Below are 43,394 nucleotides of genomic sequence, written 5' to 3' on the forward strand. Positions count from 1 at the left end.
TAGATGCCATAGAAGCCCAAATCTATGCATCATTTGAACATGTCGGAGTTGATGCTCTTAAAACGGGCATGTTGTTCACTGAGGATATTATAAAAAAAGTGTCCGGTCTTATTAAAGCGTCTGAAGTCACGAATGTAGTGGTCGACCCTGTCATGATTGGGAAAATGGGTTCACAGTTACTAAAAGATGAGGCGATTGAAACCCTCACAAAAGAACTTGTCCCACTGGCAAAAGTCGTAACCCCAAATTTACATGAAGCAGCCAGGATGCTTCGTTGTGAGGTTCCTGAAACTCCTGAAGATATGAAGGTAGTGGCCAGGGACCTGTATTCCCTTGGAGCGGAATATGTGCTTGTGAAAGGAGGCAGTTTAAAAGGATACCCGGCTGTCGACATGCTTTATGACGGATCAAGTATCACAGAACTTGAAACCGAGAGAATAGAAACGATTCATACGAGCGGAGCAGGTTGTACGTATTCTGCCGCCATCACTGCAGGACTTGCCAATGGATATTCTGTCGAAGACGCGGTCAGACGGGCGAAGTCATTCGTAACTAGTGCCATCCGCCACGCTTTATCCTTCGACCGCGGCATAGGCTCCACCTACCACGCTGCTCATAGAATGATCAGTGATTAAAGTATATGCTTTTTCCAATTTCTGATCTATAGTCATAATGCGCTCTATAGCAAGATCTTTGTATCCAGAATAGTGGTTTGGGAAATTCATACTACTCCACTTTCCCTGTGAGTAAAAGCCATTTATTCCGGAAGTGATTTCGAGATACTTATATGGCGAAAGGGCGGAAAGCGCTATTTCCCGCAGCCCCGTCCTCTCAACAAAAATCTCGAAACTAAGTCTTCAAGAATAGAGAGCATATGCATGATATAAGAAATCCCCTCTTCACAGATGGTGAGAGAGGGGATAAGTGTTAACCGTTCACACGGTCGTATTTATCGATTTGTTTCTTGCGGACAACGTCCCAGCGGTTTTCTGGGTGTTCTTTACATTCTGCTGTACATGCGGCATGTTGCTCTTCTTCACACTCTTTACAGCATACATATTGACGGTTACATACTGGGTTACTGCAGTTAATCATACGATCTTCTGCTTTCCCGCAATGTTCGCACTCGGCAATGACCTTTTCTTCTACTTGGTTGATCGGAACAGAGATACGCTCGTCAAATACATACATTTTTCCATCGAAGAGCTCGCCTTTGACTTCTGGATCTTTGCCATAAGTGGTAATTCCACCTTCAAGCTGATAGACATCTTCGACTCCGTTTTTCTTAAGAATCCCTGTCAGTTTCTCACAGCGGATTCCGCCTGTGCAGTAGGTGAGGACTTTCTTATCCTTCCACTGATCGGCATTTTCAGCCACCCATTCAGGGAACTCACGGGAGTGGTTGACATCCGGTTGAATCGCATTACGGAAATGACCGATGCGGTATTCATATTCATTACGGCCGTCAATGATAATGGTATCTTCATCTTTCAGCATTTCATTAAATTCTTTTGGTTTCAAATGCTTACCACCGAACGTTTTCGGATCAATATCATCTTCATCAATGCTCCAGTTAACCAGCTCAGGCTTCACGCGGCAATGCATTTTCTTGAACGCGTGTCCTTCATGCTCATCAATTTTGAAGTGGATATCTGCAAAACGCTCATCAGAACGTACATAATCCATATATTCTTCTACTTGTTCAACAGTACCTGAAACCGTTCCGTTAATCCCTTCATGAGAAACGATGATCCGTCCCTTCAAACCAAGGTTTTTACAGAATTCCAGGTGATTTTGGCAATATTCTTCATAGTCAGGAAGGTCGACATACTTATAATACAGCAGAACTCGGTAATCTTTTGAGCTCATAAGTGATTCCTCCTAATATTTATATCTATACAGTAGTAAATAACAGAAATGTCCATACTCCATCATATTCGATTTATATCCGGATTTCAAATGTCATTTTTTTGAACAAATTCCACACGTCTGATCTTGTATGAATAAAGCCATAAGACCAGGATGGAAGCCGTCATTAAAACAATCAGTGAACCGAACGGCAGGATAAAGTTCTCGGCGGTATAAGGTTGTGAACTAAACTCTAATAATATACCTGCAAGAACAGAACCAGTCGCACTTCCGATGAATTGCATCTGTTGTTTGAGGCCGATTCCGGCACCGATCTGCTCTTTAGGCAGTATTCGTGAAACTTCATTGGTCGAACTCGAAGATAAACTAGAGAACCCAAAACTTGTAAACATATAAGCAATCATAATCATATACGGATTCTTTCCAGCCAAGAAAAAGAAAATGAAAGCTGATATCATCAGTAAAACTTGAGATAAAAATAGAATTTTAATGTTGCCATAGGCATCAATCAGTCGTCCTACGTAAATCGCGGCTGCGGCTGACAACATAGCGCCAGGGAAAATGATAAATCCGATGGCGGCCGCGCCGCGTCCATACACTTGCTCTAACATGATCGGCATTAAAAACAGAACAGCGAAATGCAAAGTAAAGCCAATATAGCTTGTGAAGACAATTCTTCGATAATGGCTGTTTTTTACAAGTTCAGGTTGTATGAAAGGAGCGCTTGTCCCATTGACTCTCCACCATAGGAGAGAAGCAGACAGGAGACCGGCCAGCAAGTAGTAGGAAGTCAATGATGAAATGTAAAGCAAAAACATGGTAGCGCTGATGCCGGACAACAGGGCCCCAGTGACATCAAAACGCCCTTTCTCCGCTTTTTCAACAGGCATAAACTTGTACAGGACCGGGATGACGATAAAAACCATGATGGTCACAATGAACAAGTAGTTCCAATCAAGGTAATCGGTAATAACTCCGCCGATAACAGGTCCAAGCCCAAAGCCTAAGGAGGTGGCCGAAGCAATCAGTGCATAGGCACTTCCGCGTCTTTCCATCGGGATGTATCTGCCGGCGAAGACCATAGACAAACCGGGGATTGCTGCCGCACCGGCCGCCTGACATAAACGTGCAAGCAATAACCAGAAATAACTGTCCGCTAAAAATCCGATGATGGAAGATAGACTGAAAATACAGATTCCTATAGTTAATAATGTCCGAATCGGCATGTAGTCAGACAAGCGTGTAAAAGTAATCGTGAAAATCGCTAAGACAATCGAATAGCCGGAAACGATCCAGGCGCCTTCAGAAGGTACAAGCGAGAAATCTCTTAATATATTTGGTAAAGCGATGTTGAACATCGTTGTGTTCATGACAACAATTAAAATCGTTGCAGATAAAATGAATACCGTACGAAAATGTTCCTGTGAAGGACGAGAAGTGAGTGGCATATCGTCTCTTCTTCCTTTCTGTGATTTCATTAGACACTCGAAATACTATACCACAAGTTTACTAGAGAGAAAAATGACAAGCGTAAGAACTCCCGTTGATCGTATCAACGGGAGTTTATTTATGGTCTTTGAAATAAATATATAAAATTGGACAACTTCCTGCAGATATCCAGGCAGGACATAGGCAGTTATAGGATTTTCGCTCCCAGGGAGGACTCGAAGTGTGAAAGAGCCCATTTGTGGCCCGTTTCATTAAAGCTTGCGACTCCATCCTTGTGGACATGGATGGAGTAACCAAGATTATAAGCATCGATGGCTGTATGGAGGACACAGATATCGGTACAAACTCCGACAAGGTGAAGATCAGTAATCCCGCGTTCTCTAAGTTTCAAGTCCAAGTCTGTTCCTGCGAAGGCGCTGTAACGGGTTTTATCCATGTAAAGGAGGTTCGCCTTATGCTTATTTTCTTCATAAATTTGTTTCAGAGATCCGTACAACTCTCGTCCTTTCGTTCCCCTGATGTTATGGGGAGGAAAAAGCTCTGTCTCGGGATGGTAGGGATCTCCTTCTTCGTGAACGTCAACCCCGAACACGACAAGATCCTCCTCATTTAAGAATGTTTCCGTTACATAGTGAATGTCCTTTTCCAGAGCTTGAGCAGGTGGTCCACAGGTCAAAGCCCCATCATTTTTTACAAAGTCGTTCGTATAATCAATGATGATTAAAGCACGTTTCATTCTATTCCCTCCCGGTGTCTTTACACTTATCTTAACAGATGCAAAGCAGAAACGCGCCATTAATAGCCGGGAATATGCTTCGTCGCCGTCACGCTTTTATTCACAGCCATGAACAATAGGGATCCAGAGATAACAAGGAGGGCACTTGTAACGAAAAATACCATAGAGAAGCCATAAGCCCCTGCAATCATTCCGCCCATAGCTGGACCGATGATATTCCCAAGGAAACGTATGCTCGTATTGTAACCCAGCACCTCTCCTTGCATAGCGACCGGAGCCTCTTGACGGATATAGGCGGTCCGGACAGGAATAATGCCCCCAATGGATAAACCTAGTAAAAAGCGAAGAACAACCAGCTGCCAAATGTTCGTAACGAAGGCAGCAGGAAGGTAGACGATTCCTGCCATGAACAAAAGGAAAACGAGAATCTTCACATAGCCGAGTCGGTCGGCGATTTTCCCCCATTGTTTCGCCATCATCAAGTTCCCAAGCCCTGCAGCTGAGAAGGCGATTCCGGAGAAAAGGGCTAAATTTTCCGGCCCATGTAAATCACCGACGAATAACGAAAGAATGGGTTGAATACTGAAGTGGGCGATTTGCACAAACAATGAAACAATCATGACCATTAATAAGACAGGATGTTTAAAGATATGTGCAAGCACCTCTTTGGATTGATAGCTTGTTTTTTCATGGTCCCCTTCTTTTTTAATCCGTTGTTCATGAATGCCAAAGAAGACAATGAGCGCAGACAGCACGATTGTAATGGATACATATTGAAAAGTGGTCGCATAGCCAATAGAATCTGCAATCCAACCTCCGAGCATCGGTCCCATTAAACTTCCGGTAATGCTTCCGGTTTGCAAAGAACCGAGCACTTGACCGGCTATGTTTTTAGGCGTCTGGGTAGAAATCAATGCTTGGGACATGGGGATAAATCCTGTGAAGATTCCCATGAATAATCGTAGAAGAAAGAGCTGCCACACCGAGGTGACGAACCCCATAAGAAAAACGGAGAGCGCGAGACCGGTAGCAGAGATGATCAAAATATTCTTTCTTCCATATTTATCTCCAATTTTCCCCCAGATTGGCGAACATAGAAAAGCAGATACGAACGTGATTCCGAAAACCCAGCCAGACCACGTCTGGACATAAGCCTCTGTATAATTTCCGAGTTCTTCTATATATAAGGATAAAAACGGTAGAACCATCGTAATACTTCCGGCAATAAAGAAATTGGCAAACCACATGATCCACAGGTTTCGTTTGGCCTGAGATTCGTTGGTAAGGATAATATCCCTTCTTCCTATTTATTTCGACACCCTAAATATATAACACAGTTTTTAAAATAGGGGAACCATAAATGACTTCATTCCAACAATTTTTCACATATATAAGTTTTTTATTGTTAAGGAAGGGAATTCCAATTATATCGCCTCGTTGTTAACGGTTGCAAAACTTGTATATACAAATTATAATCATAAGTAATTGATGTATATACAAGTTTGTGTGCTTTCATGTAAGCGCTTGAGGAGGAGAAATTTATGTTTAAGAAGTTGTTTGGAAATAAAGAGACAGATTTAAGAGTGGCTTCACCACTAACTGGAAAGAAAGTAGCTTTGGAAGAAGTACCGGACCCCGTGTTTTCCCAGAAAATGATGGGGGAAGGGATTGCCGTGGAGCCAAAGGACGGCGAAGTATTCAGCCCTGTAGAAGGAACGATTGTTCAACTGTTCCCAACGAAGCATGCGGTAGGTTTGGAAACGAAAAGTGGTGCGGAAATTCTGATTCACATTGGTCTTGAAACCGTGGCCATGGATGGAGAAGGCTTCGAAGCTTTTGTCTCCCAAGGGGATAAGGTGAAAGTAGGAGATAAACTGATTTCCTTCGACTTGGATCTAGTAAAAGAAAAGGCGAAAAGTACAGTAACGCCAATTATTGTCACGAACAGCGACGCCTTTGATGTGCAAATGGCTGACGATGTCGACTTGGACGCTGGTACTACCCCACTACTGATTGTGAAGAAAAAATAAAACACACGCCGGGAGGTAAAGAAAATGAATCATAAAAAACAGGCGGAGCAGATTTTAGAAGCCATCGGCGGAAAGGAAAATTTGTCTGCTGCAACTCACTGTGTCACACGACTGCGTTTGGCGTTACATGATGAAGGTATAGTTGACCAGGAAAAACTGAACAATATTGATGCTGTGAAAGGATCTTTTTCAACCAATGGTCAATTTCAAATCGTTGTTGGACAAGGAACTGTTGATAAAGTTTATAAAGAGTTCGTAGCTCTTGCTGGTGTCGGTGAATCTTCTAAAGAAGAAGTGAAAGAGGCTTCCAAAGGGAATATGAATCCTCTTCAAAGAGCAATTAAAACGCTAGCTGATATTTTCATTCCGATTCTGCCAGCGATCGTAACCGCTGGTCTGCTGCTTGGTATCAATAACATCCTGACAGCACAGGGCATTTTCTGGGACGAACAGTCCATTATCGACGTCTATCCACAATGGTCGGGAATAGCGAACATGATTATTATTATAGCCAATACTGCCTTCGTGTTCTTACCCGGACTCATTGGTTGGTCAGCGGTTAAGAAGTTCGGGGGTAGTCCGATATTAGGTATTGTCATAGGACTCGTGCTTGTACACCCTGACTTATTGAACGCCTGGTCTTACGGTGATGCCGTAGCTGAAGGGTCTGTACCAACCTGGGATTTGTTCGGGTTGAACGTTGAGAAGATCGGTTACCAGGGCCAAGTACTTCCTGTCCTTGTTGCTTCTTATTTATTGACGAAAATTGAACTGTTTTTACGTAACCGTATCCCTGATAACATACAACTATTGTTTGTCGGCCCGATTTCCTTGTTAGTGACTGGTTTCTTGACGTTCATCATCATTGGACCTATCACATTTGCGATTGGTAACTGGATCACAGATGGCCTTGTTGCTACTTTTGATACTTTCGCTTGGTTAGGCGGTCTTATTTACGGTGGTTTATATGGTGTGCTCGTCATCACAGGTATGCACCATACATTCCTTGCTGTTGATATTCAGCTGGTCGGGAGCACAGGAACAACATTCTTGTGGCCGATGCTTGCTCTATCCAATATTGCTCAAGGTTCCGCCGCATTCGCCATCTGGTTAGCTTCAAAAGATGATAAACTTAAAGGTTTGAGTGTTTCTTCCGGAATTTCTGCATGGTTAGGGATTACAGAACCAGCCTTATTCGGGGTGAACCTACGCTTTAAGTATCCATTCATTATAGCGATCAGTTCTTCCGCCCTTGCAGGCCTCTATATCTCTGCACAAGGTGTATTGGCAAGTTCCATTGGAGTCGGTGGTGTACCGGGGATCTTCTCCATTGTTGCGGAGTACTGGCTTGACTTTGCCATCGGTATGGTGATTGTCATTGTCCTTCCGCTTGTAGGAACGTATCTCTATGCGAAGCGTAAAAAAGACGTATAAAAATTTCAAAACGGTGGTGCTACAATGATTGAACAACCTTGGTGGAAAAAAGCTGTCGTTTATCAAATTTATCCGAAAAGCTTCAATGACACGACAGGAAACGGTGTCGGTGATATCCAGGGAATTATACAGAAATTGGATTACTTGCATAAACTCGGGGTCGATGTCCTTTGGCTGACCCCGATGTATAAATCTCCTCAAAACGATAATGGATATGACATTAGTGACTACTACGATATCCATGATGAATACGGGACGATGCAGGACTTCGAAAAGCTTCTTGAAGAAACGCATAATCGTGGCATGAAGCTCATCATGGACATCGTTGTCAATCACACGTCTACGGAACACCAATGGTTCCAGGAAGCTAAAAAGTCCAAAGACAATCCATATCGTGACTATTATATCTGGCGTGATCCAGTGAATGGGGAAGAGCCGACGAATTGGCAGTCTAAATTCGGGGGCAATGCGTGGAAGTACGATGAACAAACAGGTCAATATTACTTGCACTTGTTCGACGTCACTCAAGCCGATTTGAACTGGGAAAATGAACAGATGCGTGAAGATATCTATGAAATGATGCGTTTCTGGGGTGAAAAAGGTGTGGATGGCTTCCGTCTCGATGTTATTAATCTGATTTCCAAAAATCAGGAGTTCCCGAATGACGATGGAAGTGTGGCACCTGGAGACGGTCGCAAGTACTATACAGATGGACCACGCGTGCATGAATTCATGCAGGAAATGAATCGTGAAGTTTTTAAACCTTATGATCTTATGACTGTCGGTGAAATGTCCTCGACGAGCATTGAACATTGTATAAAGTACACAGCTCCTGAGCGTGATGAACTGAGTATGACATTCAACTTCCACCACCTCAAAGTGGATTATCCAAACGGTGAAAAATGGACAGTCGCTGATTTCGATTTCCATGAGTTAAAGCAGATCCTTTCGAAGTGGCAGCGCGAAATGAATAAAGGAAATGGCTGGAACGCTTTATTCTGGTGCAACCACGACCAGCCTCGTGTATTGTCACGATTCGGGGATGATGAGAACTATCCCGAAGAATCCGGTAAAATGCTTGCTACCACCATCCATATGATGCAGGGGACTCCTTACATTTATCAAGGAGAAGAATTTGGGATGACGAACCCTAAGTTCGAAAGCATTGAACGTTACCGGGATGTTGAATCCCTGAATATGTATGAAGAGTTCAAAGCAAAAGGGTTCAGTGAAGAGGAAATTATCGAGATATTAAAACAGAAGTCTCGTGATAACTCTCGTACTCCTGTACAATGGAATGGGGAAGAAAATGCCGGCTTTACTGAAGGAACCCCTTGGATTGATGTAGCAGACAACTATAAAGAAATCAATGCAGAAGTGGTGATGAACAAAGAAGATTCCATCTTTAATCACTATCAGAAATTGATTGAATTACGTAAGTCTCACGACATCATCACCCATGGTGATTACCGTTTGTTGACACCAGACCACGATCACGTATTTGCTTATCTTCGTGAATGGAATGGAGAATATTTGCTTGTTGTGAATAACTTCTACGGCAAAGAAACGACATTCACATTACCAGAGGACGTACAGTTCTCTAGTGAGGCGGACATCCTTTTAAGCAACTATGATGATTCTATAGTGGATGACCAAGAAATCAACCTTCGCCCATACGAGTCGGTCGTTTATCATCTTACCGATCAATAGGTGAGGGGGCGCAACATGAAGAATAAATACGTTGAAATTTATCATAAACTGGTCAAAGATATTCACAAAGGCGATTACAGAGCAGGGGACACTCTCCCTTCTGAACACGACCTCTGTGCACGATTCGAGACATCCAGAGAGACGATTCGGAAAGCTTTAAATCTGCTTTCCCAGAATGGTTATATTCAGAAAGTACGAGGAAAAGGATCTGTTGTTCTTGACCGTGATAAATTCGAATTTCCTGTATCCGGTTTGACGAGTTTTAAGGAGCTTTCAGAACGTTTGGGGCAAAGTTTCCAAACGCATGTGCATGAACTTACTCTTGTTCAAGAGGCAGAAGTCTGCCGTCAGCTTAATTGCAGGGAAGGTTCTCATCTTTGGAAAGTGGTTCGTTCAAGGGAAATTGGCGGTGAGCGTATCATATTAGATCGAGACTTTCTGAGACAGGACCTTGTGCATGACCTTACCAAAGAAATTGCTCAAACGTCGCTCTATCATTATATAGAAAATGAATTGGGTCTTGATATCAGCTTTGCGAAGAAGGAAATCGTCGTCGAACCGGTAACGGCTGAAGATGAAGAATTTCTGGACTTGAATGGTCATGATCAAGTTGTTGTCATCCGCAGTTATGTCTATTTAGGAGATACGACGGCTCTTCAATTTACAGAATCCAGACACAGACCAGATAAATTTCAATTCGTCGATTTTGCACGGAGAACAAAGGTATAAGGGAAAGGGGGACCAGGTGTTGGTCCCTCTTTGTTTTTTTATCGTTAGACGTTAAAATGAGAATAATCGAATAGTAAGGACGAGGTGGGTAAATTGTTCGTAATTGGAGCAACAAAAAAATTACAAAACGAAATCGATCAACCGATTGGAAAGGTAGAAGAATATACGGAGGTACCCGAGATATACCAGTGGCATGCAAACATCGTCACGATTAATCGAAGAAAATGTCTTTTGCTTATGAACAATGCAACAGGCCTGAATTTGACGTTGTTCGGGTTGAGAAAGCAGCAATTTGAACATCTCGACAATGTCATTAAAGGCTCATTAAAGCAATTGTTTCAACTGTTAGGGATAGAGAAAAAAAATGCCGATCAAATGCTGGATGCAACTGATGAAATCGTTTATACGAAAACCACAAGCCGGAAAGTTCTCGGCATGTTGAATGAGATTAAATTCTTCTCAGAGGATAAGGTAGCAGGCAAAGCTTATGAAGATATAGATGCTGCTGAAATTAATGAATTTAATAATAAAGAACTTGTATTTTCTAATTTGGATCAAATGACTCCTTATAAAGAATTTATTCGTTACTTCGAAAAGCAGTAGTGCTCAGGCACTGCTGCTTTTTTCAAAAACTTTCATTCGTGTATTTTAAATGCGCTTCGTGTAAGGAGGATTTTATATCTTATGTGGCTAATAATAGGGAGGGGGTATGTTTCTTTTATACACATGAGGGTATGTTACATAACAAGGATTTCATAAAATGGAGGGTTATCGAATGTTTTTTAAATCTTTTTTTGATGAAGAGTTAGCACAAATGTCTTACATGATTGGATGCCAAAAGACAGGGGAGGCCATGATCATCGATCCAGCCCGGAACCTATCTCCTTATTATGAAACGGCTGAAAAAGAAGGGTTCCATCTGTCTGCAGCTGCTGAAACTCATATTCACGCAGATTTCCTCTCAGGTGCAAGAGAACTGGCAAATGAAAAGGAATTAAGGTTGTACCTTTCCGATGAAGGTGATGATGATTGGAAGTATCAGTACCTGAACGAAATCAACCATACACTTGTAAAAGATGGTGATGAAATTTATGTAGGGAATGTCAGACTCGATGTGATCCACACCCCTGGACACACACCTGAAAGTCTTTCTTTCTTATTGACTGATGAAGGGGGAGGTTCCTCTGTACCTATGGGAATCTTTACAGGGGACTTTGTCTTCGTTGGTGATGTAGGGCGGCCGGATTTACTTGAAAAAGCGGCCGGGGCAGAAGGAACGGCAAGTAAGGGAGCGTCGGAAATGTATCAGTCCGTCCAACGCTTCAAAGAACTTCCTGATTACGTACAAGTATGGCCGGGACACGGGGCAGGTAGTGCCTGCGGAAAGTCATTAGGAGCCGTCCCTTCTTCCACGATAGGCTATGAAAAAGAAAACAACTGGGCGTTAAAACACACCGATGAAAAAGCATTTACCGAAGAATTACTGGATGGTCAACCTGAACCCCCAAAATATTTCGCTATGATGAAAAAACTAAACAAAGAAGGTCCGTCTCTTCAAAAGGGAAGAGATGTAACGGAAATTTCAGTTTCAGATATGGACCGTTACATGTCTGATGAATATATGGTGGTGGATACAAGACCATCCTCTGAATTTTCAAATGGTCATCTAAAAGGAACCATCAACATTCCATATAATCGATCCTTTACCAATTGGGCAGGTTGGTTAATTGAATATGATCAAAAGATCGTAGTGATCGCATCTAAAGAATCCATCCCGGAAATTAAGCGATCCTTAGAATCAATCGGGTTGGATGACCTTGTTGGTTATGTAGAGGAAGCAGAGATCAATGGTTATGGTGGTTTAGAAACGTACACAAGCATTACACCAGAAGAGCTCGAAAATAAATTCAGAGGACACGAAGATTATGTCATCATCGATGTAAGAAATGATAGCGAATGGGACGATGACCATATCGAAGAAGCCCAGCACATCATGCTTGGCAAGCTAAAAGAAAGTATGGAAGATGTGCCTTCCAACAAAACACCGATTGTCCATTGCCAGTCCGGCATGAGATCAGCGATCGCCGCAAGTTTATTACAGGCTTATGGATATAAGGAAGTGTTGAACTTGAAAGGCGGGTTCTCAGCCTGGAAAGAGCATAAAGAAAAAGTGAACTCCTAATTACGCAAAAACCTGCCCTGACATCAAGGGCAGGTTTTTTAACGTAAAAAAAGACCTCTACCATAAAGATAGAGGCAAAAGTTTGTATAGGTATAGGATTAGGGGAGGTGTTAATTATATAAAAATTGAATTAACACACAAAATTAAAAAACTAAAATCAGTGTTGCAAAATTAAATTTGATCCACAACTAGTGGTCTTGGGTGTAGCTCGTCAGCTGTTTCAATATTGTTAACACCAGCTGATATTGAAACTGCAAGTCCCAATACTGCAATTAGAGCAAATAGCTTTTTCATAAAGCAATACCTCCTAAGTTGGAATATTTATTTAACAAATCAATTGCTAACCTTAAATATTTAGTAGATTTTTTATAACTTCTTTCTGCTTCAAGTAGGTCTGATACAATCATGCAATAACGAATAACAAATCGATGTTGTTTTTTCTCAAGAAAATGGGGGATAGCCTCACTTTCTAAATATTGAGCTGTTTGTTTGTCTTCATTAATAAGCATTGTATAGATTTTTAAATGAATTTGAGCAGTGGTAGTATCCTCTTTAGACGAATCGAGGTAGGAAAAACCTTTGTTTATCCACTCTTTACAATCTTCAAGGTTACCTACTTTATAATTTTCAAATATTAAGCAATAAATAGTTTCAAAAATCTCATGATCTGAAGCTTTTTCCACTCGATAGAAAAGGCTTTTTTTATAGTTCATTAGTGCGGATTCGTAATTGCCTAGTCTTGATTCAATCACACCAATATTGTGATAAATGACACCTAATTGATAGTAATTTTTCGTTTGTGTAGCAACTTTACTAACAAGGTGGTAATTTTCTAAAGCCTTGCCGTAATTTTTTAATCTTCCATAATTTATTCCTAGTAAGATATGGCAATCAGCACTTTTGAATAGATTGTATTGCTTCTGGAAGATTGCTAGAGCATGTTCAGCATTAAAGATTGATGCTGAAATGTTGTTAGCTTGACTAGCACTTAGAGCGAGTAGATAATATAAATCACTTTCTTCCCATCCTTCTAGATCAATTGATGCGCTGTAATTTTTAGCTTCCATCAACTTTAGATAGGAATCTTCATAGTCTCCACGGTAATAACTGACCAGGCCTGAACTTAAATGGAAATAATACTCCATCTCTTCATCAAATGTATCCTCATGCTGACGAATATTTTTCCATACTTCGTAAGCCTCCTCCACCTCGTTTTCTAACAGCAGATGGCGAATGCGGAACAGCTCGAAAAATATATACAAATGATGATTATTCAGCGTATCTTTTTGTTGTTTGAGTTCTTCTTTTAATTCCCTGGCCTCTTCAATCCGCTTAAAGACGATCATCTCATACCATTCCTTCAATTTTTCCTTGGAAGGGTGATGATAGGAAGTGTCGTGGAAATCGAGTCCTAGACGTTCATAGAGGTGTTCAAGTACCTCGAACGCGGGAACGGTTTGATCGTTCTCAATCTTAGACAAATACGCCGGCGAGATTATTCCATCTGCGAGCTGGTTCTGTGTTAGACCCTGCTTCACGCGATGAAATCGAAGCACTTTACCATATTCCATTTTTTCTCACACCTAGTTGATCAACTGTTGATTTTTCAGAGTGTTTGCTCTTTCAAATCTATATTTAGAATACATGTTCGTTCTGGGATTTTCAACAAAATTCACTAGTTTCCCAAGTCGGGAAAATTTTGTGGCTTTAAGGGGACTTTGGAAGGGGGACTTTCATAGATTACCATTTAATGGTTGTTATTGATTTGTATAAAGGAACTTTTTGGAACCTATGAGTAATCATACAACAATAAGGGTATAAAAGGTATAGGAAATTTATAAAAAGTTTCATCAGGACCGTCATCAACTACAAGTGAGAAGGAGGAATAAATGTGGGATATAATGTCACACAAAAGTTAATTAAGGATCACTTGGTAGAGGGGGAGATGAACCCGGGATCGGAAATTGGATTGAAAATTGATCAAACGCTTACACAGGATGCGACCGGTACTATGGTTATGCTCGAACTGGAAGCGATGGGAATTGATCGGGCAAAAACGGAAGCTTCCGCGCAATATGTGGATCATAACTTAATTCAGGAAGATAGTAAGAACCCGGATGATCACCTGTTCCTTGAGAGTGCTGCGAAGCGATTCGGATTGCATTTCAGCAGGCCGGGAAATGGTGTGAGCCACCCTGTTCATATGCAGCGATTAGCGAAGCCGGGGAAGACATTACTAGGTTCGGACAGTCATACATGCGCGAATGGCTGCATGGGAATGCTTGCTATGGGTGCTGGCGGAATTGATGTAGCTATGGCTATTGCCGGTGAACCTTTTTACGTGAAAATGCCGAAAGTTTGGGGAGTGAAAGTAACAGGAGAGCTTCCGGACTGGGTCAGTGCAAAAGATGCCATTTTAGAAATGCTGAAAAGACATGGGGTGAAAGGTGGCGTCAACCATGTCTTTGAATATTATGGTCCTGGTTTGAAAAACTTGACAGCCATGGATCGTCACGTGATTGCAAACATGGGAGCTGAGCTTGGAGCCACGGGCACGGTCTTTCCCTCAGACGAAGAAACGAAGCGTTTTATGAAGCTTCAAGGACGAGAAGATGAGTGGATAGAACTAGTTGCAGATGATGATGCGACGTATGATGTTCATGATGAGCTGGATCTGTCTGCATTGGGTCCAATGGTTGCCAAGCCATCCAGCCCAGGTAATGTTGTTCCTGTAGAGGAAGTAGAAGGAGAACCGATTTACCAGTCATATATCGGTTCGTCAGCAAACCCTGGGTACCGGGATTTTGCGATTGCTTCGAAAATCGTAGAAGGACGGCACATTGCAGATGGGGTATCTTTTGACTTGAATCCTACTTCACGTCAAATGCTCATCGACTTGTCTCAAGAAGGTCATATTGCTAACTTTCTTCAAGCAGGAGGACGATTGCACCAGGCCGGTTGTAACGGTTGTATAGGAATGGGGCAGGCACCAGCGACGGGCAGGAACAGTTTACGTACAACCCCAAGGAACTTCCCAGGACGATCCGGGACGAAAGAGGATAGTGTATTCTTATCAAGTCCTGAAACGGCTGCCGTTTCAGCTCTGACAGGGAAAATTACGGACCCAAGAAAGTCAGACTTCGATTTTCCAAAGGTGAAGGATTTGGAAAAACCAACGGTGGACACACGATTACTTGACGAACCTTTACCTTTTGAGGAAGCGAAAGATGTAGAATTAGTCAAAGGACCTAATGTAGCTTCCATCCCAGAGATGGGTGAACTCCCTGATGACATGGAACTACCGATTTTATTGAAGATGGGGAACGATATCTCCACCGATGAAATTTTAGCAGGTGGTGCCCGAGTGCTTCCTTATCGAAGCAACTTACCGGAAATCAGTAAATTCACGTTCGAAATTGTTGATGAAACGTACTATGATCGAGCTATGGAATCAAGAGAGGACGGTGGTCACGCTGTTGTCGCCGGTGCAAACTACGGGCAGGGATCCAGTCGTGAGCATGCGGCTCTTGCACCTAAATACCTTGGTCTGAAGGTTGCCATTGTCGAAGACTTTGCACGTATCCACTGGCAGAACCTTGCCAACTTTGGAGTTTTGCCATTAACCTTTACTGACCCTTCCGACCTCAATGACTTAGAGCAAGGAGACGTCCTTGTCTTCAAAGGTCTGAGGGATAAAATCAAGCAGTCTTCACAAGTGGAAGTTGAAGTAAAAGGAAAAGATAAAACTCTCAAGCTCGAGCATGCTCTATCTGATCGTCAGATTGAAATCATGCAAATGGGTGGCTTAATCAACTGGGTGAAAAATAGATTGGAATCATAAAAAAACTCCGGCTGGGTTTATCCCGCCGGAGTTTTTAATATATCTATTTAAGATCTTGATGTGTCCAGTGGAGTCAGGCTTTCTTCAATTTCCTGACGCTTGTGTTCCAGGAAAGGAGGAAGAGCGAGACTCTCTCCAAGATGATCTTCGTCCTCATCTGTAGCGAATCCAGGTCCATCTGTAGCCAGTTCAAAAAGGATGTGATTGGCTTCCCGGAAATAAAGGGATTTGAAATAATAGCGATCAACAAGTCCTGAGTTAGGATAACCCGCGGCATGGATGATCTCCTGCCATTTCTGTAGTTCGTCTTCATCATTTACACGGAATGCCACATGGTGAACGCTTCCGCGACCGGGTTTTTCGGGCTGTCCATCAGGTTTTTCTTGCACATGAACTTCTGCACCTGTTCCTCCCTCGCCGGTTTCATAGACCACCCATTGTTCATAGGATCCTTTTTTTCGAAAACCAAGGAGATCAGTAAGGACTTTTTCCGTTTTAGCTGCTTCGTTCACAGTAAGATGAATGGGCCCAAGTCCGATAACTCCGTATTCCTGAGGTACGGAAGAATGTTCCCACGGATGGCCGGCTTCCACTCCGCTATTGTTTTCATCAGATATGAGAATCAATCGTTGTCCTTCAGGGTCTCGGAAAGAGAGGGTCTTTCGGCCAAGTCTTTCTTTTATATCCTCTTGTTCAACAGAATATTCTTCAAAGCGTTTCTTCCAATACTCTAGAGCTTCATCATTTTTTACACGAAGTGATGTAGTAGAAATGCTTCGTGTTCCAGGATACGTGTGACCTGCTCGATGAATTTCGAAAAAAGTTAAGTCTGTGCCCGGGCTCCCTTTCTCGTCCGCATAGAAAAGATGGTACATTGATGGTGAATCTTGGTTTACTGTCTTTTTGACTAAGCGCATGCCCATAATGTTCGTATAAAAATCATAATTGTTTTTTGCATTGGCGGTTATCGCTGAAACGTGATGAATGCCCTTGAGTTGCATGGTCATTCCTCCTTGTGTTCAATTATCTTGAATTCAAGATAATTATATAATCTTTACATAAAACTGTCAAAACTTCTGATTTACGCTTTTCTTTCAAAGGGGAAGATTCTTGTTTGTAAGGATTTTGAGAAATAAGTGATCGGCTTTTGAGCCATAACAGAAGAGGGGAGGAAATCCGCAAGTTGATTGATTTGGATATCGGCTTCCGCTTTTTGCAGCCTCCAATTTTTATGGAGAATAGGGCCTTTGTAAACCTTAGAACGGCCTTTCATCACCCACAAGGCATATCTTTCTGTTAACCAATATAAAAGAGAGCCAGGTTGCGCGTGGATCGGTTCTGATACCGTATGAAAGCTTGCGTGAAAATGAGATTCAGGATATCCCCCATGAATGCGTCTGCTGGTGAATTGATATCCCGTCTCTGTTTGGTCCAGTCTCATTTTTGCATGAACATAAGGCAGTCCGAACAGCGTGCGCGCTATAAATACTCCAAGGGGATGATTGGCATCCAGAGTGATGAAATAGACTCCTGGTTCTCCATTGAACGTAACGTATGTCCGGACATTTAATTCAAGCAGTTGATTTCCGAATGGGAGAGAGGGAAGGGCACGGAAGCGGATATTTTGCATGCGGAAGGGAACGATGGCAATCCAGGCAGAATTGTCATATTCGTCGATCGTAAAAGCAGTCGGAATGAAAGGGTGTAATACTTCTGCGGTTACAGGCCAATGCATGAAAATTAAGTCATTCCACTCTTGATGCATAATCCAATGATTTCGTTCCATGTGTATCACCTCTGTCATGGTTTACCCTCAGGATCATTGAATCATACATCTCTATGTGGTGATGGAGAAGAAGTCATTCTAAATGTTGTTTTTAAGTTTTTTTAGTTTCTCTCTCTTAGTAATTTCTTCTTTTAACAAGCAGATAAACTCATCTTCCAGTTTTAAGTCTAAGGCTTTTTGAAGTGTATCTTTTAGCAGTAATGAAGAGAGCTTTTCGATCATCATGTTTTTTCCCCTTACAGGAACGGTTTCTGTTCTTCCATTGAAACACTTGCTGTTCCTATGACATTATTATTGGAATCATAGATCGGTTTACAAAAAACATCATAGTCAATCGCTCCATCGGAAAGCTTGAATGAGACCACTTTTCTTACTGGTTTCTTTTCTGAAACCACTGTTTTCTTTATGTCTAATAGTTTAGTTGAGGCTTCATCCTTAAAGATTTCATCCAACCTTTTCCCAATAACTTTTTTCAGCATAAAGTTAGAATGGTTATTAAAAAGCCAAGTATAGCGATGTTCTAAGTCGCAATGAGCAATCGTGATCGGAGACCCTGTGAGTGCTGTTTCGAAGGGGTCACTTAACTGCTCAGAAAAGAAAAGTGAAGGGTTAATATGTAGATGGTAAGCAATGCGAGAAGCGACTGTCATGCTGGGATTACGCGTGCCACTTTCAATTTGAGCATAATAGGCACGGTCAATATGCGCTCCTGATGCGACTTCTTGTTGAGTTAATTGTTGTTCTTTTCTTAATTGGATTAGCCATCTCCTCATTTTTTTCACATCCCGATTTCTTTTTCATATAACTAGTTCGATTTTCTTAGCGATATTCCTTGTGGCAGATTGCAACACAGCCATGGAACAGATACTCATCTATTCTCTTTTTTGCCCTGGCATTCTATCAAAAATATAAAAAAAAATCCTATTATCTAGTAAGAATTTGTTATAATCAATCAGTCCGCGATATAAGTAACAATCACACAGAAAAAGAACATCGGGAGGGGGCAGTCAATGACTTGGGAAATATTGAACATACTAGCCGTTTCGGCATTTGCTTTTAGTGGAGCGATTGTAGCTTTAAATGAGAGGTATGATATTTTTGGAACCTTTATTCTTGGTATTGCGACACCATTCGCTGGAGGAATCATCAGGAATATTGCCTTGGATGTACCTGTCGTCCACGTATGGGAACAAGGCTACCTTTTTTATGTAGCTCTCGGTACAATTGCCATTGTTTACTTCTTCCCTAAGACATGGGTCATGACCTGGGATCGGTGGAACATATACCCCGATGCCGTCGGCTTGTCTGCTTTTGCTCTTCAAGGTGCGTCTTTTGCTATAGAAAATGGTTTTCCTCTTGGAGGAATTATATTCGCCGCTATCCTGACTGGTGTCGGGGGAGGGGTGACAAGGGATGTCCTTGCTCAACGGCGTCCCATGGTCATGCACCAGGAAATTTACGCCGTGTGGGCATTGATGGCAGGACTCCTTATAGGGCTGGGGTGGATTAATATTGGAAGCGCCTGGCAAACTTATATGATTTTCCTTCTTGTCATCATCTGCCGTGTCGCCTCCTTCCACCTTGGCTGGCATTTACGTTTCAGAGACCTATACCGCCTGTAAAGCATTGAAGTATTTCTTAAGCAAAATGGCAGGTTTCTTTAAGACTCAGTTTCGAGATGTTTTTTGAGTGGGTGGGGCTGCGGGGAATAACTCGCTTTCCGCGGGAGCGCGTTGAGCCCCCTAGAATGACACGAACATCTCGAAACTGAGTCTTCCACAAACGGGAGCTATAGTGAAAGAAGGCTATAAAAAAGCACTCAGAGTTTGGGATCTCTGAGTGCTTTGTTTTTATTAGTAGCGGAATAAGTCGCCAGAGAGATAACGTTCCCCGGTGTCGGGAGCGATACATACGATGACTTCTCCCGGCTTTTTCTTTTTGGCGACCTGAATGGCTGCCCAACAGGCTGCTCCACAGGAAGTCCCAAGGAGCAAGCCTTCTTCTCGGGCAAGCCTGCGAGTGATGTCATAGGCATCTTCATCTGTCACTTGGAAAATCTCGTCATACACTTCCTGATTTAAAATGGAAGGAACGAAACCGGGGCTTGTCCCCACGAGCTTATGCTTACCGGGCTTTCCGCCGGAAAGGACAGGGGAACCCGCGGGTTCTGCTACATGGATGGTCAAATCCTCGTAACGCTTTTTCAGCTCTTCACCTGTACCTGTTATGGTACCGCCTGTCCCTGCAGTAGATACGAAAGCGGATAGAGGTTTTCCAAGTTCCTCCATAGCTTCTATAATTTCTGCAGCCGTTGTATGGCGGTGGGCGTCTGGGTTGGCCATGTTTTCAAACTGCATAGGCATAAAGCTTCCTTCAATTTCGTTAACCAGTTCTTTCGCTTTTGCGATAGCTCCTGGCATTTTTTCATCTCCAGGTGTGAGAACGATCTCCGCCCCATAGGCTTTCAATAAGTTAATCCGTTCTTGAGTCATCGTATCCGGCATGACAAGAATGGCTTTGTAGCCTCTTGCAGCAGCGTTCATTGCAATTCCGATACCTGTATTTCCACTTGTCGGTTCAATGATCGTTGCCCCTTTTTTAAGGTATCCATCCTTCTCGGCCTGTTCCATCATATTGAAAGCAGCACGGTCTTTGACACTTCCACTTGGATTGTATTTTTCCAGCTTCATATAAATATCGGCTCCGCCTTCAGGAGCAATACGATTCAGCTTTACTAAAGGTGTATCTCCGATGAGATCGGCTATATTGTTAACCACACGCATATTTGTCACTTCCTTATCGTTGGGAATGATAGTCCAATTTTATCATAGTAGGAGGTGCGCATTCACCTGCTTTGCTTATTACTCCATATGATCGGTAACAACTCGTTGAGCGAATTGGAAAGTGTTGCTTGGTACAGCGATCTTAAAAGCCAGTTGATTGGAATTTAAGTTGAAGCGGTCGACCTTCACATTAAAATTACTTGCCGTGTCCATTTGAGTGACAGCAACGTAAATATTCTCTTCATTTGGATTTACTATGACCCATTCTGGTAAGTTGTAGTTGTCTTTCACGAATTCCAGTACCTTTTTATTAGGGAGAGGGAGCTTCCCTAAGGAGATTTTCTCTTGTCTTAGGATGAGATCTCCATTTTTCTGCACTTCAGGATGCAACTCAACGTTAATAGGGATGACCTGATCGAAGGCCTTGATGTTCCCTGATAATGTAACGTTTCGATCTAAGGAGATCGAATAGTCGAATACTGTTTGGGTTGAGAGTTCTGAGAGGTATTCATTGGCGAGCTGCTCCATATTTTCTTTTGTAGAAACGATGGTGAACTCTGCATCCGGGCTTTCTTTCTCCTGATCCACATTTACGATGGTATAAGAGCTTGGTAAGAAAACTAAAGCGACAAGCCAAATGACAACTCCCATATTAATCAAAGCCAAAAGCCAAAAGGATGTTCTCCATTTATTATTTAACAATAGTCGTTTCATCTTATACATTCCACCTGTTATTGTTCGATGTCTTCTCTAATGTATTGTAACACGCGCTCAGCCATCTTCTTATAACCTCTTTCATTCGGATGGAAAAGGTCTTCTTCCCAAAGGAGTTCTTCTTCGTTTCCTTCAAACAAGTCTCTGATGGGGATGAAGGTGGCTTGTTCGTAATCGTCAGTTACTCGACGGCTGATTTCGTTCCAATCCCCCATAATTTTCCCAAGTTCAGGAATGTTCATGAAGTATTGGTTGAAAGGGTTATAGAGCCCCACCAGGTATACCGGTGCTTCTGAATTAAGTTCCTGAATCCGACTGAAAATGTCGCGCATCCGGTTTTCATACCCATCTTGTTCCTCCACAAAGTCCTGATAATTCAAGTTTGTAAAGTTATTCTTCACCACTTTCATGACATCGTTCGCCCCTATGGTAATAAGAATCAAGTCTGCTTCTCGCAGGGAATTGGCAATTTCCTCGTCTTCCATCCGTTCCAGCATTTGGTCTGTTCGATTTCCACGTTTTCCGTAGTTTGTTATATCCAGGGTTTCTGTATTCGGATTGGCATTGAATGTTTTTTCAAGAATTCCAATATATCCACCGTTTTCCGTGGAGTCTCCAACACCTTGTGTCAAAGAGTCACCAATTGCTACGATATCCAGGTCATCTTTAATAAAAACATCCCGGGCACTTTCAATCACACTAGTAAAGACCTCACGTAATCCTTCACTCAGTTTCCCTTCTGTTGCTTCACTTTCCTGTTCATCTTCTTCGGGTTTTTCGGTTTCTGTTTGTTCTTCTTGAGCGGGGATGGTTTCCGCAGTTTTCTGTGAGCCTTTCGATTCAGTCGACGGTTCTTCTTCCGGGGTATATATAAAAGCTGCTATGATAAAAAAGGCGATCAAGAAGGAGAGTGCGACGGCTGCCATCCATCTCCATTTTTTCAAGGCTAAATCCCTCCTGAAGGGTAATCTCACTTCTATTATATGTGCTTCCCATCTAATGGGAAATGAAAAGTTTTAACCACAATTATATCATGGTCCTATACAATAGACATACGGAAAAGAGTGTAAGAAGATGAGGGTAAGAAAATAAAACCGCTAAGCAGGAGGGGAATCGATGGACACACAAATGACGATTTCCGTTCGAGACCTTGTCTCCTATGTGTACAGGACGGGGAGTATTGACGAACGTTTTCAAACGAATACAGCGCTTGTGGAAGGAACGGCCATCCATCAAGAAGTTCAGAAGAAATATAAAGAAACGGACGAATCCGAAGTATTCCTTGAATATGAGTTTTATCAAGAAGGGGTAAACCTTAAGGTTCAAGGGAGGTGCGATGGATTATTGGACACGGAAGAAGGACCGGTGATTGATGAAATCAAATCCACTTCAAGGGATCTTGATGAAATTGATGATACCACTTATCCCCTTTATTGGGCTCAAGCTAAAGGATATGCCTTTATCTATGCAGCACAGGAAAAGATTCCTAATATCCAGGTGCAGTTGACGTATGTGCAGAAAAGAACAAAAGACAAAAAGCGGATCCTCCGTACGTTTACATACGAGGAATTGCATCAATTCATGGGAGAAACAGTAAGAGAATACGCATCATATGCGCGGATTCTTCTCCATATACGAGAGCAAAAAGAAAAGACAGTCCCTGATTTGAACTTTCCATTTCCGAGTTATCGTGACGGTCAGCGAAAACTGGCAGGAAGTGTTTACCGCACTATTGAGGAAAAGAGAAATCTGTTTGCTCAAGCTCCGACAGGGATTGGGAAGACGATATCCTCACTTTTTCCAGCTATTAAAGCCTTACAGTTGGATGGTTTGGAAAGAATTTATTATTTAACGGCAAAGACAATAACAAGGGCGACGGCAGAAGAAGCTTTACTGAAGATGGGAGAGACAGGACTGAAGCTTCGGTCGGTTACATTGACAGCAAAAGATAAAATCTGTTTCCAGGAAGAAACGATTTGTCAGCCAGACTATTGTGAATTTGCTGATGGCTACTATGACCGAATCAATGGAGCGATTGTCGATATTCTGCTTCATGAAACACAAATGACACGTTCGGTTATTGAATCTTATGCAAGGAAACATAAAGTTTGCCCCTTTGAATTTTCACTGGACCTTACCGATGTGTCTGACGTGATTATTGGTGACTACAATTATATCTTCGACCCTCGGGTTTCGTTGAAGCGGCTGATGCCTGATCGAAAGAAAAAAACAGCCCTGCTCGTGGATGAAAGCCATAATCTTGTCGAGCGTGCTCGCGAGATGTATTCGGCCTCCATTGCTAAGCAATCCTATGAAAGCATTGCGGCTGAATGGGAGGGCGAAGAAGATCACTTAGTCAAAGTGGCTGAGGCGATTGGAAAAGATTTAGAGCGTTTTTATTCTCCCACTGAGGAATTCATCCAACTGGAGCAGGTGCCGGGAGAGTTGGAAGAAAACATAGAACGCTTCCTGTCAGAGGCAGAATCGCTTTTACAAGAGAATACGGAAGGGGAAAGATCTGAACGGCTGGTGGATGTGTATTTTCAGTCTCAGAGGTTTTTGAAAATACTAGAATATGTGGATGAACACTACCGTTTGTTGGGGGAGAGTACGAGAGAGGGAGACTTCGTATTGAAGCTGTTTTGTCTCGATCCATCACACGTCCTGCGAGAAACGACGAAAACGTTCAGGTCAGCGGTGTTTTTTTCAGCGACTCTTTCCCCGTTTGCTTATTATAAAGAGATGCTTGGGGGAACCAAAGACGATTATATCTTACATTTACCTTCCCCTTACGACTCTTCGCAAATTGATGTAATGATCACTCCTTTGTCTACGAGGTATAAGAGTAGGGAGAAGACAGTTGGTGAGCTGACTAAACGCCTTAATGATCAGGTCGAACTTCATGAAGGGAATCACCTTTTCTTTTTCCCCTCCTATCACTATATGGAAATGGTCTATCGTGAGTTCAAGAACGTCTCTTCTGTGGATGCGGTCATGCAGGAGCGGGGAATGGATGAAGAAAGAAGAGAAGATTTTCTTGCTCAATTCGAGGAAGGAGGGAGACTCGTCGGTTTCGCTGTGCTGGGAGGAATATTCTCGGAAGGTGTAGACCTCCGCGGAGATCGTTTAAACGGTGTAGCGGTGGTAGGTATCGGGCTTGCTCCCAGAAGTTTTGAAAAGGAATTGATTAAAGATTACTTTAATCAAAAAGGAAGAAACGGCTATGATTACGCCTATGTTTATCCGGGTATGAACAAGGTGCTCCAGGCAGGTGGACGGTTGATCCGTTCAGAAGAAGATCATGGATCGATCCAACTTGTCGATGACCGCTTTCTTTCGAGTAAATATTTGCAGCTTCTTCCTGATGATTGGGGAAATTATCGAATTCTTAAATGATTTGATTTCCCAGGAAATATTGTGCCGGAAAATGAGAGGGAAGGTGGAGAAGAGTCAAATCTTCTCCATAATATCATGGCAGAAATCATGGACTTCTGAACGACTGGAACTCGATATTCCATAAATGTCGTAAACGGTTTGGTCAACGATTGTCTGCCAATCGTTGGTGGGGAAAGAGGGATCTTCTTTTTTCTTTTCAACGATACTCCGCGCTGTTTCAATCATTACCTGCTTTTGAAAAGGATCAGGTTCTATGTAGGGAATCTTCTTGATGTAGCCTGACGTGATCATGTTGGTGCGGTTGAGAACTTTTCTTACCATGTATTTGATCAACTTACTATTTAACAGCCCGAGAAAATAGTATAAATCCTCCTCATGTTCTGGAAAGAGGTTAGCGTTCACACCGAACAAGGAACCCTCCGGAAGCAAGGCAGCTGAGAAGTCCACTCCCATGGACGAGCAGGTAATACCTTTTTTATAGAAATAGGACCGGTTCCGTACCGTGAAGTTCCCCTCTCTCTGAACATAGGCCGGCCAATCCCGATGGATGTAGTATTTTGGTTTATAATACCAAGCATCTTTCCTCCCGCCATTCTTATAAAAAGGGATCCAGTCAGAAGGAGCATGCCCCTCCTCGAATGTGCGTAGGAAAGAACGATCATCTCCAGTAGATATGCCTGTTCCTCCATTAAGGACACTTCCCAGCGGCTCATAAGAGGCCTCGAAATGCCTCAGGATATCTTCAGGGACATTGATCGCAAAGTTATATGAGGGCATCTGCCAAAATGTTTGCTGTGATAGAAACTGGACCGTGTCCTCTGGTGGGTGGTCGTAGTCCTGGACTTTTAAACGATCTACCAACCTCATTTGTTGGGGGGCATGTCTTTTGCTGTTTCTTTTCTTTAGAGTAATGATGGCTGTACGTACATCAGCTTTTCCTTTATGGAAAAGCCGTCTGGGAGCAAGCACGATTTCTTTAATTTCGGTCTCTTTCAGTAGGAATTCACGAAAGTTTTTGTAGTAGATGTTGGTAAGAAAGGAGTCTTGTACAATCATTGTCATCACTCCGCCCGGTTTTAGACATTGTATGCCTTTGTGAATGAAGAGGGAGTATAAGTTATGAATGCCGATTTTACCAAATTCGCGTTGGATTCTTTCTTGGTTTTCTGAAAAGTAAGGACTTTGGCGTTTAGATTTATAGGGAGGATTACCTATGATCGCGTCATATTGTTCACTTTGATTAACCTTTAAAAAATCTTCATAGTAAAAATGAACGTCAGGGTGTGGTGGCGCTATGTTTCGATCGATATCCAAGGCATAGAGTTTTTTTGCTGAGATGCCTTCTTCCAACAATGTATGGATGAAAATACCGTCTCCGGTGGCTGGGTCGAGAATCTTCAATCCGCTCTTTTTGGGAAGTTCTGATAGAAGCTTCTGAGTCATATATTGCACGGTTTCTTTCGGGGTCGTATATTGCCCCATCTTCCTTTGAGGAGAAAACATATACTCCCCCTCCTACTTTTTGAGTCTATACTACTACAAATATAGGGAAAAGTCACCATATAATAGGTTATTAAGTACTGGTTAAAAAGAATTATAAGGAGTGGTATAAAGATGCCATGGATAAAACCTGTCAAACAAAAGGAAATGAAGGAATTAAATGTTCAAAGCCACGCCCCACATCCAGCCCCTTTGTTCGATCGTCTGCTTGCGCATGACGAAAAGTTGTATGAAGCTTTTCTTCCATTACAAAAAGCTATAAAAGAGACCAACATGCCTGACGATCTAAGAGAAGCAGTCATCACGTTCGTTTCTATGAAAAATGGCTGTAAATACTGTACGGATAGTCACTCCAAATTACTTAAAGAACTGGTAGATAAAGAAGATGTACTGGGTTGGCTCAGCAATTATAAGGAATCTGGCATGAATGAGGAATGGAAAGCAGTGCTTATGTATGCGGAGCATTTAATTGATAAACCAGTAAAAGTGACGAAGGCAGACGTGGAACGGCTGAAAGAGCATGGTTATGATGCTCAAAACATAGCAGCGTTGAATCAGACCGTTGCTTATACAAGTTATACGAACCAACTCTCAATGGGGTTGGGATTATAAACCCCAAAAAGGAGTGCCGCTTATGATGGCACTCCTTTTTGTTAACTTTAAAAAAACAAAGTTGACATTATAGGGTGAATTTTCGTATCTTAATAGTAGTCAAAGAGATTTTATATGTAGGGGGACACCGTAATGAAGTCATCTCGTTTCTCGGCTTACGACATTACTTTGGGAAGCTTATTCGTTGCTCTCATGGCAATCGGAGCCAATATCACAGCTTTCATGCCATTTTTACAGGTCATGGGCGTACCGCTCACCCTTCAAACATTTTTTGCCATCCTGGCAGGACTTGTTCTGGGTAGCAGATTAGGTTCATTTTCTGTTCTTGTTTACGCTCTTTTAGGGCTGGCAGGTGCACCGATTTTTGCTGGATTTTCTGGGGGGATCTCGGTTTTGGTATCCCCGACTTTTGGATTTATTGTTTCCTATGTAATCTTAGCCTTTTTTGTTGGTAAGATTGCGGAGTCTAAACGAAACCTGGCGACCTATATCACCGCAGCCCTTGTCGGCATTGTGTTGAATTATTTTATTGGTGTCAATCTTTTCTATCTCGCTCTGAACTTTTGGGTTGGAGGGGAAGGCATTGGATTCGTTTTGGCTTGGTCAAGCATGGTACCATTTTTAATTAAAGATGTAGCCTTAGCTATTGTGGCCGCTTATTTTGCGATACGATTAGAGAAAACATTGCTGCAGAGTACACCGCTAAGACAAGCCGCATAAGAAAAGAGATCCGCTATGAGGAGCGGATCTCTTTTTATGCATTTTCGGAAATTTGTTTTCCATGAACGAAAGTCATAATCGCAAATAGGACGAAAGCTATAAGCAGAACGGTCCCTCCGACGATGAAGAAGATCGTGTTGAATGTATTCAAACCCGGAAGCGGTTGGGTATAATACAGCCACATACCCAAGGTTAATCCAAACACTCCGAAGAAAGATGTCCATACGTGCGCTGTCGCCAGCTTAGAATCTTTGGGTATGGAGAACACTCTATAATAAACACCGAAAGCGAAAAGAGAAAGCCATCCAACAACGAGGATGTGAGCGTGTATTGCGCTTAATTGCAGTCCTCCTCCGCCGGCCATATGCGAACCCATAAATGCGCCGATCAATGCGTAAATCGCAGCTACCCGCACAAAAAAACGAGTACGGTCCATAATCGTTCACCTCCTAATTTTTTCATCACCTTTCGCCATTATATCGAATGCTCCTCATAATGAGAACGGAAAAGGTAAAAGTGTCGCTAAACGTTCACTCCCGTTTTCGGACTTTTGTGTGATTTGGATTGCTCGATCGTTTGAGCTATGATGAAAAAAGAAGCAAAGAGGAGTGATGAATGTTGGAACAACGATTGGAACAATTTTCTCAATATCTAAAAGATACAAACGTGGATGCAGCGTTTATTAATTCAACAGAGAACTTTTTTTATTTAACCGGATTCCATACCGATCCTCATGAAAGACTTTTGGGATTGCTCGTTTTTCCTGAAGCGGATCCTATTGCTGTCTTGCCAGGGATGGAAAAAGGTCAAATCCGTGATGCTGGGTGGACGGAGGAAGTGATTGGTTATGCCGATCACGAAAACCCGTGGCAGATGATGGCGGACAAGATGAAAGAAAAGGGCATCGCGAATGTGAAGACAGTAGGGATAGAAAAGCAAGTCCTTTCTTATGGGCGTAGTGAATCTTTTTTCGAACTCTTTGAAGATGTAAAAGTAGAGGACATCGAAGGGCGATTGAACAACATGCGTGTCGTCAAAGACAGCAACGAAGTCAGCATTATGAAAGAAGCGGCCGAGCTTGCAGATTTCGGTGTGAGTGTGGGAGTCGAAGCCCTGGAAGAGGGAATTTCTGAAATGGAAGTTCTCGCTAAGATTGAATATGAACTGAAGAAAAAAGGCGTTGCGGAAATGTCCTTCTCCACAATGGTCCTGTTCGGTGAAAAATCCGGTCAACCTCATGGAAACCCTGGTGACCGCCGCTTGAAGCCGGGAGACTTTGTTTTATTTGACCTTGGGGTCGTATGGAAAGGATATACATCTGATATCACCCGCACGTTTGCTTACCGTTCGGTGAGTGAAGAACAAAAGGCGATTTACAATAAAGTGAAGGAAGCCCTGGACGCTTCGCTTGCCATCAGTAAGCCGGGAACGAGAATCGGTGACCTTGATCAAGTCGCACGTGACGTCATCACAGATGCAGGCTACGGAGACAAGTTCCCACACCGCATCGGTCACGGTCTTGGAATTAACGTACACGAATTTCCTTCCATGAGTCATTTAAATGATGGCGTCTTGAAACAGGGGATGACGTACACGATTGAGCCTGGAATCTATGACCCTGAAGTGGGCGGCGTCCGCTTGGAAGATGATGTACTTGTTACAGAAGACGGATACGTAACATTGACGAAAACCCCGAAAGAACTGCGTATTATAGACTAAAAGTAAGGCCGCCTTATTTGGGCGGCCTTTTCTGTGTCTAATATCCTCCAGCAAGTGTTCTGCTCCACTGTATCCCTTCATACTATACGCCTCTGGTCTTAGTTGAAAATATATCTCTGGCTCATTACGCCACCATTTTATTCTCGATATGATAAAGACAAGAAAACAGCAAGGAGGGAAAAAACGATGAAGAAATTTTTACTGTTCCTGGCTGGATTAGTCGCTCTTACTGTATTGCTCGTCAATTTAGGACCGATGATCCTCCTGGGTGTAAGTGTCTGGCTGTTGTATATAGTGTTCAAACAGTTTATGAAAAGTGACTCTACGGCCGGAAAAATCGGATGGGTGGTTGTTGGATTGATCATCCTCAGTATAGCCGTCTCAAATGTATATGCCGTGATTGGTGTCGCTGCTGCTTTTGCCCTTTACTGGATCTATAAGAATTGGACAAGCAAAAGCGAAGCGGTACATTCTACCAAGTCCGACGATCCTTTTACAAACTTCGAACGTCAATGGGCTGAAATGAACAAATAAACTAAAGGAGAGATACACAATTATGGCTAATTTATTTACAAGATTGAAAGATTCTATTACCGCAGACTTACATGAGGCGTTGGATCAAAAAGAACAAAAGAATCCGATCGCGATGTTGAATCAGTATTTGCGTGAAAGTGAAAAAGAAACAGAGAAGGTTAGAAAGCTTGTGGAACGGCAGTACCGATTGAAAGATGAGTTTTCCCGTGAATTCCAAAAGGCACAGGATATGGCGGACAAGCGCAGACGCCAGGCTGAGGTTGCTGAAAAAGCAGGGGAGTCCGACATGTATGAATTCGCCCTCAAGGAGCAGCAGGAATATGAGGCAAGAGCAGAACGCCTTCAAGCGTCAAGAAGGGACAGCATCGACCAGCTGGAGTCACTTGAGCGCAAATATGAAGAAATGAAACATAAACTGAAGGACATGCATTTGAAGCGGATGGAACTGATGGGTCGTGAAAACATTGCTCGTGCTCATCATCGCATGAATCGTGTGATAGAGGATACAGCGGACAAGCCTTATTCCAGATTTTCAGCAATTGACAGCTACATCGAGGATCTTGAGTACAAAGTGAACAGTGCCTATTACCACAATACTTTTGACAGCAAAATGGCCCACTTGGAAAAAGAACTGGAGAAGCGGGAGGAAGTACCCGCTAAATAGAAAACATGGTATGATAAAGGCGCAGATTTCTGCGTCTTTATCGATTCAAGAGAGGGGGATGACCTTTATGCTTAAAAAGCTTTCGACTGATACGATCAACACGATTTTAATCATTGGGGTGATCCTCCTCGTTGTAGAAATCGTCTTCTTCAACGGGGGTCTTGTGTTTTCTCTCGTATTCTCCGGAGTCCTTATCTATATCGGATGGAAAAACTATCGTCCATTATGGAGGAAAATTCTTTTCTGGATTGGATTGATCAGTTTAATCTTCACCGTATTAAGTATGATTGCTGTGAGGTTTCTCGTCATAGCACTGATTCTCATGTTCTTAAGAGATTACTTCAAATCAAGAGAAAAGCCGGAACATATCCAACCTGAGATCATTGATTACCACCAGGAAATGCCTGATCAGGAGCCATTGCTAAGGCAGAAGTTTTTTGGAGATGATGCTACACCGAAAACTTCTTATGAATGGAAGGATATCAACATTCATGGTGGGTTCGGGGACAGAATCGTAGATTTGAGCCAAACGGTTCTTCCTCACGATGAGGCCGTTATTTCTATACGCCAGTGGATTGGTAATCTTACCGTTTATATCCCTTATGAAGTAGAGGTAAGCATTCATCATAGTGCTCTCGTTGGGCGTGCTTCTATCTTTCAATATAAGAAATCGAACGTGTTTAACCAGGTTCTTTCCTATCAAACCGAAGGATATCGAAAACAAAAGCCACGCGTGAAAATTATCACGTCCATGGTGTCCGGAGAGCTTGAGGTGAAGCGCGTATGAATGTATGGCAAAGACAATTGTTGTCAGGCACCCTGACTTTTATGGGGTTCACCATTCTGTTGTTGGCCATTACATTCTATGCTTTTCCTTTTGGCTCGTGGGGGGATCTCCTGGAAAGAGAGGTTTTTGATCTTCCTTATATTTTCTTTGTTTTGTTCATTTCTTTATCTTTTGGATTTGTAGTCGGCGTCATCCAGGGATGGTTTTGGAGGAGACAGCTTTACACTATCGAACACCGTGTCTCTGAGTTGACGAAGGGGAATGAGCTTTCGGAAGAAGAGGTTGATTTGAAAGAGATGGTGCAGATCGACCTAGCTCTTAAACAATTGGAAGAAAAAATGTCCAAACAAACAGAGCTTGCCCAACGAATGGTTACCGAAAGAGCTGAAGAACGTGAGAGAAGTCTGCAGGAAGTAGTAATTCAGGAAAGGAACCGGCTTGCAAGAGAGCTTCATGATTCCGTCAGTCAGCAATTATTTGCAGCTTCGATGATGATGTCTGCGATTAATGAAACCGATTCGGATGATTGGCAGGCCACGAAAAAACAAATGCAGATGGTCGAACGCATGATTCATCAGTCTCAGCTTGAAATGAGAGCGCTGCTTCTTCATTTAAGGCCTGTAGCTCTCAAGGATAAGTCCCTGTCAGAAGGAGCAGAGGAACTGCTCTATGAACTCACGCAAAAAGTACCGATGGAAATTGAATGGTCTGTAGAACCTTTGATTCTTGAAAAAGGGATCGAAGATCAGCTGTTCCGGATACTCCAAGAATCGGTTTCAAACACCTTAAGACATGCGAAGGCTCATTCGCTGAATGTCATGCTGATTGAAAGGGACCATAACGTCATCCTGCGGATCGTGGATGATGGCATCGGTTTTGATGTAGAAGAAGCAAAGACAAGTTCATATGGCTTGCAGAACATGCAGGAACGGGCGTTTGAAGTTGGAGGAACATTAAAGATTGTAAGCGTGAAGGAACAGGGCACCCGGTTAGAGGTGAAAGTTCCCCATCGGATTAAAGGAGGCGAAGAGGGATGATTACTGTATTATTTGCTGACGATCATGAAATGGTGCGCATCGGCGTCTCAGCCTATTTATCGGCACAGCCGGATATCGAGGTTGTTGCGGAAGCAGACGATGGAAAGGCAGCCGTAGACCTTGCATTGGAACATCGTCCTGATATTATCTTGATGGACTTAGTCATGGATGAGATGGATGGTATCGAAGCAACAAAACGTATAACTGGAGAATGGCCGGAGGCAAAAGTCATTATCGTCACGAGTTTTCTGGATGATGAAAAAGTGTACCCGGCACTCGAAGCCGGCGCGACGAGTTATATGCTCAAAACATCAAAAGCCGAAGAAATTGCCAAGGCCATTCGTTCTACATACGCAGGCCAGTCCATCTTAGAACCTGAAGTGACAGGCAAAATCATGACAAAAATGCGTACACCGGATGGAGCAGAACTTCACGATCAGTTGACAGGAAGGGAGAAAGAAGTTCTTCTTCTAATGGCGGAAGGAAAGACTAACCAGGAAATCTCAGATCAATTGTTCATTGCCCTGAAAACCGTAAAAGTACACGTAAGCAATATCCTTGGAAAACTCCAGGTCTCTGACCGTACCCAAGCAGTAATCTATGCTTTTAAACACGATTTAATTCAATAAAACCTCGACCATAAGGTGGTCGAGGTTTTTTGAATATATTGGGTGATTCCCTCATATGAATTAAACGCTTGTTCAACTATATGGCAGGATTGTTGAATACGCAGTTACGAGACTTTCTGGTGTTCGTTTGCTTCGTTTAGCGTCAGGGGTGGCTAGGAACCTACTCGTTTTCCTGTAGGGGAGTGTCGAGCTTCCTCTGGCTACGCCCTGCGCGATCTCGCCGATCTCCTTTCTCCCACGGGAGTCTCGCATTCCCAACCACCCCATTCGATGCAAGGGATAAACGAACCCCTGTACCAAGTTGGGTGGCCTTCCAATGATTCAACTATTAGAGGTGTGAAACGCTTTGCATCAAGCTATTACATGCTGTGGAGGTGATCTAATTATCCACTTTCCATTATCATACGAGCTGACTTTTAGAGTGGTTTCGAGAATCTTCCATGGCATAGGGACGGAGGCTCACCGCCCGCCCCATGGAAAGCGAACCTTTTCCGGGAGTCCCTAAAACCCCACAAAAGTCTCGAAACTGAGTCTTCAAGAAAAGGGAGCTTATATGGAGAATCATCTAAGGGTTTATTGATTTAATGTGACGAGTACGATGGCGGTGATGAGGATGAGATAGAAGATGAATAACTTCCAGTACACTCGTTTCAATGCCATCCCCTTCTTTCTGTGGAACAATGGATTACCTAATATTTATGTGAAGAGAACATTAAGAATGACAAAGTTTTGTTGTGGGAAAAGGAAGCGGCTTCTACATCTGATACACTTTCTTTACCACCCATGCTTGTTTTTTTATCATTCGGGAATACCAAAGGAAGAGGTGATACCTGTGAAGTGGAAGAATAATCTAGCTGATCAGCCGGTCTGGTCAGGAGAAATTTCAAATCGCGACCGAAAAGAAAAAGTCGCTCAACAAGTAAGTCGCTATGTGAAAGACGGAGATGTCATCGGCATCGGCTCAGGGTCGACATCTTTTCTTGCCCTCGAAAAGATTGCGGAAAGAGTGGAAGAGGAAAATCTGGAGATCCTCGCTGTTCCTACTTCTAAAGAGGCAGAAATGAACTGCAGCTATTATGGACTGACCACGACTTCTCTTCTTAATCATCAACCGGATTGGGGGTTTGATGGGGCAGATGAGGTGGATGGAGCACAACGCCTCATTAAAGGAAGAGGGGGCGCTCTTTTTGCCGAGAAGCTCGTAATGGCAAGCGCTGCAAAAACGTATATTTTAGTAGACGAAAGCAAGCATGTGGAAAGGCTTGGGGAGAAGTTTGCCGTTCCATTGGAAGTGGATCCACGTGCCATTCATCTTGTAGAAACAGCTCTTCAACATTTTGAGTGTCATGACATCCAGCTGCGTATGGCGGCAGCGAAGGACGGCCCGGTTCTGACCGAAGCTGGCAATGTGCTCATAGACGTAAGGTTTCATGATATACACGATACGTTGGAAAAAGAGTTGAGTGCGATTCCAGGTGTCATAGAAACGGGGCTTTTCATTGGGTATTCCGTGGAAATTTTAACAGTATGACGCCCATTTTACTTATATTTATTGGTACATCGTAATACTTTTTCTATAATAGTAGTAAATCCTTATTCAAAGGGGAATCATTATGGGACTGCCAAACAGGATTGCTTACCAGGATCAACGATACCCGTATGTAGTACTTGCACCGATCGGAAAGAAGAACAAACAAATCCGGTCGATCGGACATAAATTTGAACGGGGGTTATTATCCAGGCTTAATGACGCAATCGTGGACCAAATCAACGACAAAGCTCTTGATGTAGCGAATATTCGCCCCTACCTGGGGTTATCAGGAAGAGCTGTCCTGCCGGTTTCTTTTGAAAAAGAAGAAACGATCCACCCACATTTGTTGCGCCCAGAATTGTTTTTATGGAGGTCCTTGTCTGAAGAACATGGACTACCTTTAAAAGAAGAGTATTTATACAGTACAGATTTTACTCAACTCACCTCGGAACAACTTTATGAACATGTCGGGGAAGTACTTGAGGATTATCTGTTTTTATCACATATAAGCGAATACGACCGTAAGCATTGGATCGATAAAATATCGACTGCTTTTCATAATCACCCGATCGTACGATTATTCCATGAAAAAAGGGAGGTCATCGATGCGGTTGAAGTCATGAATCAATCCGCTCTCATATCGGTTCTTAATTACCCTGAGGATGTGGCTTATTGGCGTCACAGAGTCAGCATCGTCATGCGTCCATTTCGAACTTTACCACCTGATTGGCTGGAAGGCAGGGAAGGAAGCTGTTCACACCAAAAATCACTCACCTTTCTTTCAAAGGAGCGATGCATCTGCTGTTCTTGTGAAAGGTGTGACTATACTCTGCTTTATTATATGGATGAAGATCGAGTGGCTCTGGAAGAGGAGTTCGATGTGGAGCGAGCGACGAAGCGAGTCATAACTATTGAGAAGCAATTCAATGAAATTGCTGATCAGAACCAGCGCCTCCTCGAACAGCTGGTTCAATTACGGGGATTGAAAAAACAATTGACTGTCGCCAGGAAAACGCTGGATGAATGTCTGGAGGTTGTTAAACAGATTCACCGTTATCAGCGTAAAGCAGATGATATGGAATCGCATCCACTTCTCTACATGTATGATAAATTAAATCGGAGCAGGATTCCTGAACGTACGGCGGAATCGGAGCTGTTATGGCTTTCCGGAATAGAGCTCGACGACGTTCGCATGTTGAAAGAACTACGTGATTGGCAGAAGATTGTTCCGGAAAATGTTTACCCGATGACAAGCCATGTATTGGAAGAGTTGAAAAATAAGTTGAGTGAGGTCCGGTATGAAGAGAATGATGTGATCATTACTGTTAAAGGAAGATCGCTGACGTATGCAGAAACTCAACAAGTGCTTGACTTGATCTATTACTACGGAACAGATTATCCGGCTCATACCTTAGTACAAGTGCTTGCTGGAAAGGCGACCAATAAGCTTAGGCAGCTCCGCCTGCATGAAACACGTTGGTTCGGTATTCTTTCAAGTTGGCCCGAAAAACATATTCAAAAACTTTTCAACCAGCTTGAAAAACAAGGATGGCTGATGAAACAGCAAAAAGGCTATTCCATCAGCGACTATGCAGAAGAAGTCATGTAATTGACTTTTGTAAGTGAATCTTTTAGCTGGGTGTCACAAGAACACCCCCGGGCACAACACAAATAAAAGGTCACAAAAGCTTCTGGAACTTCCTCTCGATTTCACACATACAATCATAAAGACCTGCTGAAGGGCAGGTCTTATTTCTTTTTAGGTATCATAGAAAGCGGTTACTTATGCTATAATGCCATTACATACGTCAAAGGAAATAGGTTACTAAATAAAACCATATTCTGGTTTGGAACATTTCATACCTTTTTTATTAATCCTGTTTAAATATGGAGTATTACATAAAGAGTAAAGGACAAACATTCATAACCATCCACAATGAAGCAAGGATGGAAACCTGTTTTGGAGAGGAGTTTTTTTCATGAAATCGATTTTTCATCGCGCGCTAGGTGAGCAATTCCATAATCTTCAGCCGGAGCTTCAAAAGAAGTACGGATTGACAAGCAAACAAAATCTAATGATTCTTGGACAAGGAAGAATGACTGAAATCAGAGGAACCCATCCATTGCTGCGCCCTTTCCTTCAAGTGGGAACAAAAGATCATCTTGTGTTCGCAGAACGAGGAAAGGACGTGCCGTTCACTCTTGAGAATTATATCTATGAAGATGAAAGAGGACGTGAGACGATCAGTTGGATTCGGAGGTTCTTCTTTCCTTACTCTATTCGAGGTTTTGATGCAGCGATGCGATTTGATGAAGAGAAAGGTTGTATCGTCGATGATCTTGGAAAGACAGGCCTTTTACAAACCGAGCTGGATCTCCATGTCACAGCGGAAGGCGGACTCTATATGGAGTCAAAAGCAATGAATGTAGATGGACTCTTGTCCATGGCGAATCCGACAACCAGCGTGTACGAACATTATGATGAAGAGGAAGGTGCTTTTCGGGTTCATGTACATGCAGAGCACCCACTCTTAGGAACGCTTCTTATGTATGAAGGAACGGTTCATACGGAGTTTTTACCAATGACTTTTAACAACATTCCTGAACGCGGCGTTTTGGACTGAAGGAGGGACATCAGTGACTAACCATAAAAAAGATGGCAACGAGAACATCCATACTGATTTTTCAAGCCGGATGACCTACGGGGAATATTTGAACTTGAATGAGCTGCTATCTGCGCAAAACCGTCTATCCTCACATCATGATGAAATGCTCTTCATTATCATTCATCAAGTCAGTGAACTGTGGATGAAATTAACTTTACACGAACTTCACGCAGCTATAGAAGCCATCAGAGAAAATCAAATGCAGTCGGCATTTAAGATGCTGGCACGCGTTTCAAGCATTCAGAAACAAATTATTCAAGCGTGGGATGTCCTATCAACATTGACTCCGTCCGAATATATGGAATTCCGTGATCAGCTCGGACAGGCTTCCGGATTCCAATCCTATCAGTATAGAATGATTGAATTTGCACTGGGTTATAAAACTCCTCACGTGTTGAAGATCTACGAAAAAGACCCTGAGCTGCACCAGCGGCTTGAAGCGGCATATCGAGCACCAAGCCTTTACGATGCAGCTATTGAGAAGCTATCCGATTCCGGTTTTCCGATTTCAGAAAACCTGTTGGACCGGGATTACACACAACTGTATGAAAAAGACTCCAGCGTAGAAGCTGCCTGGACGAATGTCTATAAAAATGTGGAACAATATTGGGATCTGTACCAATTAGGGGAGAAGCTTGTGGACATCGAGGACAGTCTCCAGCAATGGCGTTTCCGTCATATGAAAACAGTCGAACGAATCATAGGACATAAAAAAGGCACAGGCGGCTCCTCGGGCGTCGGCTACTTGAAAAAAGTACTCGACCACCGCTTCTTTCCGGAACTATGGGACGTCCGCACCAACATTTAGAACTTTCCTTATGGGAAAGTTCTTTTTTTATTCCGCTATATGGCAGGATTGTGGAAGACTCAGTTTCGAGGTGTTTCCGGGGTTCGTTGCCCGGTTGAGAGTCAGGGATGGCTGGGAAGCTACTCGCTTTCCTGTGGGGGAGCGCCGAGCTTCCTCGGACTGCGTCCTGCGGGATCTCGCCTATCTCCTTCTCCCACGGGAGTCTCGCAGCTTCCCAACCACCCCATTCGGTGAAGGGGATTAACGAACCCTTATACCAAGTTGGAAGGTCTCCCACTATCCTGATTGTTGTAGGCAGAAACGCTCTGTATCAAGTTTTCAGGGTTCAAGTGTCTCTGTATGGGAGTTATGATACTCCATCAAACTGAATAGCTGCTGATTCGGGAAGTGGTTTCGAGATACTTCTATGGCAAAGGGGCGGAGGGGGATGGCGAGACTCCTGCGGGAAAAAAGTGCAGGGTGAGACCCCACAGGACGCAGTCCGAGGAGGCTCACCGCGCTCCCGCGGAAAGCGAGTTATCCCCCGCAGCCCCAACCCACTACACAAACGTCTCGAAACTGAACCTTCAAGAATAAGGAGTGTTTACGAAAAAAGGGTTTGGTGAATTAATTTAATTTACTGAATATATCGAAGTTATTAAGTCATTGTTACATTTGTGTTACAATAGATTGTGTGACTATGAGATAAAGAGGGAAAAGCATGAGACAACCGATTATATATACCATTTTGTTTGTTTTGTTGACGGCGTCCGGCTGTTCTTTCATTGCAAATGCTAATGAAGAGTCGGGAGAGAAAAAGGGTAAGCAGGCGGCAATGTATGACGTAAGTATAGAAACAGAGATTAATGAATTTGAAGAGTACCATATGACCGCGCATTATCCACAAACACCGAATAACCAAATTGACCAGACTATTATAGATTATGTGAATCAGCAGAAAGCTTTGTTTAAACAAGAGAGTTATAAGAGTAAACAAAATAATAATGGAAATCAGGCGCACGAACTGCACATTGATTTTGAAGTCATTCATCAAAACCAACGTTTTTTTGTTGTGAGGTTTATAGAAACGATTGATCTTGGTAGGGACGGGGTCATCACCAATCAAACCATCATGAATTTCGATAAGAAAAATGGCAAAGCTTTGTCGATGGAAGAATTATTCAAGGAAGACATCTATTATGTCGATCGTCTTCACGATTGGACGAAAGAAAAAATGATTGATGCAGGTGAAGGAAACTCGAAGCTTATAGATAAGCTTGAGGCTAAACCTGAATTTTACGAAGACATCGCTTTGACGGGTGAAGGGGCCCTTGTTTTTATAGATGATCCAGCTAATGAGGAACCAGTCCGTGTGATGATCGAGAAGAACAAAGTCTCCAAACTTCTTCGTTCAGAATATAAAGGTGCCTTTAAAGAGACTCCTGAAGCAGTGGCTAATCTAACTTCAGAGGATCAGGGAAGCGAGAATGAATATCAGGACTTTACTTTAGAAGACCATTTACATGAGGCAGGGAAAGAAGTGGCTTTAACCTTCGATGATGGTCCTCATCCGGAAGTCACCAGACAAATCCTTGATGTACTGGACAAGTATAAAGCGAAAGCCTCTTTCTTCATGATTGGAAAGCGCGTAGGTTACTATCCTGAGGTGGTTCGGGAAGTGAGTGAGCGCGGGCATGAAATTGGAAATCATACATGGAATCACCCTCGCTTGGGTCGCATGTCAGACGAACAGATTAATCAGCAGATCTCATCGACTCAAACGATTCTGGAACAAGTGACCGGACAAAAGGTGGACCTGTTGCGTTTGCCTTTTGGAAACCTGCCTTCTGCCAACTATCAAGAAGAAGGTAATGTTGTTCCGTGGACCATTTATTCTGAGAAGTGGGAAGATCTCCCGCCAGAAGCAATAGCAGAGGATATTCTTTCAAAAGTAGAAGGAGATTCCATTATTCTGCTTCATGATCTTCAACTTTCTACAGTGGAAACCGTAGATCTTTTATTGGAAAACCTGTACGCTAAAGGGTATAAAGTCGTTCCTGTCAGTCATTTGAGTGATCATTAAAAAACCCGTTCCGTTTTCAATTCAAAACGGAACGGGTTTTTTATTTGATTTGTACAAGGGGAAAGTACCTGTTGGGAAATTAGATTAATTGTTCTTCCACCCATTTGCCCCAACGGTCAAATTCTACGAGAAATCCATCATGACCATAGTCAGTGGGGATGTGATGATGCTTTCCTTTTTTACAGAAGGTAGAGAATGGTTGAATCAGTGCTTCTGGGTAAAGGAGGTCGTGTTCGAAACTGAAGGTGTGGACCTCTGCTTTGTATTGCTTCGCTGCTTGTGCCCACCCATTTCTCCCTCGCCCAATGTCATGATTGTTCATCGCCTCAAGAAGGTAAAGGTAGCTGTTGGCATCAAAGCGCTCTTTGATCTTATCCCCTTGGTAGTCCAAATAGGATTGAATTTCATACGACGTATCGGTGTTATAGGACCGGTCGAACCTTTTTTCAAATAATGTACTGCTTCGGTACGTGACCATCCCGGTCATCCGGGCAATTTCGAATCCCCTGAGATCCTCATTTGAATGATAGTCCCCGTTTAGGAAATGAGGGTCACTCTTTATGGCTCTGGCACCGATATGGTTAAATGCGATGCCATAATCACTTAAATAAGGGGTAGCTGCGAGAATGAATAATTTTTTCATGAAATCAGGGTAAAGAAGTCCCCATTCATACGTCTGCATACCGCCAAGTGATCCACCTGCAATCGCATGGACATGAGTGATGCCTAAGTGTTGTAAAGCATTATATTGAGCATGCACCATATCCCGAATCGTGACTTTTGGAAAGGTTTGCCGGTACGGTTTGCCTGTGTCTGGGTTAATGCTTGCGGGTCCTGTTGATCCGTGACATCCACCTAGAACATTGAAGGTGATCACTTGATAGCGATTGGTATCAATTGGACAATCTTCCCCAATTAAACCGGCCCACCAGCCACGTTCATCCCTTGAACCGACGGCGAGCTGGTTGCCCGTTAATGCGTGGCATACGAGAATAACGGGGGCATTCGTCGGCCCGTATCTTTCGTAAGCAAGTTCGACATCTGATAGCACTTCACCAGACTCAAAGGTGAAAGTGCCGATCGAGATCGATTGATTGGTTCGTGGGTGGCTGGCGGGGTTTCTTAATGACATGCTTTTCATTCTCCTTTCTTTCACTAGACCGATACGAGGGAAGTGGAAAAATCTTTCCCTGACCGGATATTCACGACAGCGTCATAAAGGCTTACCCCGGAAATGATGGCTGCATCTTCGTGAGTGATTGGTTTTCTTGACCAGAGTAGTGTTGGCTTTATTTCTTTTGCTATGTTCAAGACATCTTTATCGACTTCTTCAACATAGACGATATCCCAGTTGACATTCGTTTCTTTACGAAGATCCTCAAGATGAGAGAAGGTAAGAATTTCAAACCCTAACCTTTCCAACTTGTTTTGCTCCATAAGAAGAGTACTTGTGCCTACAATCCCGATCACTCTTTTCCTCAATTCCCCGTTCGAACGGTCCAGGGATGATGATAAAACAGGCTCTGCCACATGTTTGCTCTTACCATAGGATTTCTTATATCCAGTGGCGTGGAAGATGGCATTGTCCAGATCCTGGATTAAATCTTTTACAGACTCTAAGCCTACAGACAAGCGGACAAGTTCTTCTGTTACACCCGATTTACTCAAGTTTTCGTCGCTTAATTGCTGGTGGGTCGTAGAAGCTGGATGGATGATTAAAGATTTGGCATCCCCGACATTGGCTACATGCGACCAGATGGTACTTTGATCAATTAGTTTACGACCTGCATCACGCCCGCCTTTAATTCCAAAGACAACAATGGATCCATGCCCGTAGTGAAAATATTTTTGGGCTAAAGAATAAGTAGGGTGGTCTTTCAACCCTGGATAATTCACCCATTCAACACCATCGTGGTCCTTTAAGTATTCGGCGATTTCCAAAGCTTGATCCGCATGTGTTTTCACTCGCAAGTGTAAAGTTTCCAGACCTTGCAAAAGTAAGAATGCGTTTTGTGGGCTAAGACAGGCACCAATATCTCGAAGCAGCTGTACGCGTAGTTTTATGGCAAAAGCGGCAGGGCCGGCATCCACCCCGAATCGAATCCCGTTATAGCTTTCATCCGGTTCAGTGAACCCTGGGAATTTCTCATGATTCCAGTCAAAACGTCCACTATCAACCACCACACCTCCAATGGCCGTTCCATGTCCGCCAATCCATTTCGTGGCAGAGTGCACAACGATGTCTGCTCCCCAATCTATTGGTCTGCACACATAAGGAGTAGCGAATGTGTTATCGATGATGAAAGGGATGTGGTGATCATGCGCGACATCTGCAATCGCTTCAATGTCCAGTACATTCAAACTAGGGTTCCCAATGGTCTCGGCAAAAATCGCTTTTGTATGAGGAGTAATCGCCTTGGCGAATGATTCAGGGTCATCTCCTTCTACAAAGTGGACATTGATTCCATAACGAGGGAGGGTGTGGACAAATAAATTGTACGTTCCTCCATAAAGGTTCGTCGAAGTCACAATGTCATCTCCAGCTTTAGCGACATTCAGAATAGCCATCGTAATTGCGGACATGCCTGATGCTGTCGCCACCGCTGCGGCACCGTCCTCCAGAAGAGCTATGCGCTGTTCGAATACATCGACGGTCGGGTTACCGATTCGTGAATAAATGTTGCCGGGCTCGGCAAGTGCAAAAAGATTTTGAGCATGTTCCGTATCATTAAAAACATACGATGTCGTCTGATAAATCGGTACAGCACGTGAACCTGTAGCGGGATCAGGTTCCTGACCACCGTGAAGCAAATTCGTTTCAGGACCAAACGTATGGAATGGTAAACTCATGGGAAAATTCCTCCTCTATTTTTTTCTTAGGGCATTCACTTTGTTGAAGAGTGAAAAAGAAAAGCCCTCTTCTTTAAGTAAGAAGAGGGCTTTATGTATCTCATACCTCCCCTTATCTTTCAGATCATGTGATCTGTAGGATGTAGCACCTTTTCAAGGGTTTGCCTTGAAGGTTGCCGGGCGTCGTAGGGCCTAGTCCCTCTGCCGCTCTCGATAAGAGTTGTTTTTATTAAATTTTTCTGACTTGTTTGAAATTATAAAGGCGTCTTTTCTTATTGTCAAACAATTTTGATACGTTTGAACCCTCCTACCTGTGGGAATGGATAATTAAGTCTATGAGATAGGAGTGAAGTTCATGAAACAATATAGTGTTGTACCTAATAAAGATGTAACTGGCTGGTTTGTAAAAATCGAAGATGTCGCTCCAACAGACCTTTATGATGAGCGTGATACTGCGGTTGCCAAAGCAGAGGAAATCGCAAAAGAAAACAAACCGAGCAAACTTCAAATCTTGGATCAAAACCATGAAGTTGAAGAAGAGCGCACCTACTAATTAAAACTCCCCACCGAGGGAGTTTTTTTATGTGCAATTATCTATGATCAGTTGTTAAAGTAT

Annotated in this window: 41 protein-coding genes and 1 riboswitch (1 of these 42 cut by a window edge); of the genes, 24 read left to right on the forward strand and 17 right to left on the reverse strand. The window is 42.9% G+C overall.

Annotated elements, in window-relative coordinates; all coding sequences use genetic code 11:
- On the forward strand, positions 1–635 hold the 3' portion of the coding sequence (thiD, locus tag J0K78_RS10100) for a bifunctional hydroxymethylpyrimidine kinase/phosphomethylpyrimidine kinase (RefSeq protein WP_206946635.1). It extends 169 nt beyond the left edge of the window; the window shows 635 of its 804 coding nt (coding positions 170–804); its start codon lies beyond the left edge, outside the window; it ends in the stop codon at positions 633–635.
- 292 nt (positions 636–927) lie between these two features.
- Here the strand turns inward: thiD and trhO are convergent, their stop codons facing one another.
- The 4 genes from trhO to J0K78_RS10120 all read right to left on the reverse strand — a co-directional run bounded on the left by trhO (position 928) and on the right by J0K78_RS10120 (position 5,301).
- Positions 928–1,869 (reverse strand): oxygen-dependent tRNA uridine(34) hydroxylase TrhO, encoded by a 942-nt coding sequence (gene trhO, locus J0K78_RS10105; protein WP_206946637.1) that lies wholly within the window; start codon positions 1,867–1,869, stop codon positions 928–930.
- Positions 1,870–1,955: 86 nt separating this feature from the next.
- On the reverse strand, positions 1,956–3,317 hold the full coding sequence (locus tag J0K78_RS10110; protein ID WP_206946639.1) for an MFS transporter: 1,362 nt from the start codon (positions 3,315–3,317) through the stop codon (positions 1,956–1,958).
- A gap of 188 nt (positions 3,318–3,505) precedes the next feature.
- Positions 3,506–4,054: a cysteine hydrolase family protein gene (locus J0K78_RS10115; protein ID WP_206946641.1), complete on the reverse strand. Its 549-nt coding sequence runs from the start codon at positions 4,052–4,054 to the stop codon at positions 3,506–3,508.
- A gap of 59 nt (positions 4,055–4,113) precedes the next feature.
- Complete coding sequence (locus J0K78_RS10120; protein ID WP_206946642.1) at positions 4,114–5,301, reverse strand: MFS transporter; 1,188 nt, start codon at positions 5,299–5,301, stop codon at positions 4,114–4,116.
- Between the two features lie 294 nt (positions 5,302–5,595).
- On the opposite strand from J0K78_RS10120, the gene J0K78_RS10125 reads away from it, so the two are divergent.
- From J0K78_RS10125 to J0K78_RS10150, 6 genes are all read left to right on the forward strand, one after another.
- Entirely contained in the window at positions 5,596–6,084 is a 489-nt protein-coding gene (locus J0K78_RS10125) for a PTS sugar transporter subunit IIA (protein ID WP_206946644.1), read from the forward strand.
- Positions 6,085–6,108: 24 nt separating this feature from the next.
- Complete coding sequence (gene treP, locus J0K78_RS10130; protein ID WP_206946646.1) at positions 6,109–7,518, forward strand: PTS system trehalose-specific EIIBC component; 1,410 nt, start codon at positions 6,109–6,111, stop codon at positions 7,516–7,518.
- Between the two features lie 24 nt (positions 7,519–7,542).
- Positions 7,543–9,228 carry an alpha,alpha-phosphotrehalase gene (gene treC, locus J0K78_RS10135; RefSeq protein ID WP_206946648.1) on the forward strand — a complete coding sequence of 562 codons (1,686 nt, stop codon included), beginning with the start codon at positions 7,543–7,545 and terminating at the stop codon, positions 9,226–9,228.
- 15 nt (positions 9,229–9,243) lie between these two features.
- The gene (gene treR / locus J0K78_RS10140) at positions 9,244–9,957 is read left to right on the forward strand and encodes a trehalose operon repressor (protein ID WP_206946650.1); all 714 of its coding nucleotides are present in this window, start codon (positions 9,244–9,246) and stop codon (positions 9,955–9,957) included.
- An 84-nt stretch (positions 9,958–10,041) separates the two neighbouring features.
- Complete coding sequence (locus J0K78_RS10145) at positions 10,042–10,560, forward strand: DUF6933 domain-containing protein (protein WP_370551108.1); 519 nt, start codon at positions 10,042–10,044, stop codon at positions 10,558–10,560.
- 172 nt (positions 10,561–10,732) lie between these two features.
- Entirely contained in the window at positions 10,733–12,139 is a 1,407-nt protein-coding gene (locus J0K78_RS10150; protein ID WP_206946654.1) for an MBL fold metallo-hydrolase, read from the forward strand.
- 171 nt (positions 12,140–12,310) lie between these two features.
- Here J0K78_RS10150 and J0K78_RS20170 read toward each other — a convergent pair whose 3' ends face one another.
- Both J0K78_RS20170 and J0K78_RS10155 read right to left on the reverse strand, forming a co-directional pair.
- Positions 12,311–12,433, reverse strand: a complete 123-nt coding sequence (locus tag J0K78_RS20170) for a hypothetical protein (RefSeq protein ID WP_255534795.1) — start codon at positions 12,431–12,433, stop codon at positions 12,311–12,313.
- Positions 12,430–13,710: a helix-turn-helix transcriptional regulator gene (locus tag J0K78_RS10155; RefSeq protein ID WP_206946656.1), complete on the reverse strand. Its 1,281-nt coding sequence runs from the start codon at positions 13,708–13,710 to the stop codon at positions 12,430–12,432. The genes J0K78_RS20170 and J0K78_RS10155 overlap by 4 nt, the downstream gene beginning before the upstream one ends.
- Before the next feature lie 320 nt (positions 13,711–14,030).
- On the opposite strand from J0K78_RS10155, the gene J0K78_RS10160 reads away from it, so the two are divergent.
- The gene (locus J0K78_RS10160; RefSeq protein WP_206946658.1) at positions 14,031–15,980 is read left to right on the forward strand and encodes an aconitate hydratase; all 1,950 of its coding nucleotides are present in this window, start codon (positions 14,031–14,033) and stop codon (positions 15,978–15,980) included.
- 47 nt (positions 15,981–16,027) lie between these two features.
- Here the strand turns inward: J0K78_RS10160 and J0K78_RS10165 are convergent, their stop codons facing one another.
- The 4 genes from J0K78_RS10165 to J0K78_RS10180 all read right to left on the reverse strand — a co-directional run bounded on the left by J0K78_RS10165 (position 16,028) and on the right by J0K78_RS10180 (position 18,539).
- Entirely contained in the window at positions 16,028–16,981 is a 954-nt protein-coding gene (locus J0K78_RS10165; protein ID WP_206946659.1) for a ring-cleaving dioxygenase, read from the reverse strand.
- Between the two features lie 80 nt (positions 16,982–17,061).
- Entirely contained in the window at positions 17,062–17,766 is a 705-nt protein-coding gene (locus J0K78_RS10170; RefSeq protein ID WP_206946660.1) for a YqjF family protein, read from the reverse strand.
- Positions 17,767–17,844: 78 nt separating this feature from the next.
- The gene (sda, locus tag J0K78_RS10175) at positions 17,845–17,991 is read right to left on the reverse strand and encodes a sporulation histidine kinase inhibitor Sda (protein WP_242517809.1); all 147 of its coding nucleotides are present in this window, start codon (positions 17,989–17,991) and stop codon (positions 17,845–17,847) included.
- 11 nt (positions 17,992–18,002) lie between these two features.
- Positions 18,003–18,539, reverse strand: coding sequence for a helix-turn-helix domain-containing protein (locus tag J0K78_RS10180; protein ID WP_206946662.1), 537 nt, complete (start codon positions 18,537–18,539; stop codon positions 18,003–18,005).
- Positions 18,540–18,776: 237 nt separating this feature from the next.
- Between J0K78_RS10180 and J0K78_RS10185 the strand changes: the two genes are divergently transcribed.
- Positions 18,777–19,388, forward strand: a complete 612-nt coding sequence (locus tag J0K78_RS10185; protein WP_206946664.1) for a trimeric intracellular cation channel family protein — start codon at positions 18,777–18,779, stop codon at positions 19,386–19,388.
- A gap of 231 nt (positions 19,389–19,619) precedes the next feature.
- Here the strand turns inward: J0K78_RS10185 and cysK are convergent, their stop codons facing one another.
- From cysK to J0K78_RS10200, 3 genes are all read right to left on the reverse strand, one after another.
- Positions 19,620–20,549, reverse strand: a complete 930-nt coding sequence (gene cysK, locus J0K78_RS10190) for a cysteine synthase A (protein WP_206946666.1) — start codon at positions 20,547–20,549, stop codon at positions 19,620–19,622.
- A gap of 78 nt (positions 20,550–20,627) precedes the next feature.
- Positions 20,628–21,263, reverse strand: coding sequence for a YpmS family protein (locus J0K78_RS10195; RefSeq protein ID WP_206946668.1), 636 nt, complete (start codon positions 21,261–21,263; stop codon positions 20,628–20,630).
- A gap of 17 nt (positions 21,264–21,280) precedes the next feature.
- On the reverse strand, positions 21,281–22,207 hold the full coding sequence (locus J0K78_RS10200) for an SGNH/GDSL hydrolase family protein (RefSeq protein WP_206946670.1): 927 nt from the start codon (positions 22,205–22,207) through the stop codon (positions 21,281–21,283).
- 172 nt (positions 22,208–22,379) lie between these two features.
- Here J0K78_RS10200 and J0K78_RS10205 point away from each other — a divergent pair, with 172 nt between their 5' ends.
- A complete protein-coding gene (locus J0K78_RS10205; protein WP_206946672.1) occupies positions 22,380–24,659 on the forward strand; it encodes an ATP-dependent DNA helicase in 2,280 nt (759 codons plus the stop codon).
- A gap of 54 nt (positions 24,660–24,713) precedes the next feature.
- On the opposite strand, the gene J0K78_RS10210 is transcribed toward J0K78_RS10205, so the two are convergent.
- Complete coding sequence (locus J0K78_RS10210) at positions 24,714–26,162, reverse strand: HsdM family class I SAM-dependent methyltransferase (RefSeq protein ID WP_206946674.1); 1,449 nt, start codon at positions 26,160–26,162, stop codon at positions 24,714–24,716.
- A gap of 111 nt (positions 26,163–26,273) precedes the next feature.
- Between J0K78_RS10210 and J0K78_RS10215 the strand changes: the two genes are divergently transcribed.
- Positions 26,274–26,771, forward strand: a complete 498-nt coding sequence (locus tag J0K78_RS10215) for a carboxymuconolactone decarboxylase family protein (RefSeq protein ID WP_206946676.1) — start codon at positions 26,274–26,276, stop codon at positions 26,769–26,771.
- Between the two features lie 132 nt (positions 26,772–26,903).
- A complete protein-coding gene (locus J0K78_RS10220; protein ID WP_206946678.1) occupies positions 26,904–27,491 on the forward strand; it encodes a biotin transporter BioY in 588 nt (195 codons plus the stop codon).
- Positions 27,492–27,525: 34 nt separating this feature from the next.
- Here the strand turns inward: J0K78_RS10220 and J0K78_RS10225 are convergent, their stop codons facing one another.
- Positions 27,526–27,927: a hypothetical protein gene (locus J0K78_RS10225; protein WP_206946680.1), complete on the reverse strand. Its 402-nt coding sequence runs from the start codon at positions 27,925–27,927 to the stop codon at positions 27,526–27,528.
- A 182-nt stretch (positions 27,928–28,109) separates the two neighbouring features.
- Here J0K78_RS10225 and J0K78_RS10230 point away from each other — a divergent pair, with 182 nt between their 5' ends.
- From J0K78_RS10230 to J0K78_RS10280, 11 genes are all read left to right on the forward strand, one after another.
- Positions 28,110–29,210: a M24 family metallopeptidase gene (locus J0K78_RS10230; protein ID WP_305037804.1), complete on the forward strand. Its 1,101-nt coding sequence runs from the start codon at positions 28,110–28,112 to the stop codon at positions 29,208–29,210.
- Positions 29,211–29,396: 186 nt separating this feature from the next.
- Positions 29,397–29,744 carry a lmo0954 family membrane protein gene (locus J0K78_RS10235; RefSeq protein ID WP_206946684.1) on the forward strand — a complete coding sequence of 116 codons (348 nt, stop codon included), beginning with the start codon at positions 29,397–29,399 and terminating at the stop codon, positions 29,742–29,744.
- 22 nt (positions 29,745–29,766) lie between these two features.
- Positions 29,767–30,408 carry a PspA/IM30 family protein gene (locus J0K78_RS10240; RefSeq protein ID WP_206946686.1) on the forward strand — a complete coding sequence of 214 codons (642 nt, stop codon included), beginning with the start codon at positions 29,767–29,769 and terminating at the stop codon, positions 30,406–30,408.
- Between the two features lie 67 nt (positions 30,409–30,475).
- The gene (gene liaF, locus J0K78_RS10245) at positions 30,476–31,195 is read left to right on the forward strand and encodes a cell wall-active antibiotics response protein LiaF (protein ID WP_206946688.1); all 720 of its coding nucleotides are present in this window, start codon (positions 30,476–30,478) and stop codon (positions 31,193–31,195) included.
- Entirely contained in the window at positions 31,192–32,232 is a 1,041-nt protein-coding gene (locus J0K78_RS10250) for a sensor histidine kinase (protein ID WP_206946691.1), read from the forward strand. Before liaF ends, J0K78_RS10250 begins: the two co-directional genes overlap by 4 nt.
- Complete coding sequence (locus J0K78_RS10255; protein ID WP_160910765.1) at positions 32,229–32,861, forward strand: response regulator transcription factor; 633 nt, start codon at positions 32,229–32,231, stop codon at positions 32,859–32,861. Before J0K78_RS10250 ends, J0K78_RS10255 begins: the two co-directional genes overlap by 4 nt.
- An 832-nt stretch (positions 32,862–33,693) precedes the next feature.
- Entirely contained in the window at positions 33,694–34,392 is a 699-nt protein-coding gene (gene rpiA / locus J0K78_RS10260; protein ID WP_206946693.1) for a ribose 5-phosphate isomerase A, read from the forward strand.
- Between the two features lie 82 nt (positions 34,393–34,474).
- Positions 34,475–36,001 carry an RQC-minor-2 family DNA-binding protein gene (locus J0K78_RS10265; RefSeq protein WP_206946695.1) on the forward strand — a complete coding sequence of 509 codons (1,527 nt, stop codon included), beginning with the start codon at positions 34,475–34,477 and terminating at the stop codon, positions 35,999–36,001.
- 370 nt (positions 36,002–36,371) lie between these two features.
- Positions 36,372–37,016, forward strand: a complete 645-nt coding sequence (locus J0K78_RS10270) for a DUF4166 domain-containing protein (protein ID WP_206946696.1) — start codon at positions 36,372–36,374, stop codon at positions 37,014–37,016.
- 13 nt (positions 37,017–37,029) lie between these two features.
- Positions 37,030–37,866, forward strand: a complete 837-nt coding sequence (kynA, locus tag J0K78_RS10275) for a tryptophan 2,3-dioxygenase (RefSeq protein WP_370551109.1) — start codon at positions 37,030–37,032, stop codon at positions 37,864–37,866.
- A 700-nt stretch (positions 37,867–38,566) separates the two neighbouring features.
- The gene (locus tag J0K78_RS10280; RefSeq protein WP_206946698.1) at positions 38,567–39,928 is read left to right on the forward strand and encodes a polysaccharide deacetylase family protein; all 1,362 of its coding nucleotides are present in this window, start codon (positions 38,567–38,569) and stop codon (positions 39,926–39,928) included.
- A 79-nt stretch (positions 39,929–40,007) separates the two neighbouring features.
- Here the strand turns inward: J0K78_RS10280 and metX are convergent, their stop codons facing one another.
- A complete protein-coding gene (gene metX / locus J0K78_RS10285; protein WP_206946700.1) occupies positions 40,008–41,060 on the reverse strand; it encodes a homoserine O-acetyltransferase MetX in 1,053 nt (350 codons plus the stop codon).
- A 23-nt stretch (positions 41,061–41,083) separates the two neighbouring features.
- Entirely contained in the window at positions 41,084–42,778 is a 1,695-nt protein-coding gene (locus J0K78_RS10290) for an O-acetylhomoserine aminocarboxypropyltransferase/cysteine synthase family protein (RefSeq protein WP_206946702.1), read from the reverse strand.
- A 109-nt stretch (positions 42,779–42,887) separates the two neighbouring features.
- A riboswitch (SAM riboswitch) is annotated at positions 42,888–42,998 on the reverse strand.
- 135 nt (positions 42,999–43,133) lie between these two features.
- Between J0K78_RS10290 and J0K78_RS10295 the strand changes: the two genes are divergently transcribed.
- Positions 43,134–43,331 carry a DUF2188 domain-containing protein gene (locus J0K78_RS10295; RefSeq protein ID WP_089653746.1) on the forward strand — a complete coding sequence of 66 codons (198 nt, stop codon included), beginning with the start codon at positions 43,134–43,136 and terminating at the stop codon, positions 43,329–43,331.
- Positions 43,332–43,394: the final 63 nt, after the last annotated feature.

It is taken from the genome of Halobacillus sp. GSS1, from assembly GCF_017307035.1.
GTDB classification, from domain to species: Bacteria; Bacillota; Bacilli; order Bacillales; family Halobacillaceae; genus Halobacillus; species Halobacillus litoralis.

Coding starts and splice junctions, on each gene's coding strand:
- J0K78_RS10120 (WP_206946642.1), bottom strand. CDS start 5,301: ATGTGGTTTGCCAATTTCTTTATTGCCGGAAGTATTACGATGGTTCTA.
- J0K78_RS10265 (WP_206946695.1), top strand. CDS start 34,475: ATGGGACTGCCAAACAGGATTGCTTACCAGGATCAACGATACCCGTAT.
- J0K78_RS10290 (WP_206946702.1), bottom strand. CDS start 42,778: ATGAGTTTACCATTCCATACGTTTGGTCCTGAAACGAATTTGCTTCAC.
- sda (WP_242517809.1), bottom strand. CDS start 17,991: ATGATGATCGAAAAGCTCTCTTCATTACTGCTAAAAGATACACTTCAA.
- J0K78_RS10250 (WP_206946691.1), top strand. CDS start 31,192: ATGAATGTATGGCAAAGACAATTGTTGTCAGGCACCCTGACTTTTATG.
- treP (WP_206946646.1), top strand. CDS start 6,109: ATGAATCATAAAAAACAGGCGGAGCAGATTTTAGAAGCCATCGGCGGA.
- J0K78_RS10240 (WP_206946686.1), top strand. CDS start 29,767: ATGGCTAATTTATTTACAAGATTGAAAGATTCTATTACCGCAGACTTA.
- J0K78_RS10235 (WP_206946684.1), top strand. CDS start 29,397: ATGAAGAAATTTTTACTGTTCCTGGCTGGATTAGTCGCTCTTACTGTA.
- treR (WP_206946650.1), top strand. CDS start 9,244: ATGAAGAATAAATACGTTGAAATTTATCATAAACTGGTCAAAGATATT.
- J0K78_RS10195 (WP_206946668.1), bottom strand. CDS start 21,263: ATGAAACGACTATTGTTAAATAATAAATGGAGAACATCCTTTTGGCTT.
- trhO (WP_206946637.1), bottom strand. CDS start 1,869: ATGAGCTCAAAAGATTACCGAGTTCTGCTGTATTATAAGTATGTCGAC.
- cysK (WP_206946666.1), bottom strand. CDS start 20,549: ATGCGTGTGGTTAACAATATAGCCGATCTCATCGGAGATACACCTTTA.
- J0K78_RS10205 (WP_206946672.1), top strand. CDS start 22,380: ATGGACACACAAATGACGATTTCCGTTCGAGACCTTGTCTCCTATGTG.
- J0K78_RS10180 (WP_206946662.1), bottom strand. CDS start 18,539: ATGAGGAGATGGCTAATCCAATTAAGAAAAGAACAACAATTAACTCAA.
- J0K78_RS10115 (WP_206946641.1), bottom strand. CDS start 4,054: ATGAAACGTGCTTTAATCATCATTGATTATACGAACGACTTTGTAAAA.
- J0K78_RS10270 (WP_206946696.1), top strand. CDS start 36,372: ATGAAATCGATTTTTCATCGCGCGCTAGGTGAGCAATTCCATAATCTT.
- J0K78_RS10150 (WP_206946654.1), top strand. CDS start 10,733: ATGTTTTTTAAATCTTTTTTTGATGAAGAGTTAGCACAAATGTCTTAC.
- J0K78_RS10280 (WP_206946698.1), top strand. CDS start 38,567: ATGAGACAACCGATTATATATACCATTTTGTTTGTTTTGTTGACGGCG.
- liaF (WP_206946688.1), top strand. CDS start 30,476: ATGCTTAAAAAGCTTTCGACTGATACGATCAACACGATTTTAATCATT.
- J0K78_RS10155 (WP_206946656.1), bottom strand. CDS start 13,710: ATGGAATATGGTAAAGTGCTTCGATTTCATCGCGTGAAGCAGGGTCTA.
- J0K78_RS10110 (WP_206946639.1), bottom strand. CDS start 3,317: ATGCCACTCACTTCTCGTCCTTCACAGGAACATTTTCGTACGGTATTC.
- J0K78_RS20170 (WP_255534795.1), bottom strand. CDS start 12,433: ATGAAAAAGCTATTTGCTCTAATTGCAGTATTGGGACTTGCAGTTTCA.
- J0K78_RS10225 (WP_206946680.1), bottom strand. CDS start 27,927: ATGGACCGTACTCGTTTTTTTGTGCGGGTAGCTGCGATTTACGCATTG.
- J0K78_RS10165 (WP_206946659.1), bottom strand. CDS start 16,981: ATGCAACTCAAGGGCATTCATCACGTTTCAGCGATAACCGCCAATGCA.
- J0K78_RS10185 (WP_206946664.1), top strand. CDS start 18,777: ATGACTTGGGAAATATTGAACATACTAGCCGTTTCGGCATTTGCTTTT.
- metX (WP_206946700.1), bottom strand. CDS start 41,060: ATGTCATTAAGAAACCCCGCCAGCCACCCACGAACCAATCAATCGATC.
- J0K78_RS10220 (WP_206946678.1), top strand. CDS start 26,904: ATGAAGTCATCTCGTTTCTCGGCTTACGACATTACTTTGGGAAGCTTA.
- J0K78_RS10125 (WP_206946644.1), top strand. CDS start 5,596: ATGTTTAAGAAGTTGTTTGGAAATAAAGAGACAGATTTAAGAGTGGCT.
- treC (WP_206946648.1), top strand. CDS start 7,543: ATGATTGAACAACCTTGGTGGAAAAAAGCTGTCGTTTATCAAATTTAT.
- J0K78_RS10170 (WP_206946660.1), bottom strand. CDS start 17,766: ATGGAACGAAATCATTGGATTATGCATCAAGAGTGGAATGACTTAATT.
- J0K78_RS10295 (WP_089653746.1), top strand. CDS start 43,134: ATGAAACAATATAGTGTTGTACCTAATAAAGATGTAACTGGCTGGTTT.
- J0K78_RS10255 (WP_160910765.1), top strand. CDS start 32,229: ATGATTACTGTATTATTTGCTGACGATCATGAAATGGTGCGCATCGGC.
- J0K78_RS10210 (WP_206946674.1), bottom strand. CDS start 26,162: ATGTTTTCTCCTCAAAGGAAGATGGGGCAATATACGACCCCGAAAGAA.
- J0K78_RS10215 (WP_206946676.1), top strand. CDS start 26,274: ATGCCATGGATAAAACCTGTCAAACAAAAGGAAATGAAGGAATTAAAT.